Below are 44,869 nucleotides of genomic sequence, written 5' to 3'. Positions count from 1 at the left end.
ACAAGAAAGTAAAATCAAAACGATGTTTTTTCTTCTTGTTGGACTGTGACTCGTTGTTCTGAGTGCTTGTCCGTGTCAGCGAGGGCGTATATTAAGGATCTACAGATTTAGTGCAACCCTTTTTTTCATTTTATTTAAAATATTTTCTTTTAATCTCAAAACCAAGGGAACTACGATAATAATTGTTAACCAAATAGCAATTTCTGGACTACTTTTTACTTGCCACCATAGATGGGCAACAACAAAGATAGCCGCTATGTAAAAACAGCGGTGGAGTACTTTCCATTTTTTTCCCAGCTTTCGAATCATTGTTTTAGGGCTAGTCAGAGCAAGTGCAAACATAATAAGAAACGCCGCAATCCCTATATAGATATAAGGCCTTTTCAAAAGGTCTTCACTGATCCAAACCCAACTGAACCCAGCATGCAGCACTAGATACGCCATTAAATGTAAAAGGCTATACCAGAAGGCCGTTAACCCGATGAAACGTCTATAACGAGAAATCCTCTTTAACATAGGCCATTTTACTAAAATGGAAAGACTTAATGTCAAACTAATAAACACGGCGGACCAAATACCGCTTAAGGTCATGAAAGGTTCGGCAGGATCAGGAAAATAACGACCTGAAAGTAAAGAATACAGTAGCCATACTAAAGGTAAACAAAACACCCCGAAGACGATGGGCTTTTCTTTTTGATCCCACATAAATTTCATCAACCTACTATTTAATAATTTTTAACCAAACTCATGCCTGAATATAAATCAGCCACCTCATCTTGATAGCCATTAAACATTTGAGTATCAATCACGTTAGGGAATAAAATTCCTCCTGGTAAACGACGCTCTTGCTTCTGAGTCCAACGAGGATGATCAACACCTGGGTTTACATTGGCATAAAAACCGTATTCCTGAGGAGCCAACATATTCCATGTTGTGTCTGGCATTTCTTCAACAAAGCGAATTTTCACGATGGATTTAATACTTTTAAACCCATACTTCCATGGAACAACCAATCTAATTGGCGCACCATTTTGATTAGGCAATACACTTCCATACATACCCACCGCTAGGAACGCCAGTTCATTCATCGCTTCGTCTATTCTTAAACCTTCACGATAGGGCCACTCTATATTCCCTCCTCGCTGTCCCGGCATCTGCTCTGGATCATACAGCGTTTCAAAATAAACGTATTTAGCTTTGGAATTTGGTTTAAACTTCTTTAAAACAGTTGCTAAAGAAACCCCAACCCATGGAATCACCATGGACCATGCCTCCACACAACGTAATCGATAAATACGCTCTTCTAGTTGATTCTCTTTAATAATGTCCTCTAAAGCGAAGGTCCCTATGACATCCGCTTCACCTTCTACAACAATATTCCAAGGATCCGTTTTTAGTAAGGCAGCCTTTTTAGCGGGGTCACCTTTTCCATAACCAAATTCATAAAAATTGTTATACGTCGATGCAACATCAAATGGCGCGACTTTTTCAGATTGCCCGTACGGTGTCTCTAGAATATTATTAAATGACACAGACAAAGAGTTAGGGATTGATAAATCATTGCCAATTTCTTTGGCCGTGAGAACAGATGATGAACCAAGTGCAAGCGCAGCGATTGAAGATGTTTGAATAAACTGCCTTCGATTAAGGTATACAGACTGATCCGTTACTTCGTACTCATAACAATCTGATTTCTTTTTAACGTTTATAATCATGATTTACTCCTTATGTGTATAAGGGTAGACAAAATTATTAAAGAAGAGTTCCGAGAAAGAAAAAAGGTGTGGCACTTTTTAATGCTCACACCTTTTATATAAAGCTTATCACTTAAATTCGCATTATAAACAACACGATAAATCACTTATCTAAATGATTTGAAAAAGATACCCAAAATACCAGATAGACCATACATCACAAAAACCCCCATTAGAACAATAGCGGGCTCTAAAGCAACCAAGACCAAGACCAAAACAGAACTAAGCAACACGACAAATGGCACACGACCTTTTAGATCCAAATCCTTAAAACTACGATATTTAACATTACTGACCATTAACAAACCCGTAATAGGAACCAAAATTGCCATGATAGATCCGAGATCAGCACCAGAAACACCTGTTTCATTTGCAGCCCATATTACACCAGCAACAATTGCCGCTGCCGCAGGGCTAGGTAATCCAGTAAAATAACGCTTTTCTTCAACGCCTAACATCGTATTAAAGCGAGCCAATCGTAGTGCAGCACCAACAGTATAAATAAATGCAGCAATCCACCCAACTTTACCCAATGGCGCTAAACACCAACTAAACGCAACCAGTGCTGGCGCAATACCAAAAGACACCATATCCGACAAAGAATCGTATTCAGCACCAAATGCACTCTCAGTATGAGTTAAACGAGCTACACGCCCATCTAATGCATCTAAAATTCCTGCTATAAAAATAGCCGCTGACGCTTGAATAAAGTCTCCATTCATTGCCGCAATAATTGAGTAAAAGCCCGAAAACAACGCGGCTGTAGTAAAAAGATTCGGTAATAAATAAACTCCTTTTCTTGGCTGTCTACGAGTTGTCATATCCGCGTCTGATACGACTTCTACATCTGGAACAGGATCATTATCTTCAATTGACATTATTGGTCCTCTTTTTGCTATTTTTTACCTAAAGACTGTATTTTTTGAAACGCTCGTGCTGCTGCAGATAAAGTAAAATCAAGATCTTCTTTTGTATGAGCTTGGGAGATAAAACCAGCCTCATAAGCCGCTGGTGCAAAGTAAACACCTTCCTCTAACATTAAGTGGAAGAACAGTTTAAAGCGCTCAGTATCACACGCCATCACCTCTTCAAATGATGTTATAGCATTTGCTTCAGTAAAAAAGAAACCAAACATTCCCCCGACACACACCGAATGAAAAGGGACATTGGCTTTATTTGCTTCAGACATTAAACCATTTACAAGGTATTGAGCCTTTTCTTCAAGTTTTGTATGAAACCCTGGCCCACTGATAATACCCAATGCAGTAAGCCCTGCAATCATGGCAATAGGATTGCCCGATAAGGTACCAGCTTGATAGACTGGGCCAAGGGGCGCAATGTGTTCCATGATTTCGCGCTTTCCACCAAAAGCACCGACAGGCATACCTGCGCCAATTACTTTACCTAATGTGGTTAAGTCCGGGGTGATTTGATATTTCTCTTGGGCTCCACCTAATGCCACACGAAAGCCAGTCATCACCTCATCAAAAATCAATAGCGCACCAGAAGAGTCACACTCTTCTCTCAAACTTTCAAGAAAGCCTTCGATCGGTGGAATACAATTCATGTTTCCTGCAACGGGTTCAACAATAATGCAAGCAATTTCACTTCCAATTTCTGCAAAGCATTGTTTAACTTCTTCAATATCATTGTATTGCAGAGTAATAGTATGTTGTGCTAAATCTGCGGGAACGCCTGGAGAGTTTGGAATACCAAGTGTTAGTGCTCCAGAGCCAGCTTTAACCAGCAAGGAATCAGAGTGACCATGGTAGCAACCTTCAAATTTGACAACTTTATCTCTTCCAGTAAAACCACGAGCAAGCCTAATAGCACTCATCGTTGCTTCCGTACCAGAACTTACCATTCTCACCATTTCCATTGATGGAACCAGCTCACATACTTTTTCTGCCATCGTGATTTCAACTTCAGTTGGTGCACCAAAGCTCAACCCTAGATCCATTTGCCCACGTATTGCTTCTAATACTTTTGGATGAGAATGGCCAATAATCATAGGCCCCCATGATCCGACATAATCTATATAACGATTTTCATCTTCGTCATACACATAAGCACCCTGTGCTTTTTGAAAAAATATCGGTGTGCCACCCACCCCTTTAAACGCACGTACTGGAGAGTTAACGCCTCCAGGAATTCGATGTTGTGCTTTTGCAAATAACGCTTCGGATCGACTCATAAATAACAACCACTACTTCAAATTTTAAAACGGTCTAACAATTACCAATATGACAATTGCAATTAAGATTAAAACGGGGAATTCATTAAACCAACGAAAGAAAACAGGGCTTCGAGTATTCTGATCTAATGCAAACTTCTTTAATAAACGGCCACAAGCATGGTGATAACCAAACAATACAACAACCAATACGAGCTTGGCATGAAACCATCCCGAACTCATATAATAACTTGGATTAAAAGACATCAACCAAACACCTAACAAAATAGCCACCGCAGCAGCAGGCGTCATAATACCTTGGTACAGTTTGCGTTCCATTACTTTAAAACGCTCCTTACTAATTGTGTCTTCACTTGCAGCGTGATAGACAAAAAGACGTGGTAAATAAAATAAGCCTGCAAACCAGCTTATTACAGCCACTAGGTGAAATGCTTTAACCCATAACATAGAACTATCTCGATAAAAGTGAATGATATAACTTTGATTTTTCAACCAGCTCGTATTGATTTATGGCTGGTAGCTGTATAAGAGCTTGATCAACGTGATGCTCATTAAACCATTTTAACATTGCCTCTAAAGAGTCTGAAACATCTACAATAGGGATCACTTTAAACGCAGTCATGTTTATTAAATCCACTAAGATGTCGTCTCCTTGTTCAATTAACCAAGGTTGAGCACCTTTATCTAACAACTCAAATGCATTTAATAATTGATTTCGGCGAACAATACTCATCTGACCGTCCGCCTGCTCTAACGCGATATAGTCTACCACAGTTGAACGTAAATCCTGTATCCGTTCAAAGCCCACATATCGATCTAACTGTAAGACAGGGACCGAGATGCTATTAATTGAATTTTGCCTTAAGAACCGTGTAGAAGCACTTATTTGAGATTCCAAACCCATAAAATGCAAACGCTCAACAAAAATAGACTGTTGCTTAAAAAAAGTCCTGATAATCAAACATGACACGCCAATCACCAACATAGCAGGTAACATAATTTCTGACCTGTGAGTCATTTCAATGATCGCTACTAATGCCGTTAATGGGGCTTGAAAAGAAGCCGCCATCATTGCAGACATACCAATTAAAGCAAACAATGGAATCGCTACATCAGGTGAAATACCAGTATCCACCCATAAAGCAACTTGCACTCCAGCCAAGCCCCCAATTAAAAAAGTAGGGCCAATCATGCCCCCTGGAATGCCTAGACCAACAGACACACCAGTCAGAGCAATTTTTATAAATAAGACAAGCAGCAATGGAGTGACTAAACTTCCTCCATTTACCAAAAGAGAAAGGGAGTCATAACCAGCGCCTAATATTTCTGGGAAAAACACGCCAAGAACAGCAGTAACCACACCAATGAAGGCAAAACGTATTGAAAAATGCAACTTTCCAAATGACCAACTCAGTTGCTGAATTCTAAAAAACGACACAGCAAGAATAACAATAACAAGAGCAAATAAGCCGCAGGCAAAGTACACATCAAAAGAAAAGTTTGGTAGAACCACGTTAGTAAAACTAAATACATCCAAATCACCAAGCAACCACTTACTCATAAGCGTAGCGACAACCGATGACAAAATAACGGGTAATATGTAACTCAAGCGGTATTCTAACAGAATGACTTCAAGAGCAAATAACACACCCGCTAATGGCGTTTGAAAAGCAGCTGAAACTGCGCCTGCTATACCACATGCAACAAGCGTCTCAACACTTATAACTGGAAGTTTCGCAATACGTGCTAAAAAGCTACCACACGTCGCCCCAATATGAACAGCGGGCCCCTCTTTACCGATGGACAGCCCACCAATTAAACATACGGCTGCAGTAATGAATTGCACAATCGCATTGAGAGTAGGAAGGTTGCCCTGATGATTGTTCAAGCGCTCTATAACAAAGGTGACGCCAACTTTTTGAGAGTGTGGAGACAAAAAGTACGTAATTATAATTAAAACAAACGTCGCTAAAATGGGAAAAGAAAAACGTTCGACTGCCGTCAGTTGTTCAAAGCGTTCAACATCTCCATCCATAAGCAGTAAAGCAGGAACGTGAATTACCCAAAACAAACACACCATGGCAAACGCACTGATAACACCCAATCCCCCCCCCATTATAGACAGAGACAACAATGTATTTTCAGATCTTGAAGAAGACAGAAGATCTTTCACATTAACTCGCCTTAGAAGGCACTCCTTACTTTCAAGATGATAAGATTTCAGGCACTATTCAATCAGTAAATTAGGAATTTCGCAAACCCCTATTTACAGTAAATACGACTTTCGTTTAATCTACATTTGGAATTAACAAACAAAGGAAATCATTGTGTATAAAATAGGTATTGTAGGCGGCACAGGCTATACAGGTGCTGAGTTATTACGGTTATTAGCCAATCATTCTCACGTTGAAGTAACATTTATTACATCACGAAGTGAAGAAGGAAGAGCCGTTGCCGACATTTACCCTAACTTACGCGGACATTATGATCTCCGATTTACTAACCCAGACATTAATGAATTGAAGCAGTGCGATCTCGTTTTCTTTGCAACGCCACATGGTGTCGCCATGGATCAAGTACCTACTCTTATCGAGCTAGGTGTCAAAGTCGTTGATCTTGGTGCTGACTTTAGAATTAAAGACACCGTAGAATGGGCAAAATGGTACGGTATGGATCATAGAACGCCTGATTATGCTGAGAAAGCCGTTTACGGTTTACCTGAAATAAATAGGGAACAAATTAAAAATGCTCAGCTTGTCGCTAACCCTGGCTGTTACCCAACAGCGACTCAACTTGGTTTAATCCCTTTACTTGAAGCCGGTATCATTGACCCAGCCCACCTTATTGCAGATGCAAAATCAGGTGTGAGTGGCACGGGTCGTGGAGCCAACATTGGCTCACTATTATGCGAAGCAAGTGAAAGTTTTAAAGCTTACGGTGTGGCTGGCCATAGACACTTACCTGAAATAAAACAAGGTTTACAGCAGGTTTCTAATTCTTCTGTTGGGCTCACGTTTGTCCCCCATCTTGTACCAATGATCCGCGGTATTCACTCCACGATGTACGCGACATTGACCAGTACCAATGTTGATTTACAAACACTCTTTGAAGAAAGATATAAAGATGAGCTTTTTGTAGACGTTATGCCAGCAGGAAGTTTACCGGAAACACGCAGCACAAAAGGGGCTAATTTTTGTCGTATCGCCGTCTATCGACCTCAAGGTGGTGACAAAGTAGTGGTCTTATCTGTTATTGATAACCTTGTAAAAGGTGCATCAGGGCAAGCCATTCAAAACATGAACATCATGCTAGATTTACCTGAAAATACTGGTTTGACCGCATTAGGCATGATACCTTAATCATCTTACGGAAAGTAAATCTGCTTAGAAGCACCCAATAGCGCTCACTCAGTACTATTGGGTATTTTTTCAGTTAGAACCTGTTGCATTGAAGGAATGAACCATTATCTCGTTTTATTTACATCTGAATTTAGACACATTCAAAGCTCTAAATACGACGACATATTAGTGTCACTTTAGTTTCGAAAGTTAAAACACGCTGCGTCCTTAGTTTCATAAGAGAATGAGACTTAAAAACGTCGACCGTCTCTTCATCCTTTTTTCTGCTTTATTTACACTCTATTAAAAATATCAATCAACTTTCAGGGTTTATTTAATGTCAATTTCACATGTTATGCTTTGGCTTACAGCGATCATTTGGGGGTTTGCTTTTGTTGCACAAAGCACAGGAATGGAAAACCTCGGTCCATACAGCTTCAATGCCGCCCGCTTTATTCTGGCAACACTCTCATTAATACCCTTGTTGTTTATTTTCCCTAGTAAGCAAAGTTACGACGTTAAAAAACTCGTTATTGTTGGCTCCATTGCGGGAGCTATTCTATTTATTGGATCTAGTTTTCAACAAGTCGGTTTATTGTATACATCAGCAGGAAATGCAGGGTTTATTACCAGCCTCTATATTGTTCTCGTTCCTGTATTTGGTTTGGCTTTGTCACAAAAAACGACAAAAAATGCTTGGATCGGTATTATAGTAGCGCTCGTCGGTTTCTACATTCTTACGGTAGAACCCAATTTCACCATTAATTATGGCGATGTATTGGAATTCATTGGTGCCATTTTTTGGGCGTGTCATGTCCTCATTATTGGCTATTATGCTCGGCACTTACCCGCTATCCCTTTATCCATCATTCAATGTTTCATTGCGACCATTCTCTCTATTATTTTCGCAGTGACTACAGAAAACAACAGAATGGATGATTTTAAATCAGCATGGCTTCCTTTACTTTATGCTGGAGTAGCCTCTTCAAGCATTGCATACACATTGCAAATCATTGGTCAAAAGAAGGTCTCCGCAAGCATAAGCGCTCTAATACTTTCTACTGAAGCCGTTTTTGCGGTTATCGGAGGATGGTTATTTATGGGAGAAATATTAACTTCAAAAGCGTATTTAGGCTGCGCCTTTATATTATTAGGTATGATCATCAGTCAATGGCCTAAAAGAAAAAGCCAACCTATAGACATTCAACCATCCGCTTCAACATAATACAGTTAAACTGGCATAAAGAAGCTAGGGAAGGTGCGAATAAGTCTACTAAGACTCAGTCTTTCAGAGAAACCGTCAAATAAGGCACGATTCTGCAGGAATGTTAATCCCTTTCAAAGAGTCGTAACGAAATGTGACGTTTTCTCTGAAAGACCCGCAGGGCATGGTCTAAAAGCCAGTATTCTTTGTTGAGTATCTCGAAAATAGGCCAGCTATTCACATTCGATACTCGCCTCGAATAACCGGCTTTTATCCACATGCTGAGACAAGAGGACTTATTCGCGCCTTCCCTAGGATCAGGATTTTAATTAAACTCCTAGCTTTCTGTTATTTCAGTAAGCTTTTCTATATTCTTAGGCATCTCTTCATTAATGGGCATGGGCATGATCATTTTTGTATTGGTATTGCTCAAATCAATTAGTTGGGAGTTTTTCGAACACGACTAGTATACTGAGACTTCTTAATCGTAGTTTCCCTAAATTAATGGGAATTTATGACGAGCAATAAAATGCGTGCAGTTACTCTACTCTGAAAACGACCAAACCGAACTTAGTACAGAATAGAAAAACAAAAGTCGCACCATTTCCTACGGCAACCTACGACACATAAAAAATTAAATATATTGAACTGAGACCTAAAGCAATAAAAACACCGCCTACTGCCCAATTTATATAAATAGACAGTGATAAGTAGTAATTAGACAGTTTAGAAAATATTCCTGCATATAATAAATGAACTGAAAATGTTGATGCCACCAATATAACCGTTAGCACCAAAACTTGAAGAGACAAAGGTGCATCTTCAGATATAAAAGTTGGAAATAATGTTGTAAAAAAAACCAACGTTTTTGGGTTTAAGACAGAGATAATAACACCGCTAAAAAAACTATAATTTTCACTGTCTAAATTAACTTTATTTCTAGCAAAACTTATTGAGCACAGCCCCATGTAGCACAAATAAAAAGCACTGGTAAACGTTATTATATTATAAATAAATTTAGATGACGCTAATACCAAACCCAAACCAATAGTAGAAATGATAGACATAAAAATCAGCCCAAATAACAATCCCATCATTAAAGGGAGAGTTTTGGCAAGACCTTGATTTATACTACTACTTAATACTGCGACCATACCTGGACCGGGAGATAGAGCCGCAATAATACAAGTAGATAGGTATACTAATAAAATATTAGTCTCTATCAAAATGTTTACTCTATTTGAGTTTGCATAACAGTCATAGGCCAATTAAGGGCCCAACCTTCTACCGTTTTTTTCACACCTAATAAAGCTTCAGCACACTCCAAACTATCATTGGCAGAATAGCTACCTTTATTAGAATGTAACAAAGACAAAAATATGCCTATGTCTTCTTTTTCATCAAATTGCCATTGTAGAGCAATATCATGAAACCTTGGAGCAGCCCACCCAGAATTTTTACAAATGCTAATAGCAAACTCTTTGCTTAAAAAGCTAACCTCATGTCCTGTGGTACAAGACTGAGCTACATGTAAATCAAAATATTTCGCTAAAACAGACTCGGTAAAAATATCAACTATCGTGAGCCTTGTGCCTTGTTTACTAAATCTGGCTAAATTTTTCAATATCCCTTCTTTATTATTAGTGTGATGAAAAGCTCCCCTTGACCATATACCATTCAATATAGTGTCACTAGGTAAAGAAAGATCTTCTGCTGCTTTACTAATCATGGAGATATTAGGTAGATTTGCTTCATTTATTGGACTTAGTTGCTCTAATGAAGGATCTACAACAATCAAATGTCCTGAGATTCCAATTTTTTCTGCAATTTTAAATGAAAAAAAACCACTCCCTGCACCAATTTCTAATATATTTTCACCTTCTCTAGGAGAGAAATATTGTTCTAATAAAAGCGCATCCTCAACCCATACATTAGGAAAATCTTCCAGAGCTTTTTTATAAGACCTTGATCTATTTCCTGAAAATTCAATACCATTATATTTTTCTAAGCTATTCATATAGTTCTTCTTACATTAATTAGAAATTTCAATTTATTAGAAACAATTAAATACAAAAAAATAAATCAAAAATTGTATAAAATTGATTTTTCAATATATTTTTTAGGAGACATACCATACGTTCTTTTAAAAAATCGATATAAATGACTTTGATCATAAAAACCAGAAGACTGTGCGACTTCAGCAGGAAAAGCACCAGATCTCAGTAATTTTTTAGCGTATTCCACTCTTAACTGAATTTGATATGCATGAGGAGAAATACCATATGTTTTTTTAAATGACCTAATAATATGGGGCGGGGTTAACTGAACTAAATCTGAAAGGGTCTCCAAACCAATATCATCTATAAAATATTGTCGAATATATTCCTTAACTATCTTTACTTGTCCGATCCGTTTTTCTAAAAAAGAGTCGTTATATGAGTTTTCATCGTATCGAGATAATAAGTTCGTAAAAATGAAATAAAATAAACTGTCTGTTAACAACTTTGGAGAGTGGTTTTCGATTTCGTTTAGGGTATGTATTATTGCATAAGATAGCTGCTTATCCTTGATAATTTGTTTATCAAAATATGGTTGATAATGGTTTCCTAAATTTAAGCCTTCAGAGAATTTCCTGAACGTGGCTTCAGTTGGGTAAATCGCTTGATAAGACCACCCCTCAGGACTTGCTTGTTTTCCTGTATGTACTTCATCAGGATTTATTATAGCAATGTCCCCCTCAACCGCGATTTTATTCTCGCCTTTATGAAAGTAACTTTGAGCACCTTTTTCAATAACACAAATCGCGTATTCTTCATGTACATGTTTATTAAATACTGTGCCTTTATGGCTCGCACGCAAACATTCAACGCCGTTAAAATTACTACTATAAACGTGCGATTCTTCCATATTAATAATCCCTCTTTTTTAAACACTCTAAAGTGTTTAAAGCGTACTTTATTGTATGATATTGATTATTTACCTTTAATTACGCAATCGCTTCAAGCCTTTTTTCACTAACTTATCACTAACATTAAAATACTAAGCAAACGCAATCTGAGAAAGGTAGTGTTTCACACCTTAGCACCCGAATTTGAGTCGGTGTAAATTCATGAATACTCGTTCGTCAAATTTACGCATTGTTGTTTTGTCAATCATTTCAGACTTCTTAAGCCCTTTAGCCGTTCTACGAACGGATTTTAAAATATCACTCATTACTGAATAAACACGGCATATTGATAGAAAAAACCTGAGCTAGAAACAGTAAACACACTCCAATCCAACCTCGGCGGAGTTCAGTACTTTTCCTTTGAGAAAATGTTCACCGCACAGAGAAGCACGGAGAACGCATCGACTGATGTAATGATAATGAGGAGTGTCAGACAAACTGACCTGCTGATTTTTGCCCTTGGCAATAGTTTCATACTTATCCTTGAGTTTGGTTTTTAGTTTAGACAGTGATTAGAGAAATATCAATAACCACGCCTGCCCTATATTTTTTAAACTCTTAACTTATTGAAATATATAAATTAAATTAATGGGTGTCTTTGATTAGCACATTACTTTAGAGTAGAGAGCGAAAATACAGTGCGTTATCTCATAAAATATGGAGCTAAATATGTCAGCGTTTGAACAAGCCGCAAAAGAACTGTTAAACCGTCGTAAAGCGGGTTCAGCAGCTCCTCACCTTGAAGAATCTATTCGCCCAACCAGTATTGATGATTCGTTAGCGATTCAGTCAGAAATGGCAAAACTTGAAACAGTGAATGGTTGGAAATGCTTGTTGCCGTTAGTAGAAGGTAAGGTTGTTGTCGCGCCGATATTTAATGTTCAAAAAGGATCGGTGGTTGAACTATTCGAAGACAAACAAGTGGCTCGTGTTGAACCAGAAATTTGTTTCATATTAGGAAAAGACCTACCAGCAAGAGACAAGGGTTACAGTGAAGCAGAGGTTATCGACTCGATAAGCAGCGCTCATATGGCATTGGAGCTGATGCAAAGCCGTTTTGCCGACAATGCAGGGCAGACATACTACGAAGATTTAGCAGATTGTATGATGAACCAAGGCATGTTCGTTGGCCCTGAAATCGATAAAGCCGCCGCCGTTAGTGTTAAAAATATAAGCATCATTGTGACTCAAAATGGTGAAGTACGTGAATTGGATGGTGTACACCCGAATGGCCGCGCTATTGAGGGTGTGATTTGGCTGGTGAATTACATGAGTAAACGTGGTATTAACTTACAAGCTGGCGCAGCCATTATCACAGGGTCTTTTAAAGGCATCGTAAACATGGCGTTTGATTCTGAAGCAACGGTTGCTTATGAAGGTTTAGGTGAATACCAAGTGACTTTCAAACGCACCGCTTAATCGGGCTTTATAAAAATGGATTCTTGGTGGAGATTTATTTAAGGCGTGAATTTAGACAGTGATTAATAAAGCAACTGTGATCGCTGTCTACAATCGCCTAACCATTTGAAATAAATAGATTAAATTAATGGGTGTATAGTCAGACACTGCAGAGAAATGATCAAATAATATAAATAATTGACTGCAATCAATTAAAATAATAATAATAATAACGTTGACTCAGTATACGTTTCTACTCTATTTTGATCGCGCATTATTTATGTTACTAAAATAGACGTTAATTTTTATACCTAAGGAAGAGATGAAATGTACGATAGATTTTTTGAAGAAAAAATTACAAGTCTTAAAAATAGTGGTCAATATCGAGAGTACACTGTTATAAACCGAATTAATGGGCAATATCCTTTAGCTCATTTGGATGGAAAGCAAGATACCTCTGTCGTTGTTTGGTGTAGCAATGATTATCTAGGAATGTCTCAGCATCAAGTAACAACGTCTGCCATGCTCGACAGTATAAAAAAATATGGAGCGGGCTCTGGTGGATCTAGAAACATCGGCGGAACACATCATCAATGCCTATTATTAGAATCATCAATAGCTGATTGGCATAATAAAGAAGATGCTCTGATATTTCCAACCGGATATGGTTCAAATGACGCCACCCTCCAATGTCTTTTACGCTTAATGCCTGATTGTATTATATTTTCAGATGAACTGAATCACGCTTCAATCGTTAATGGAATACGAAGCACAAAAGCTGATCGAACTATCTTTAAACATAATGACACTGCTCAATTGGAAAAACTGCTTGCCAAGGAACCAATTGATCGACCAAAGATCATTGTTTTCGAATCCATTTATTCAATGGATGGTGATATTGCTCCTATTAGTGAAATTTCCAATCTCGCTAAAAAATACAATGCCATAACCTATATAGATGAAGTACATGCAATAGGAATGTATGGCCCCAGAGGTGCTGGCATTTCTGCTGAGCTTGGCATCCAACATGAGATTGATATTATTCAGGGGACGATGGCAAAAGCCATAGGCATGATTGGCGGTTATATTGCAGGTTCATCAGCCCTTATTGATTGCATTCGATCATTTGCTTCAGGGTTTATATTTACAACCTCGTTACCACCTTCTACAGTAAGCGCTTGTTATTCCTCTATCGAGTACCTAAAAGAAAATAATCAAGAACGTGAAGATTTACACAAAAAAACAAAGACATTAAGAAATGCATTGCAGAATGCACATATTTCTATAATGAAATCAAGCGAGACGCATATTTTACCGATATTGATTGGTGACGCGTTAAAATGTAAAGCGGCAGCCAAGCTCTTGTTGGTAAATCATGGCATATATTTACAGCCAATAAACTCTCCCACAGTGCCTGTTGGTACAGAAAGATTTCGTGTAAACGTTACGCCTAATCACACAGAAAAACACATTGAAGATTTAGTTAACGCTATGACTCACGTTTTTAATGAGCTAAATATTCCATTTAGTGATGAATTACACAAAAAATCTGCATGACCGTATTCATGTATATATTCTGCCTCCTAGCATGGGGGCTGAATTTTATAGTAGTAAAAATACAAGGCACACCCGTTAGCCTAGAAGTATCACTCACATATAGGCTGATGGGTTCTGCCATCATCTTTATTTGTATAGCATGCATTATGCGTCCAAAAATTAAATTTATGCCAAAAGACTTGGTATTCATGATGATTTTTGGTGTATGTAACTTTGCTTTGAGTTACTTGCTTTTTTATTATGCAACCATATGGAGTTCGGCGGCGATAGTAACCTTGATTTTTTCGATAAAAACCGTTTTAACCCCTATTGCTTTAAAGGTGTTCTTAAAAACAAAATTACAGACAAGAATTTTGTACGGAGGTGGATGTGGTGTACTTGGCGTGATTGTACTCGTTTACCCAATATTAGCAGATAGCACTAACAGTCTAGCGCTTAATGGTATTCTGCTGGCATGTTTAGGTACAGTTTTAACTTCAATTGGCGATGTAAGCTCGGCAAGAAATAACCATAAAAGTATAAACCCATTACATTCAAATACAGTTGGTTTCATTGTAGCTGCTGTTTTATTATTTCTAATATCTGTCTCACAAGGGCATCAATTCTCTTTCCCTACTTCCTATTCATATATAACGTCTTTATTGTATTTAACTGTGATTGCCTCTGTCTTTGCATGGATGTTCTATCTCAAACTGATAGAACAAATTGGCCCATCGAAAAGTAGTTATATGGTTGCCCTTTTTCCTGCTATTGGAGGAATAGCATCCGTTATTATGGGCGATTCAGAGCCAACATTAAACTTGTTGTTTGGATGTGCTCTATGTAGTTTTGGTGCTGCATTAGCGCTTTTACCAAAGCGAATTAAAAGTGGGTCCATACCAAACCTCTGGCGGTAAGCCTTTGCAGACCGTTCCGCCAACTCAACCGCATACTCAGGCATTGCGTCACCATGAGCATATTGCTGCGTAAATAACGTGCCTTTATGAAGAGAATGTCAACGTTTCAGAACTTCGTGTGTCGACCAGTTTTTTGCTTGTTTTTCATCAACATGCGGTACGATATGAAGGTGATTGCTCATCACAGCATAAGCACAAATATCAATAAAGAAAACCTGAGATAGATACAGTAAATGCGCTTCAATCCAACTCACTTTTTGGTTGTTGTTGACAACCACGACAGTGTTCAAAGCTTTTTCCTGTTACAGAATCTTCACAACATAAAAATGTATGGTCCGCCTCGTTATTGCAAATGATATTTTCGATAACGAGGTTGGTTTGCGCTAATGTATTCGGAGTCGTTATTAGGCTTCGCATCGCTCCACGATGAGATCCGCGCTAGATTGTCCTCAAAAAGCCCATAGCATTGTCTGCTGTTTTTTATGTCAGGTCTTCAATCTAATGGTCTGACCGTTCTGTCATCTTCTTTATCATCTGCAAACTCGGGTTATACTCTTATTTCAAACGCTTGTTTTGTTTTTAACACTGACCAAGCAATCCGTACTAACTTATTCGCAAGCGCCACGACAGCAACATTAAATGGCTTTTTCGCTCGTAATTCCATGACCCACGGCCCAAACATCGATTGAGCTTTTTCTAACCTCGATAGAATCGCTCTGGCCCCATGAATAAAGAGTGTCCGGAGAGATTTATTTCCTCGCTTACTGATTCCCAACAAGGTTGGCTTCCCTCCCGTAGAATATTGGCGTGGAACCCGCCTTAGCCAAGCCGCTAAGTGTCGTCCATTTTTAAACTCATTAATGTTTGGAATATCAGATAAACACTGGGCGGCGGTTAATGTACCCACTCCTGGTATCGACATAAGAAGTTGGGCGTTGCTATTGCTATCAACCAATTTTTTGAGCTTCTCGCCCTGCTTAACGATTCGTTCGTTGAGATACTGGTAATACTCATGATGCCCTATCAACTCCTGCATGAGCATAGGAGGTAATGGCACATTTTTCTCTGCCAGCCATTGGAACAATAACTTCATCTTACTATGACCTGTCGGAAGGCTTAATCCAAACTCCAATAAAATAGCGCCTATTCTCGACATACAGGCTGTTCATTCTTTGATATAGCTCGAACGTATTTTATGAATAACGGCGATCACTTGAGCTTCTTCCGATTTAATACTGACGAATTGCATGTTTGGACGCATTGACGCTTCCGCAATAGCATCTTCCGCAATAGCATCTGCATCAATGTAGTCATTTTTATTGGTTTTTACGTACGGTTTCACGTATTGAGGAGGAATGAGCTTGACATCATGACCAAACTTTTGGCATTGACGAGCAAGCCAATGAGAACCGCCACAGGATTCCATAGCTATGGTTGTCGAATGGGTATTCGAGAGATGTTCGAGTAACTTAGTTCGTGTAAGACGCTTTCGCGATATTGCTCTCGTCCAGCATGATCGTGAGCAACAATATGAAAAGAAGATTTGCCTAAATCGATTCCAATGACTTTAATATTAAACATGATGGTTCGCCTCTTTGTTTAGCCACCCCCCTAAGCATAGCTCAGGGGTGAGGCGGACCATCTAATTAAGCATGGTGAACGCATCGACTGATGCAATGGTTGTAACCAGCGTAAGCATTCCGACGTTTGTAACGCGTCCAGCAAACCACACATAACAATCAAATTTCGATTCACATAGAGTGATAATTTCTTTAGTCTAAGGAATCATCACTCTATGTTTAAGCACGCAATAAACGCCACCCATAAAGTTAATCTAATAATTTCAAACAGTTAACTTTTTTTGTCAGAGTAGCCCCATTAAAAGCATGAAGCCTTTCGTCTTTTCTGCGCTGACGACGACAGTGACGCAAGCAGAAAAGACGAAGGCTTTGCTGCGTATAATAATTAAGTTTTGTGGTAGTCAAGCGTGCTCTGAACCGAAAGGGGTTTCAAGAACAGAGTATCTACAGGTGATGGCCTGTCGTAACACAAGTAGAAAAAACGAAGGTTTTGCGATGATGAAACGCATTGTCGACCTAAAGGCGCTACCTACAAAAAGCCATGTTCAAATGAGATATTCAATTAAATGGAAAAACTCTGTTTTTCTGCGCTGACGACGACAGTGACGCAAGCAGAAAAGACAGAGCCTTTTTATTCTGTACATACTTAGAATTAGCAACTTTGTAAAAGAAATTAAAGTTCTTTTAGTGCACCTATCAAAGCAGCCATTTCAGCATCGGTGCCGATGGTGATACGAAGGTAGTTGCCAATACGTGGTTTGTTGCTACCGAAGAAACGCACTAGAATACCTTGTTCTTTTAACGCCAAATACACACTTTCCGCGTCTTTTTCTGGATGTGTTACAAACACAAAATTAGTAGCGGATCTCAGTACGTTAAAACCAAGGTCGGTTAATTGAGTACTGACCCATTCACGGGTGGCGATGGTTTTACCACAGATTTCATCGAGGTAATCTTGATCTTCCACAGCCGCAGTGGCACCAGCAAGGGCAATTCGGTCAATAGGATAGCTGTTAAATGAGTTCTTCAAGCGCTCTAACCCTTCAATCAAATCAGGGTGGCCAAATGCGTAACCAACTCGAATCCCGGCTAATGCACGAGATTTAGAAAAAGTCTGCACAACCAGCAAATTAGGGTATTGATTCACCAATACCGAGGCACTTTGCGCACCAAAATCAACGTACGCTTCGTCTACTAAGACCACCACATCAGGGTTGGCTTGCAGTACTTTTTCAATATCAGACAAAGGCAGTGCTTTACCCGTTGGTGCGTTCGGGTTGGTAACAACAACACCTGATACGTCTAGATTTTGATAATCGTTCGGATCAATATCAAAGCTGTCCGTTAAAGAGATAAGCGCAGGCTCAATGTCGTATAAATTCGCGTAAACTTTATAGAAGCTGTAGGTAATATCAGCAAACGCCAATGGCTTACCACCCGCAAAGTAACCCATAAAAGCCAACGCCAATACTTCGTCGGAACCATTACCGACAAACACTTGGTTCGCGTCAAATTGATACTGTTTCGCTAAGGCATTCTTTAATGTCATGCAATTTGGATCAGGGTAAAGGCGCAAACGTTCACTGACCGCATCAGACATGGCAGCCAATGCTTTTGGTGATGGTGAATACGGGCTTTCGTTGGTATTGAGTTTAATGTATTGCTTGTCTTGTGGTTGCTCACCCGGTACATATGGGTCCAGCTCGGTAATTTTTTTAGTCCAAAAACGACTCATTTACTCTCTCCATTCTTTTCATTAAGGGATTAAGGCCCTTTTCTATTTTTATACAGTATCTATTTTTATACAGTAATAATACGTTTATACGCGCATAAACAGGCGAACAAAAAAAGGCCTCTAATTAGAGGCCTTTTCAGTGTACATATTAATCCGCCTCTGAATTAATCCTGAGGGCGCATATGTGGGAACAACAATACATCACGAATAGAAGGCGCATCGGTAAATAACATCACCAAACGGTCGATACCGATCCCTTCACCCGCGGTTGGCGGTAAACCGTATTCCAGTGCGTTGATGTAATCCGCATCGAAATGCATCGCTTCATCATCACCCGCGTCTTTTTCAGCCACTTGATTACGGAAACGCTCTGCTTGGTCCTCAGGGTCATTTAACTCCGAGAAACCATTGGCAATTTCACGACCACCAACAAAGAATTCAAAACGATCAGTAATAAAATCATTGTGATCATTACGACGCGCTAATGGAGAGACTTCCGCAGGGTATTCAGTAATGAAAGTCGGTTGATCCAATTTCGCTTCTGCTGTTTCTTCAAAGATCTCCGTCCATAACTTACCAAGACCCCAAATTGGTTTCACATGAATACCCAATTTTTTCGCTACATTTGTCGCTTTTTCAAGCGTACTTAGATCATCAGCTGTCAGCTGTGGATTGTAATGTAAGATAGACTCTAACATTGTCATACGCACAAATGGCGCACCAAAATCGTATTCAGAACCTTGGTAAGTCACTTGCGTTGTGCCCAACACTTGTTCGGCAACCGTGCGTAGCATGTCTTCTGTCAGATCCATTAAATCTTTGTAATCCGCATACGCTTGGTAAAACTCGATCATGGTGAATTCAGGATTATGGCGTGTCGAAACTCCTTCGTTGCGAAAGTTACGGTTAATTTCGAATACACGTTCAAAACCACCCACAACCAAACGCTTCAAATACAATTCCGGCGCGATACGTAAGTACATGCTCATGTCCATCGCATTGTGGTGTGTCACAAATGGACGGGCTGTGGCGCCACCAGGAATCACGTGCAGCATTGGCGTTTCCACTTCCATAAAGCGACGATCTTCTAAGAAACGACGAATGGAAGAAATGACTTTAGAGCGAATTTGGAACGTATTACGAGACTCTTCGTTTACGATCAAATCAACATAACGCTGACGGTAACGCATTTCCGTATCAGACAAACCTTTGTGCTTGTCTGGTAATGGGCGCAAGGCTTTGGTTAATAACTGAGCCGACTGCATATCAACGTATAAATCGCCTTTACCTGATTTATGCACAGGGCCTTTGATACCAATAATATCACCCAAATCCCATGTTTTTTGTTCAATCAATAATTCAGGGTTCAAGGCTTTACGATTTACATACGCTTGAATTTGGCCCGTCATATCTTGCAGTAACATAAACGCGCCACGATTACGGACGATACGACCAGCAATGCTTACTTTGTGGTCTTTTTCTTCTAAGTCTGGTTTTTCAATCTCACCAAATTCTGCTTGTAAATCCGCTGCATACGCATCCGGGCGGAAATCATTTGGGTAGGCATTACGCTCTTCACGAATGACACTTAATTTACCACGACGCTCTGCAACCAAACGATTATCTTCAGCAGCGGCAGTGTGTTCTGTTGTATTTTCGTTAGCCATGATTTGCTAGGTACTCTTTAAAAATAGTGTTTTTAAAATAATGTGTTTAAAAAAGGCTTCGCCTGTTGGTTACAGACCTTGTTTTAAGCTGGCAACAATAAACTGATCTAAATTTCCGTCTAACACTGAACCCGTGTTCGAGCTTTCAACGCCAGTTCGTAAATCTTTAATACGCGATGCATCCAATACATAAGAACGAATTTGGCTGCCCCACCCGATATCGGATTTGTTGTCTTCTACCGCTTGTGCTGCTTCATTCCGTTTTTGCATTTCAAATTCGTACAACTTCGCACGTAATTGCTTCATCGCAAAATCACGGTTAGCGTGCTGTGAACGCTGATTCTGACACTGCACTACGATGTTAGTCGGTACGTGAGTAATACGCACCGCAGAATCCGTGGTGTTTACGTGCTGACCACCTGCGCCGGATGAACGGTATGTGTCTGTTCTAATGTCCGCAGGATTAATTTCAATATCAACGTTGTCGTCTACTTCTGGGGAGACAAACACCGATGCAAACGACGTGTGACGGCGATTACCAGAATCAAAAGGCGATTTACGAACCAGACGATGTACACCCGTTTCCGTTCTTAGCCAACCAAATGCGTATTCGCCTTCAAAGCGAATTGTGGCCGATTTGATACCCGCCACATCACCAGCAGACACTTCCATAAGCTCTACTTTAAAGCCTTTGTCTTCGCCCCAACGTAAATACATACGTAATAGGATATTTGCCCAGTCTTGCGCTTCCGTGCCACCAGAACCAGCTTGAATATCAAGGAAGGCAGAGTTTGCATCCATTTCTTTCGAAAACATACGACGAAACTCTAATTTGGCCATTTGAATTTCTAACTCTTCCAATTCGGCTTGCACCGCTTCTACTGAATCTTCATCGTCTTCTTCGACAGCCATATCCAATAAATCTTTGGCATCCACTACACCGGCCTGCATAGCGTCTAATACATCAACAACGGCTTCTAAAGCAGCACGTTCTTTGCCCAATTTCTGAGCGTAGTCTGGGTCATTCCAGACATCTGGGTCTTCCAGTTCGCGAGTAACTTCTTCAAGGCGCTCTTTCTTTGTTTCATAGTCAAAGATACCCCCAAAGAGTTTGGGTGCGCTCAGAAAGGTCTTTTATCTTAGAAAGGATCGGATTGATTTCCATAATGGCTTCAATTTGTTATAAAACGGAATGAATAAAGGTAATTGTTAATTGTAACGAATTTACCCGCAGCATAAAATGGTCTATACCATTCATTCATATAAAATAAATCATTTTTTATCTGACTAAGCGTTCAACTGGAGTCCACATGGAAAAACCGACGGTATCTGTCAACATTTTGGGGCAAGAATACAAGATCAATTGCCCAAAAGGTCACGAAACAGACCTTAATGAAGCGGTGGAATATTTAAACCAACAAATGCAAGAAATCAGAACCAGTGGCAACATCATTGGTACAGAGAAAGTGGCTATTATTGCGGCTTTAAACATTACTCACGATATGCTTTCTAGTCGTAAATACGCCCGTTCAAATGAACAGCAAGTGCGTGAGTTAACCTCTCAACTGGATTCGGCTTTGACGCACACAAATAAAGTTGGTTAAAAGACAAACGACGCTTAATCAAAACAGCTTAAAATATTACCACTCCAGAAATACAGAGGTTTTGAAAGACGTTTTTTTCTCTTTTTATCCAATAAATAAGTAGATTTTTTGCACCTTTGTCTTATACTACAGTCTGTTTCCTGGGTTGTTTGGAACGGCTTAACGCCCTTGAGCCTATGCGTATACACCCGGAAAGAATAGGTGAGTTTGGTGTGCATGTCCGTGCGTCGGAAAGCCTAAAAAGCTTCAGTTCATTCCAACTTGAACCACTGGGTTCAAGGCCAATAGTCGTAACGGCAATTTGGGAAACTTTTTATGTCCTCTAATTTTTCAGATACTCAATCTTCAAACTGTGATCTCACTCAGCTTTCAAGAAGTGATCTCAGAAAACACTTGCGCACTGCGCGCAATGCATTATCTTCACCTCAACAGTCAAACGCATCGCACAATATCTCTGCACAACTGCAAGGTTCTGCTTGGCTAAACCAGCGTCTTTCTCAAAAATCTGCAAATACAGTCAACATTGCTCTTTACCTTAGTCATGATGGAGAAGTCTCTCCGCAACTCTTTTGTGAATACTTATGGGATTTAGGCGTTAACGTTTATTTGCCAATTATTCATGGTGCAACACTGCTTTTTGGTGCCTATAAAAAAGACAGCCAATGGCAGGAGAATCGATTTGGCATTGCAGAACCGATTGATCCAACACCCTTAACTCAAGAACAACTCGATATGGTTTGCTTACCTTTGGTTGGCTTTGATAAAAAGGGGGGCCGATTGGGCATGGGAGGCGGATTTTATGATAAAACATTCGCTAATAAAACATCAAAGACGACCTTAATCGGCTTGGCCCACGATATTCAAGAAGTACCTCAATTGCCAATTGAAAGCTGGGATGTGCCTTTAGATGGCATTGTCACTGATAATCAATGCATTTTATGCAGGTAATAGAATGACGATTAATCCAGCGTCATTTTTAAATCCACTCTTCCTACTTTTTGGCTACTCCATTGCATAGAATCGATACGTGTTTCTTCTTTCGCCAATTCTGTAATCCAAGGAGACAATGTACTAAACGCTGCGTCTTTCACCCAAATCTGTAAACGACTGTCCCCATCAAGCGAAATCCTTTCTGCCACAATACCGTACTGTCGCGCTGTTCTATTCACTAACGCTCTCAGCTCATTCGCTGATCTATCTTGAAGAGAAGACACAGGCCCAGAGCTAAAGGTTTGTAAATGTTCGACGTTTTCCACTAGGGTGTAATAATCTGCTACTGCATTTTCAAAGGCATTATGGGCATTGTCATTTTCTATTTGAGCTGGCCTCCAAACCGTAAGATAGATGCTCACAATAAAAACCAATACCATCAAAATAAAGACCAATACCTGCTCTCGCACACTTAATCGCAGATAGGCTAACCAAGCGGAATATAAGCTTGGACTATTACGAAACTGGTTTGCTAACCAAGACTTCATATTGTTTTAATCCTTGTCACTGGGTGTTATTAAACACTCAGCCCTCTATTTGAATTTTAAAAGACGCTCTATAACCACTTTCTTGACGCACAACCTGTTCCAACAAAACCGTAAGCGATTTCTCAGACAATTTATCAGACAGTTTATTAGACAAGGCCTCACGAATTTCATCGAGAGTTTCTCGTTGTTCTGACACCCAATCCAAGCGATAGGTTTGGTCAAAGTAATCCAGTTTAGTTAATCGATGACTTCCCTTCACTTGCTCTCTGGCTTGATCAATTTTTGCTAATACATCGTAGACGGTGTCCGTTTGTTGCGTACTTTTCCCAGAAGGGCTTTGTTGCAATAACCCTCTCAGTTGACGTGACAGATTGACCACTCTCCCTTCACTGGGAACCAGTTGCAAAAATAACGCATTCGATTTCTCACGAACGTCTTGTTCTTGCATTTCCAATGCCTTTGTTGAAGCCTGCATAAGAAACAACTCCAAGAAAAAAGCAATCACAGCACATGCCGCCACCCATCGCCACGGAGTTAATTTCTCTAACCAAATGCCACCCTGCCTAAAATCACTGTGACAAAGATTCTTTTCTCGCCACGTTTTATTTTGCAAGATAAAATCAGACATACGCTCTAACGCGTGAATTTCAGCAGTGGCGCTGTACGTTTTTTGCGGCGGCATGACTCCATCCAAAGAGGATGCTAATGCCGTCACTTGAGACTCTGAAGCGTAAAGAGAAATCTCTTGTTTCGGTAAATACGCCAACATACTCTCGGGCAAGCAATGAACGGCATCTTCTGCAATCCATAACCAAGATGCGCTTTCTTCACGGTCGCTCGTATTAATTGATGCTAGTAATGGGTTTTCACTTTTCAACGCCATAAAAGCACTGGAGAGAGGCAATATAATCGGTGCTTTAATGTTCCAACCCGCTAGCTGTTGCGTCCATAGGGACATCAAACGTGTTTCAACAACGGCAACCCAAGCACTGTCTTTTTGCTCTTTACTTAATACCGTGAAATGCAATTCGTCCGTCGCTTGAGACAACCCTTCTTCCATTAAAAACGGTGCGACTTTTTCTAGATGCTTGCGCTGCCCAGCCGCTAATGTAAGCCGACGGATATGCAGTTTTTCCATTGGAGGACACACAATAACATCCGAATACTTAATACCATCTGTCGATAAGCTATCAATTAATACGTCAACATTGTAATTTTGATGGAACGCTAACAACGCCCCTTTTTCATCGACAATGGCCCAATCGCAAAGAGGCGATAAAGCACCAAAAGAAATTTCCTCATTCTCTTGCTTTCCTGTTAGATCGATTTCTGCATTACGATCGACTGGCGAAACCGACGATACATCATCCACTTCAAGCAATTCATAAAAACGTATTATCAGACGATTCATACAGCCTTGCCCTTTTGAAACCAATGCTTTCTAACACAGAATACTGATAACAAATATGTATTTATAAATAACATTATTCTTCCTGACCATTGGTTTCAATACTGGGTAAATTAAAAAACGAAACCAACCAACCTGTTGATCCATAAGAGCGACCATACACCCTAACATTACCCGAATTAGATTTTATTAAACGCGTGTGAAGCGACATTTGCCGATCACCTAATGTTACCTTTATAAAAGCATCAACATAAGCCATATTTGTGCGCCAATCCGCCTCTTCCAAACCTTGATCCGATAGGCTCTCTTCTTGAAGAAACTCTTTTACCGTTGCAAAACCAGCACTGTCTAGTCGCGCCGTAAATTTTTTTTTCTGCTCTTCTGTCATATTTACCAGATACGCATCTTGTAAAGGCTTTGGAAAACGATTCACATTGGCCCCCATTTCGACAGGCCATATACATAACCAAGGGAGTAAAGCAGCAAGGTCTTCTGGAGTCCATCGCCATAACAACATTTCGGTTTCACTGACTAAAGCACTGTCAGATGCCCGAAAACTTGGAGAGAAGCTTTGATAAAATTCATCTTCGTGTCCTCCAGCACCCGTAATATCTTGGTCCGAATCCACCCAATCTTTTATTTGATCCGCTAAGTTAGGGTTTTTCCCTAAACTCGTGATTAACCGTTGCAGCCTTTGATAGCTTAGTTCCGCCGTTGTCTCATTAGCCAACAGGTTAATGTTAAAACAGCTTTGTCGGTCTAATAAAACAATGGTCATTTCATCCTTCTCTTGCTCAAGAGGAAAGGTTTCTTGTTTCAACAACCACTTAGATGACTCAAAGGCAGGCAGCGATTTTTCATCCAATTGAGCGAAATACTGTATGGCCCACGCTTCGCCACCTAATAATTGCTGCTTTAATTGACTGGTTTGCTGCACCTGCTCAATGATATCCCTTTCCTTGGCAAGATAGGTCATCACACTCGCGGCCATGGCGCTGACTAAGGCAAACACCATCAAGGCCATTATCAGAGCCACCCCTCGCTGGGTTGTTGGTTTTGCTTTTTGCAATTGAAGGCGATGTATCATAACTCCCCCTCATCTTGACTATCATTACTGCTATTATCATTCGCAGGATCAATAGTAAGAGAATCAATAGCCGTAGGGACAATGAACAACCTCTCAATACGACCTATTCCAATCAGGTTTAGGCTCACTTTTACCGCTTGAATCGAATCGTCTCTTTGAGGCTCTGTGTCGTCAGATCTAAGCGAACTGGTTTCTTCTGGCCAACGGTTTTGCCAACCATTTTGACTTAACAAACTAATGTTCACATCCGTGATGCGCTCAAATAACTGCTCTATTGGTTTGCTGTCTTGGTCTCTGTCCATCACAGACCAGAAACGACGAATAAGTTTCTCGTCTGTCCACTCGTATTCCACACGTTGTAATTCTGAGCGGATATAAAGCAAAGGCTTCTGCCAGCCTGCTTTGCTTAATTGAAACCGCGTCTCTTCCAGATTCAAAGCCTCTTGTTTTTCACCTAACCCATCACGTGCTGTTTTTGGAACAATTTGCTCAATGTCCCTTTCTATCCATTGCCAAACACGTACTGCTTCTTCCAGTGCCGTGCTCTGCTTTTCTATGGCTTTTTGCAAACGAACACCCGTACCCGCCATATTAAAGCTAGCAATCCCCAGAAAGGACAAAATGCCTAATACAATCAAGAGCTCCAGTAAGGTAAAGCCTTTTTGAGAACCTTGCTTCGATCGATAACGATTATCCAATACCTTAATACGAGATCCCATTAAGGTAAGCTCCCTTCAGAAGACAGTTCACTTGCAGAATTACTCGCGCTAGAGGCAACAGAAGAGGGTAAATAGCCAATTAGGGTAAAAAGGGACGATGTGGATTCAGGCGGTTGAAAGACATTAATTTCAATGCGGGCAACCCCCGCCGTTTGCTGTTTTAGCTCTGGCAGAGTGCGAAATACCCAACTTCCTTGCTCTACAACACCTTCATCCAGTGTCATTTTTACACCTTGCTGAGACAATAAACGCAAGTCATTTATTCGATTTTCAGCCACCCATGAGGCTATCAATTTACGCTTTAAATAATCACTTTGATCCACCGACTGAAAACTCGTTTGCGCCAGCATCATACCAACCAAACCGATAATAACCAACGCGATTAAGACTTCAATTAAGGTAAAACCGTGTTGAGATGCTTGCTGAAACGACGTTTTAGCACGAAGCCTTGCTTTTTTGTTATTCATTATCGAAGACAAAAACATTTGCCCCATCGCCTTTTAGAATACGTAAGGGTGTATTCCTTTGGTTTTCAGACCCTGATTGCATGTACATAATATGCAATTCAAAAGGTGTGTATTCACCACTGGCAGAAAAGACCAAATCGACTTTTTCCACCAATGCTTTTGCCGTTTCTGACAAGTCGTTAAATTCCTTTCTTTCAATCAACTTCCATTCAAACAGTGCATCCGCGGGTTGGTAGGTTTTCGATAATTCAACCCACTCCCCCGCTTGCAGCTCCAGCAGCGCTATCTCATTCGATGTGATCGTAGCACCATACGTCACGCCATCCAGCCACGCTTTGTCCAATGTGTTTTGCAGAAATAAACGCACATTTTGAGATTCCTGCGTTAGTTTTTTCCCTTCGTTATCGGTTTGATAAGTAAAACTCACTATGCTCAACATGCCTCCGAGTACGGCCAACACAACCAATAACTCCAGTAAGGTAAATGCCATTTTCTGGGATTTAAAACGCGATGTGGGCATCTGCATAGAAACGACATTCCTGTAAATGAATCAAACGTTCATCATGAAGCATTGAGTCATACAATACTTTTTCTATAAAACTCTCTTGCTATAAATCTTCTTTGCTAACGTCTGCGGAGTCACCACTACCACCTTCACGACCGTCTGCCCCTAATGAAATCAAATCATAAACGCCATCAGATCCTGGGCTCACGTATAAGAAATCATTTCCCCATGGGTCTTGTGGAAGTTTTTGCATGTAGCCACCGGATTTCCAATTTTTTGCTTCAGGAAAGCCCGATGGCTTTGTGACTAATGATTCTAACCCTTGAGACGTCGAAGGGTATTGCCCGTTGTCCAATTTGTATAAATCCAAAGCCGCCATTAGATTACGAATTTGAGTCTTTGCAACAGACACTTTTGCATCGTCTGAACGACCTAAAATATTAGGCGCGACCAATCCGATCAGCGCACCGAGTATCACCAAAACTACCATTAACTCTAACAAGGTAAACGCCGCTTTATTCTGTTTAAATGACGGCAGTTGTTTACGATTCCTTAACTTAGACATAACACTCAAACTCTCTTTGTTTACAATGGAAGTTGCTAAATAAATGATTTAGTTTAATAACTGATTCATATTCATTATTGGTAATAAAATCGCCATAACAATCATCATAACGACCCCACCCATCACCAACAACATCAAGGGTTCAAATAAGCCCACTAATGTTGTCATCCATGCACTCGACTCTTCTTCTTGTTGATGCGCTGCTCGCGCTAACATCACATCCAATTCGCCACTTCGTTCACCACTTTGGATCAGTTGCAGCATCATTGGTGGCAGTAATTTCGTTTCGCCTAATGCTTTCCCAAGAGACCCCCCTTCTTGTACTTTCACCATGGCTGTCCTAAGGTGTTGCTGCATAGAAGCATTGTCTACAACTTGTGCCGCTATCTTCATCGCCTCCACCAACGCAACACCACTACTAGAGAGCATGGCTAACGTACTGATATAACGTGTTATTTGCATCACGATAATCAATTCTCTAATACCGACAACACGTACTATTAACCTGTCTTTTATTGCTTTAGCCGACGCTTTTGTCATTAACCATTTATAAACAACGATGAACACCAGTAAGGCGATTAAAATAAAGTGCCCATAATTGGTAACGCCATAACTTAATACCAGCATAAACTCGGTAATCGGTGGCAGCGCCGCACCCTGCTTATCAAATACAGAAACAATATCAGGCATCACACTTCCTAATAGAAAGCTCACAATGCCGATGGCCACCAGCGTTAAAATCATCGGGTACATCATCGCCATTTGAATTTTTTGTGCCGTGATTCGTTGACGCTCTGAATAATCTGCCAAGCGCATCAGTACTTGCTGTAGATGCCCTGATTGTTCTCCGGCTTCCACGCTTGCACGAAACAACATAGGAAACGCCTTAGGGTAGGCGCCCAATGCCTTCGCCAAACTGTGCCCTTCCAATACTTTCGAACGAATGGTCAGCAACATACTGCGCACCTTTTGACTACTCGCTTGTTGCGCAACCCCGGTAAGCGCTTCTTCGATAGGCAGCCCTGCATCTATCAACGTCGCCAATTGTCGAGTTAATAAGGCACGTTCTTTAACATTAATACCAGGGGAGAAAAGAGTGTTACGCGATTGTTCTTTGCCCTGCTTAATGTCTAACGGTGTCATGCCTTTGTCACGCAGTAACTGACGCAAATGGCGCTCATTGTCTGCTTCTAACACGCCTTTTTTTGTTCGGCCTTTAGCATCAAGTGCAGAGTACTCAAATGCAGACATTTAGATCACACCTTGTTGAAGGTTTGCTAAATGAAAACAAAATGATCGTTATGTTATGCATGTTCATTCGACACTCTTAACACTTCTTCTACCGTTGTCATTCCCTGTAAGACTTTTTGCATGCCATCGTGTGACAAACTGGGCGTAGTTTTGCGCACAAGCGCCTCTAACTCTTGCTCACTGGCTTTATTGTGGATAAGCGTTTTTACAGGCTCGGTAACCAATACCAATTCATACAAGCCCAATCGCCCTTTGTAACCTTGCTCAAAACAGTCAGGACAACCTATGGCTTGATAAACAGTAAATGCATCTGGATTTGTATTCTCAACACCTAATACACGCTTTGTTGCCTCATCCAAAACCGCAGGCGTTTTACAATGTGGGCAGAGTTTTCGAACCAAACGTTGCGATAGAACACCAATAACAGAAGAAGACAGAAGGAAAGGCTCAACCCCCATGTCCTCCAAACGAGAAATGGCGCCAACTGCGCTATTAGTATGCAAAGTAGACAGAACCAAGTGCCCTGTTAACGAGGCTTGTACGGCAATTTCAGCGGTTTCTTTATCACGTATTTCACCGATCATAACCACGTCAGGGTCTTGACGTAAAATGGCCCTTAACCCTCTTGCAAAGGTCATGTCTGCTTTCAGATTGACCTGAGTTTGACCAATGCCTTCAATATGATATTCCACCGGGTCTTCAACCGTCAGTATGTTACGGCGACCGTTGTTCAATGTGCTTAATGCCGCATATAAGGACGTGGTTTTACCAGAACCCGTTGGACCCGTAACCAAAAGAATGCCATGGGGTTGATTAATCAGCGCGGTTAATCGCTCTCTGTCCGTTTGGCTCATGCCTAAGTGCATTAAATCCAAACGCCCTGCTTGCTTGCTTAGCAGACGCATTACAATGCGTTCGCCGTGCGTCGAAGGCATTGTAGACACACGAACATCAATTTCCTGCCCTGAAATTCGCAATACGATGCGTCCATCTTGAGGCACACGTTTTTCAGCAATGTCCAGTTTCGCCATAACCTTAATACGAGACACTAGCATCGACGCAAGAGCGCGTTTAGGCTGAATCACTTCACGTAATACACCGTCCACACGAAATCGGACCAATAAACGTTTATCAAAGGTTTCAATATGAATATCGGACGCCTCTTCTTTTACCGCCTCACTCATAATGGCGTTGATCAAACGAATGATCGGTGCATCGCCTTCCCGCTCCAATAAGTCTTCACTGTCTGGCACAGCTTCAGCGGCACTCGCCAAATCCAGCTCATCTCCTAAACCTTCTGCCAATGCCAATGTTTGACCGCCTTCTTGTTGATAAAAGAGCACAACTGCGTCATCAAAATCGGCATCAGATAAGGTTTCTAAAAAGGGCCTTGTAGGAGAAACTCGCACCGCCTCACATAGAGAATCGATACTGGCCGAGGCTTTGTGAGACACAATCCATTTATCAACATCTTGTCGCAACAAAACACCCGATTGCTTCACAAAGGAATAAAGAAGAGAAGGCATAAATCAAATTCCAACTAATCGGTTCACATTTAAAAAACGATGATAGAAGTTGCTCGTCAATACCGTGGACATGGGGCTACTTCTTGGCCGCTTCGACAGGGACAAAACGTGTAGAATCGAATAAGTCATCTACATTTCTTGATCTCAATTCTTGCATAGGCATTGTCAGCTCAATGGATTTAAAGTTTTGGTATTTGCTTCTTGATAGCGAATCCACATCTTGTTGACTGCGTAAAATAGTGGGGCGAATAAAGACCAACAAATTCTTTTTCGTATTTTCGTAAGATGTACTTCTAAACAAAGCCCCCAAGAAAGGAATGTCTCCTAATCCTGGTACTTTTTGAGTCACTTCCGTTACATTGTCTTCGATCAAACCACCTAAAACGATGGTTTTACGATTACCTGCGATAACCGTCGTTTGAATTTCCCGTTTTGTTGTGATCGTCCCCAATGAGCTGGACTCCGTTGTGGCCGCTTCAACAATTTGAATTACTTCCATACGAACTTCATCACCGGCATTAATATGAGGCGTCACTTCTAGCGTAAGACCAACATCTTCACGTTTAATAGTCACAAACGGGTTGTCTCCATTATCAGAATAACCGCCCGTTTGGAAAGGACGCGTTTCACCCACAATGATTTTAGATTTTTGATTGTCTAAGGTGAGAATTTTAGGTGTTGATAATAAATTGGCGTTTGAGTTAGATTCAATTGCTTGCAAAATACCCGCTAAATTAAGTTCCCCTTTACTATCAAAGGAACCAATGCCAGCGGTAATACCATTTGCTAGCGTCGGTGTTCCTGTAGCTATCCCTGTTGCTATCCCAGTTAAACTGTTGCCAGCATTAGAAAAATTAGTCCCCGCTATAGGCGTTGTCGATTGTGATGTGTCGCCAAACAACCATTGAAAACCAAGGGCTTCAGAGCCTTCCATTTTTACTTCGACAATAATGGCTTCTACCAATACTTGTGCTCTAGGAATATCCAGCTCGTTCAGAACAGATTGAATGTCCACCATAACATTTGGCTCGGCATTAATAAGCAACGCATTTAAATCTTCATCTGCCTGAATATTAAATGTGGTCGGCTTTTCACTCACACCTTCGGTCGGTGAGCTACCTAACACGCCTTTAATCAGATCTGCGGTTTTTTTGGCGTCCGCATAACGCAGAGGAATCACCTGTAAACGGCTCGACTTTCGTGCGGGAACATCCAATTCTTCTATTAATTTTCGAATCTGCGCCAATTCTCCTTCTTTACCTTTAATCACAATTCGATTGGTTCTTTCATCGGCTAAAATACGCGTACTAAATGAAGGTCTTCCACCGCCAGCAGATGCGCCATTCGCACGTGAAGCCCCACTGATATTTTGCAACAGATCTAAAATGTCTCCTGCCCAAGCGTGCTTTAGCGTCACAACCGCAATTTCACCCTCAACAGTGCTGTCTAATCGAGTAATTAAGCGCTCTAATTGACGGATATTATCTGCATGATCACTAATAATTAAGGCATTTACTGTGTTGACTGATGCAAGATGACCGTATTGAGGAATAAGAGGTCGTAAAATGGGCACCAGCTCTGACGCGACTGCATTTTTAATGGCAATCACTCGTGTTACTAATAGCTCTCCTGGAGAAGAACCATTTACATCAAAATCCAAACCGCCTTGCTTTGCTACATTCTGTGGCAATATTTTATAGCCTTCAGGCGATTCTATGACCGCATACCCATGAACGTTTAAAACCGATAAGAACAAACGAAATATCGACTCTTCATCCAATTGAGCGTTCGATATCACAGTCACTTTGCCTTTTACTCTAGGGTCAACAATAAAGCTCTTACCCGTCATTTCAGCCACTTGACGAACAAAAATGCCGATATCAGCCTGCTGCAAGTTCACTTGCCAACTTTTTGCCAAAGCAAAAGATGTGATGAATAACAGAAATGTAGGAAGTACCAACCACTTTGAAATAGCACGCTGTAACATCAAGAATCCTTGTTAAATTTAAATCATTATTTCACGGCATAATTCACAAAAAACCGTTTATTATTGCGACGTATTTCGATACGCGCCACCCCCTTAGAACGAACAACATTGCCCAACGTTTTATCGCTTGAAAAGTTCCCCACTGCCTGCCCATTAACTGAGACGACTTCATCGCCAGCTTTTAACCCAACGCGAGTCAACGGACTGCCACTTTCCACTTTATAAGATGACCCCGTGGCCATTAAACCAGCAGAAGAAAGCAGGCTTTCAGGGTTATTTTGAAATTGCTTTTCATAACGATCGATCAACTCTCTGGGCGACAGTTTAACAATATCTTGAATTAACGGTGAGCCCAATGTTTTTCTTGCATTGCTTCTATTGCCTAAAAGTGAATTTTTCGTATTTTCCACTCCATTAGATGAGGTTATTGTATTCACAGAAAACCGATCAACTTTAGGTAAACCACCTTCCACCAAAAGCGACTGATTCGTTTTAGCAAAGTACAATACTTCTTTATTAATGCCCCGTTTTAAAATAATCCGATCTGTATACACAGCTTGCAAGGTGACGCCAGACGATACGCTGTCACCTACTCGATACATTTTATCCGGATGACCTTGGGCAGAAATAAAGGCAACTGACGATTCTTGTGAATCAGATGGTAATACCCCTTTCAGAAGAAGCTTTAATTTCGTTTTAACTACAGGCTTTGAGGTTTCTACCTGTTCAACAGAAAACCCAAATAAATTACCAGAGATAGGATCAAATTCGTTTTTCTGAGTTGTTGCCCCAATCGAGACCGGAGGTAACTGGAATGTATAAACGGGGGGATTTAACCAAGACCAAAGAGTGTTCCCTAGCGCAATAGCCAGCCAGCTTATTAATAAAAAAACGATGCTATAACGAAAAAGCACGTTCAGTTTATTTACGTTAGATATCATGAATTCCACTCAAAATATACCCTCAATAGCGTCTATAGAAAAACGCCCTTCCAATAAGTCTACCTTATTTTTGTCTACTATATGAGCGATAAAAGCAAATACTATACGCACAAAAAAAATGATAACGAGAATCATTAGCTTAATAGACATTTTAAATGCTCAATTAAAATCTCAAAACAAAGGTTCAATTAAAACAGCCACAGGATATTCTGTATCACCACTCCATGGAATACCAACTTCATTAAGCAATGCAGGCATAATGGATATCTCCAACTCTTCCTTTGAGGTAGGTTCAACTGTTAGTAAATGCTTACCTTTATGAGAATATACCAACATGAGCTGTGCCTTGTCACGCGTAACCCACTCTACTGAGACCTGATTCAATCGCACGTTTTGACGCGTATTCCCAAACGCGTAATTGGCATTAATGGACTCAAACCTTCCTACTCCTCGCCATTTCTCAGGTACAACAGAGTGATAGTTAAGACGAGCAAACAAACGATCAACAATAAAAGCCGATCCATCTAAGTTTACGTCATTTGATTTCGCTACGGGCTTCAATAAATCCACACCTAAGCGAGCTTCGTCTACCCATAAATCTATGCCAGAAAAACCAAAAGACATCGCTCCCCAACCAGTAAAATCGTCACTGGTAACCTGAACATTGACTAATGGAAGAGACAACCGCCACTGAATGTTTACCGGGTTAAGCAAGGTAGGAAATGCCGCATCTATGCTTCCTCGCCATAAATGCCCTTCTATTTTTTGCAGTACGATACCATTAGACAGCCTTGGCTGAATAACGTCTTTCCAATAATGCAACGGTGAACTGATGGCAGCAGACAGAGCCAAAACAAATACAAACCAGCATACAAATAATACGTGTATTTTTTTCATATCTCTCTGTCTACATCCTCTAGACAATGATTCGAAGTTAACGGTTATAAAAGGCGATTTAATTTTTCCAAATCTTCAGGTGTGTCCACACCATGGGGTGGCATACCGGAAGCCATCGCCACTTGTATTTTCACACCTTGATGTAATAAACGCAGTTGTTCTAATTTTTCCCATTTTTCTAAAGGAGAAATAGGCATAGTGGTATATTGTGCAAGTAACCGAGCACGATAAACGTACAAACCAATGTGCCTGAACACAGGCATGCCCTCTTGCACTGTTTTAGATTCAGAAAACCCATCTCGATCCCAAGGTATAGGGGCTCGGCTAAAATATAAGGCTCTGTGCATTTGATCACACACAACCTTAACAACATTAGGATTAAAAAAGTCTTCACTTTTCTCAATCGCACACGCAACAGTAGACATATCGGCCGCCGTATCATTATGCAATGACAACACCGCTTTATGAATCAGCTCTACGGGTAAAAAAGGCTCGTCACCTTGTACATTTACTACAATTTCATTCGCCATCCAGCCTTTTAAAGATGCGACTTCCGCCAGCCTTTCTGTGCCATTTTCATGATCATCACGGGTCATCACAACGTCTGCATCAAACGTTTGAGCCAGCTGAAAAATAGCCTCATTATCCGTTGCAATCACAACCGATTCCGCACCTGCTTTTAGCGCCAATTCATACACCCATTGAATGACAGGCTTATCGCCTAACATGGCTAACAGCTTTTTTGGAAACCGCTGAGAAGCAAAACGAGCAGGGATAACAATGTGAAAATTTGGTAAACTTTCCTGACTGGATTCCGCATTAATTGACATTATTTTACCTTCTCGAATTCAGGTTCAATGGCGACGTTGTATGCGCGCTCTAAAGACATACGACTTGCTAATATAATATCACTAACCTCACGTGCAATACCTTGTCCACCTTTGTTTAACAGTGAAATAGCACAACACCGTGTCACTAAAACATGAGCATCCGCAGGGCAAAATGAGACACCAACAGAAGGCATGACTTGCAAATCAATAACATCATCCCCTACATAAGCAGTGTGCTGTTTATCAAAACCCAAGCGGCCAGTTAAATCATTAAACGCCTCGACTTTATTGTGACAACCGAGGTAAAAGTGCTGAATACCAAGGTCTTTCATCCGCATTCTTAGCGGTGGTGAGTCTTTAGCGGTAATAATGGCCACCTCAACCCCCCACTTTGGCAGTAACTTTAGCGCCACGCCATCCTTAACATTAAAGCGCTTCAATTGCTCGCCGCTTTCACTGTAAAGCAGACCGCCATCAGTCAATACACCGTCCACATCAAAAACCACCAGCTTTAATGCCTGTAGTTTATCAATGAGATGGCTTTGTTCGTTTTGTGGTTGAGCAAAGAAATAGGAACTTAAGAATGCCTGATCCATACACCAGTCTCCAATCAGCAAAAAAATTATGCGCTTGTGTCTAACGCTTCAAACGATTTCGCAAGGTCATCCAACTGCTTAATTTGCTTCAAAAATGGCGCTAACTTATCCAATGGCAGTGCACATGGGCCATCGCATTTTGCCGAGTTAGGATCTGGATGGGTTTCCAAAAACAGACTAGAAAGCCCTAATGACATGCCTGCACGCGCCAATTCAGCAACTTGAGCTCGACGACCATCAGCGGAACTTTCTCGACCACCGGGGCGTTGCAATGCATGGGTTACATCAAACATAACAGGGTAATCGTATTGTTTCATTAAACCAAAACCCAACATGTCCACCACCAAATTATTGTAACCAAACATGGTGCCACGCTCGCAAAGCATAAGACGATCATTGCCCGCTTCTTCGCATTTCGTCAGAATATGTTTCATTTCATGGGGTGCTAAAAACTGCGCTTTCTTGATGTTAATAACCGCTCCTGTTTTGGCCATTTCGACAACTAGGTCTGTTTGACGAGACAAGAATGCAGGCAGTTGGATCACGTCAGCGACTTCCGCCGTTGGCGCACATTGTTCTATTTCATGCACATCCGTAATGACGGGAACACCAAAGATCTCTTTTACTTCTTGTAAAATTTTCAGCCCTTCTTCCATACCAGGACCACGGAAAGAAGTAATAGACGATCGATTGGCTTTATCAAACGACCCTTTGAATACATAAGGGATGCTCAACGCGTCTGTTACTTTAACGTGCTCTTCCGCGACTCTCATCACTAGGTCACGTGATTCCAATACATTAACACCACTAAACAAAACAAAAGGCAAATGGTTTGCAACGCTAACCTTGTCATTAATTTTAATAACTTTACTGGTTTGAGACATGTTTATTTCCTACTTCAATTCAATTTTAGAATGATGGCGAGTAAATTTAAGCACTTGAATCCAAGATAAGTAACAAGCGACTTCTGATTCTCTTAGTCAATCAAGGCACTCGACACTAACGATCGTAGATTTCTAAGATACCAACAACATCACTGTTATCATTTGTCACCACTAGCAAGGTGATTTTATCTCTTAGCATCTGCTCTTCTGCATTGACTATCAAGGTATTTTCATTGATCGTTTTAGGGTTTTCAGTCATTAGCTCTTGCATGGTTTGTTGCATCATTTTGGCACCAGAGCTGAGCATTGCACGCCGTAAATCACCATCGGTAAAAATACCGACGACCTGCGAACTTTGTTTAATTAGCACAACCCCCATGCGCCCTTGAGTCATCACGGTAATGGCCTCTGTTAATGAGGTTGATGGTTCGCAAAATGGCAAGTTTTCTTTGTGCATTAGATCTTTAACGCGGGTAAGTAGCTTGCGGCCAAGGCTGCCACCGGGGTGGAATCGAGCAAAATCTTGTGGCTGAAAATCACGACTTTCCATAAGAGCAACCGCAAGTGCATCCCCCATTGCTGTGGTCATTGTAGTGGATGTGGTCGGCGCGAGATTATTTGGGCACACTTCTCTATCCACTGAAATATCAAGAACACATTGGCAATGCTTTGCTAATGTAGAGCCTACGTTACCCACCATTGCGATGCAGACGTTTCCGAAGCTTTGTAAAGAAGGCAGTAAGCGAATTAGCTCTTCCGTTTCACCAGAATAACTAATAAGAATAAGGGTGTCGTTCGCTTGCACCATACCAAGATCACCATGAAAGGCTTCCCCCGGATGAAGGAAAAAACTAGGCGTTCCTGTTGAAGCAAAGGTGGCCGCCATCTTTTTACCAATCAGGCCAGATTTCCCCATACCGCAAATAATAGTCCGCCCTTGCCCTTCAAGAATTAAATTAACCGCTTTCGCAAACTGTGTACTAACACGGTTAGCTAAACTTTGTAATGCTTGAGCTTGGGTTGAAAGGGTATTAATTGCGCTTTGAATAAGCTGCTCATCAGATTTTTTTTTGAATGATGTCGTACTGGTAGAATTATTCGCAGGGGTAACCATGAGCTGTCTCGACAAATAAAAAGATTCGCTGATTATACAGATCCGTCCCTTAAGCGCCTACCTTAAAAAATCAAACAAGCGGCAAAAGAGACAGATCATTTAAATCAAACGAATCAACTATAAGCAAGATTGAATTTGTTTATTTAAACTCATCAAAAAGTCAGGGTAAGCAGAAGGACCAAGATCAATGTCAACACCAAGTGGATCGAGCTGAGCACTCTTCACTTGTGTACCTTCTATTAATGAAGATACAATTCTTGGGTTAAATTGAGGCTCAGTAAAAATACATTGTACTGATTTTTCTTTAATCAAGGATTGAATTTCCGTTACCTTTTTCGCTCCAGGCTTACGCTCAGGGTTTACAGAAATAGAATCCACGGGATGAATATCAAAATGACTTTCAAAATAACCGTAAGCATCATGGAAAACGATGTAATTTAACTTTCTACTCTCTTCCATTGAGGCAGAAATGCTCGCCTCAGCCGCATTTACAGAATCAATAAACACAGACAAGTTGTGTTCATAATGCGTTTGGTTCTCTGGATCTAACCCCGTTAGTTTCTGCATCACAGCTTTCGCCAAAGCCACTGCATTATCAGGGTCTAACCAGACGTGAGGGTCTACACCATCATGGTTATGGCCTTGATGTCCTGCATGATCATCGTGGTGTTCGTCATGATCGTCGTGATGCTTGTCATGATCGTCGTGGTGTTCGTCGTGATCATCGTGATGCTTGTCATGATCATCGTGATGCTTGTCATGATCATCGTGATGCTTGTCATGATCGTCGTGATGTTTGTCATGATCGTCGTGGTGTTCGTCATGATGCTTGTCATGATCGTCGTGGTGCTTGTCATGATCATCGTGGTGTTCGTCGTGATCGTCGGAGTAATGTCGCAGCGTCATGTTAGACACAGTTAACCACTCAATTGACGAATCGAATTTATCCGCATTAATTAGAGCCTTTTCCATAAAGGTCTCTAATGATTCGCCAACCCAAACAACGGTATCCGCTTGATGTATTTTACGTACGTCAGAAGGTCGAAGCGCAAAATCGTGAGGCGAAGCAGAATTAGACACAATCTGCTGAACTTTCGCATGCTCACCCGCAATCGCCTCAACGATCATAGTGACAGGTTTAATACTAGTGGCAATAATAGGCTGAGCGTAAGACATACCACTCCATCCCAAACACAAACCAACACCCACAGATCCTAATAGAGAATATTTATTCATAGCTACCATTCACTCAACAAGAAAGTAGAAATGTTATAACATAACATTTGTAATAACAAGAAAAGAACGCGTCTTTTCTGCTGCTAACTATTCTTTAATAAACAACAAAGTTTCTGGCTGAGTCAGACGCACAATCAACCCCGTTCTTTGACCAACAGGGACCTGAGCATTTGGAAAGATAATCGCATCCCCATCCAAGGCAACTCTGTATTCAGATAAAGAAGACTGTGCCAAACAAAAACCTTTATCAAAGCCCGTAAAATTTTTCACATCTGAACCAATGTTTAATGTGTAATCTTCCGCATCTTTTATTAGCGCGTCTTTCACGGCAAAGACTGTTAATGACGATAGATTTCCTTGTGGAATTTCGGATGTCGCCATTAACGATCTTAAACTCGAATCAATCCCTGAAAAACGGCTTAAGTCGTTTTGTCCAAACGGGTAAACTTTACCGAGTTCGACTGTAAAAGCATGAGCACCGTAAGTAAGATGAGTATAATAGGAAAACGTAGTGGTAGGCTGGTGAGACAATAAAACCGCATCTAAACCAGACGCTGCTAAAAAATTCAACTGTGACTTACTGTAACCCGATCCATGATCAAAAGGATATACCGCGAATTGCTCGTACTCTGAACCACGAATCGCAGTATGCAAATCATAATGTAGGCGTACATCACTCTCGCTGCCCTTTTCATAAAAACGCTGTACGACATTTTCCAAATTCTCCGCTCTTTTTGCTTCAGGGCAATCAAACGTTTTCCAAGCCCCCGAAAACAAACGATTCATATTCACATCGATAAAGCGTTTGCCCGCATTAGACGAAACAGGGTTACCAATAAGAACCAACAATCGAACATTTAGAATTAACTCACCAGAAAAAATATCTTTTAATAGATTGTTGATCAATTCAATGGGGCCTGTTTCATTGCCATGAATACCAACTGAAATCACCAAGCTAATCGATGTTGGTTGAGAAGGTTCTATTCTTAAAATGCCTGTATCTTCGAGATACAAATCCGCGCCCTGTATTTGAAATGACTGAGGCTCACACTCAACAGGGTTCGCTAATGTATAAGCTAGAAAATCACCATTTTGAAAAGAAAAAAGAGAAGGCATAATTAGATGAATCCATTTTCGAACAAGAATAAGTCACAAATTTTATCTATATTTTCCTAAGCTGTATGATTTTTTTCGCAAAATACCGCCTAAACACTAAATAAATGTCGAAAATTCGTAAATTAAACATTCTTTTAAGATCCTAGTGCTTTTAGAAACTGGCACTCAAGAAGAATAAAGTTGAGGCTGTTAGCATTTTCAAAGAAACGCCAATAACTACACCCAGTTTATATTTTCAAAAAAGCAACTTATTGAAATATATAAATTAGTAGCTGGATGTCTTTGATTGATCTAATAAACAGGCGCTTTATATCTTTAGCAATCATTTTCCTTGATATGACGAACTCAGATAATCACAACGCGATTTATTTTTTCTAAACGATATCAGATGATGTACTCACCCGCCCCGAAGGTCAGCATTAAAACTCGATAGTCCATAAAATCTTTCACTGGGAAACCAGATTCGGGATTTGTTCGAACGATATTCACACCCTCAATGATGCGTTTAGCAGCACGCTGCGCTGCACGGGAATTTTCAGATTTGATAAAGTTATGTAGATGGTCAACATCTCTGGTCGCACTCGGTAACCACACTATTTCACAGGGCATTGTTTCTCCTGATCCGTACACCAAGAGCCGAGCCAGTCCATCATGGCATCATTACTCACGGTTTCACCCGTTTCCTGATACTCTTCCCAACACACCATTGTCAGCTCATTTTCACGCTGTTTGCACTCTTCTTCCTCAGTATAGCGAATTATGCTTCCTTCGCCAAGAAGCTCTTAGAACGCTGCGTTTTGCCCGCTAAGGCATCCAAGCGGCTTTCAAGCTGTTCATCTAATCAAACGCCTAATATAAGATCACCTATTTACATTTGTTAAACACTGTTTAAAAAATGTAGCACTATGCCTATCCATCCTCTATCTTTTCCTCATTCAAGGTACTAAGCAGTGCATTTTTTGTGTTATCTGGTTCCTCTATAACTCTCACTCTCTCCAGCTTAGCTGGATGAGTAGTAATGTGAATGTCTTTTAATTTTTGCTCATAAATTTGGTTTTCAATTTAAGTAGTGGTTGTCTTTGATTACTGATAAACTAATATACTGCAAATACAAGGCCTTGACGCCCTTTTGCACTCTTTGTGGAAGTTGTATAAATAAAATTGGCGATATGGAGGCATTGGTAAACTCAGTGCATTCAAAATGCACCGCTTAACGTCTTCCTGGCTCAAGTCCAAGTATCGCTAACATATTAAAAAAACCGTCCTTTTTGACGGTTTTTTTGCATCTATTTGCTTATCTATTTGAGGGTTGGATAAAACTTAATACCCTCAAGTTAGTGATCTTCGTGTATAATAAATTATCTAAGTAAAAGCCTGTATGTAACTACAGTGTTTTGTTAAGCTGTGTTAACTAATTATAGGGGCTATTTATGTTAATTACAGATGATTTCTTACAAGAAATATTGAACAATAAAAATTTTAAAAAAGATTTTTATAATCAAGAAGATAAAATTGCTTCGTTTACTCACTTTTTACATAACAAAAGTACTATATATTCGGAACATTTTAAAGATGAAGCTCTTAATTTCTTAGAATCAGTATTGTCTTGGAAGTTCCCAAATAGGCAAATCTCTGAAAACTTTCTTCATAATACATTGAATACAATTACCAATAGTTCATATATGAATTGTCCATTCCCAACTCCAGAAAACTCAAACTTTACTTTTATAGATTTATTTGCAGGTATTGGCGGGTTTAGGTTAGCACTGCAAAATATTGGTGGTAATTGCATTTTCTCTAGTGAGTGGGATATTTATTCAAAAAAAACGTATAAAGCTAATTTTGGCAAATTACCATTTGGTGATATTACGTTGCCAGAGACAAAGTCTGCAATACCCAAGTCATTTGATGTTTTATGCGCTGGTTTCCCGTGTCAGGCATTTTCTATTGCGGGTAAAAGAGGTGGTTTTGAAGACACAAGAGGGACGCTTTTCTTTGATGTAGCTGAAATCATAAAAAAACACAAACCCAAAGCATTTTTATTAGAAAATGTTAAAGGTTTAATCAATCACGATAAAGGAAAAACATTATCTACAATATTAAATGTTTTAAGAGAAGATCTTGATTATTTTGTTCCTGAACCAAAAATTATAAATGCGAAAGACTTTGGTGTTCCACAAAATAGAGAAAGAATATTTATTGTCGGTTTTAGAAAAGATCTAAATATTAACTCATTTAAGTACCCTGAACCATTGGAGTTAAGTTCTTGTGTTGGTGATATCCTTGAAAAAAAAGAAGTGTCTGTAAAGTATTATCTATCAACACAATATTTGTCCACATTAGTAAACCATAAAAAACGTCATGAAGATAAAGGTAATGGTTTTGGTTATCAGATTTTAGATCATAATAGCATTGCTAATGCAGTAGTATGCGGTGGCATGGGGCGAGAGCGTAATTTAGTTTTGGATCATAAATTAACAAATTTCATTCCCGTAACGAAAATTAAAGGTGAAGTGAACCGAGAGGGGATTCGGAAAATGACACCAAGAGAATGGGCAAGACTACAGGGCTTCCCTGATGCTTATGAGATTGTTGTTTCAGATGCTCAAGCATATAAACAATTTGGTAATTCTATTGCTGTTCCAGCTATTCAAGCCACTGCCCAAGAAATATTAAACTTATTGGATTTAAAATGAGCATTAAAGGAAATATCGGAGAGTGGAGTGAAATATACACTCTTCTAAAAGTTTTAAGCGATGAAAATCTTTATGCAGGAGGTGAGTCGCTTGAAAAACTTAAAGATGTTGTTTATCCAGTTCTTAAAGTCTTAAGAACAGAGTCTACGGGAGAGTTTGAGTATTCTTTAAATCAAAACGTTGTTTTTATTACGAGCAATGGTAATAAGCTATTGGATTTACCAGTAACAGAATTTGCTAAAAAAGCACAAAAAACTCTTAAAAAAATCCTTGAAAATAAAAAACAAAAAAACACTACGTTCTCAATCCCTGAAATTGAAAGCTTTATGAGACAGATCCACTGTAAATCATTAAAAGCTTCATCAAGCCAAAAAACAGATATTACAATAGTTATACATGATGAAAAAACAAACCAACAACCAGTGCTTGGTTTTAGTATTAAATCTCAACTTGGTAACCCATCAACTTTATTAAATGCGGGAAAGGCAACAAACTTTAAGTATAAGGTTCAAGGGTTAAGCAATACACAAATATTGGAAGTAAATGCCATTGAGAACCCTAAAAAACTATTAAAGAGAGTTTCAAAAATTAAAGAATTAGGAGGAACATTTGAGTTTGAAAGAATAATTAATAATGTATTTTCTAATAACTTAATTTTAATCGATAGTTTACTTCCTAAGATCGTAAGTGAAATTGTTTTAAATTTTTACTCAACAAATTCTTCAACATTAACTGATCTCGTTGATGAATTGGAGGAATTAAACCCTATCGGTTTTGATAAACAAAATAAGCATCTATTTTATACTTATAAAGTTAAAAAAATGCTTACTGATATTGCATTAGGCTTAACCCCTGCAAAAGTGTGGACAGGTAAATATGATGCGACTGGTGGTTATTTAATAGTAAAAGATGATGGGGAATTACTTTGTTATCATCTTTATAATAAAAATGCATTTGAAGATTACTTATTTTCAAATACTAAGCTAGATACTGCAAGTACGTCAAGATATGACTTTGGCGAACTTTATCAAGAATCTGGAAATGTTTATTTTAACTTGAATTTTCAAATTAGATTTTTAAGGTAAATAATTGACTCATTTAACTGTAAGGAGTATATCTTGGTTTTTTTCTTGAATTATTATAAGAGGCTTCAATATAATCTTCTTGATACATATTGACAACCTTTTCCAAGATCTCATTAAGGAACATGCGAATAAGTCGAGCTGCACCTTTTAGTTTTTAAAAAGCTCAATTACAGCCAACAATGTGACTGTTTATCACTTTATCATCACTAAACTAGACAATTTAGCCTCGTTTAGTGATTTTTGAATGGATTAACCCCTTGCCGCTCGAATCATTTGATCAATCCAGAATATGTTTGAAAGGGTGTTTAAGTCAGCAATGACAAAATGATGTGTTTGAGCACTCTTTGACTAACCTAAAAACACCAATGCGCAAAAATCAGCTCAATTTTAAAACGCTTCCCAAGTATTATCGTAAGACTAGAAAACGGGTGAAACGTTGTTTTCTCAATGATGTGGTCAGTTTATGATTCGACGCAACTACACTGTAAGCGTCCAGCAAACCACACATAACAATCAAATTTCGATTCACATAAAGTGATGATTTCTTTTCCTCAAGGAGTCATCTCTCATGTTTACATCCTCCCCCCAAGTTTCTATTACCTTGATT

The 44,869-nt window shown here is 40.0% G+C and carries 41 protein-coding genes, 1 other RNA gene and 1 pseudogene; 10 read left to right on the top strand and 33 right to left on the bottom strand.

Annotated elements, in window-relative coordinates; genetic code table 11:
• Positions 1-99: 99 nt before the first annotated feature.
• The 6 genes from msrQ to ACMUMJ_RS14905 form a co-directional block, all read right to left on the bottom strand.
• A complete protein-coding gene (gene msrQ / locus ACMUMJ_RS14930) occupies positions 100-705 on the bottom strand; it encodes a protein-methionine-sulfoxide reductase heme-binding subunit MsrQ (RefSeq protein WP_414679654.1) in 606 nt (201 codons plus the stop codon).
• A gap of 20 nt (positions 706-725) precedes the next feature.
• Positions 726-1,715, bottom strand: a complete 990-nt coding sequence (gene msrP, locus ACMUMJ_RS14925) for a protein-methionine-sulfoxide reductase catalytic subunit MsrP (protein ID WP_414679653.1) — start codon at positions 1,713-1,715, stop codon at positions 726-728.
• Between the two features lie 146 nt (positions 1,716-1,861).
• Complete coding sequence (gene pssA / locus ACMUMJ_RS14920) at positions 1,862-2,632, bottom strand: CDP-diacylglycerol--serine O-phosphatidyltransferase (RefSeq protein WP_414679652.1); 771 nt, start codon at positions 2,630-2,632, stop codon at positions 1,862-1,864.
• Positions 2,633-2,649: 17 nt separating this feature from the next.
• Entirely contained in the window at positions 2,650-3,948 is a 1,299-nt protein-coding gene (gene hemL, locus ACMUMJ_RS14915; protein ID WP_414679651.1) for a glutamate-1-semialdehyde 2,1-aminomutase, read from the bottom strand.
• A 24-nt stretch (positions 3,949-3,972) separates the two neighbouring features.
• Positions 3,973-4,395, bottom strand: coding sequence for a protoporphyrinogen oxidase HemJ (gene hemJ / locus ACMUMJ_RS14910; RefSeq protein ID WP_414679650.1), 423 nt, complete (start codon positions 4,393-4,395; stop codon positions 3,973-3,975).
• 4 nt (positions 4,396-4,399) lie between these two features.
• Positions 4,400-6,121 carry a chloride channel protein gene (locus ACMUMJ_RS14905; RefSeq protein ID WP_414679649.1) on the bottom strand — a complete coding sequence of 574 codons (1,722 nt, stop codon included), beginning with the start codon at positions 6,119-6,121 and terminating at the stop codon, positions 4,400-4,402.
• A 154-nt stretch (positions 6,122-6,275) separates the two neighbouring features.
• Between ACMUMJ_RS14905 and argC the strand changes: the two genes are divergently transcribed.
• Complete coding sequence (gene argC / locus ACMUMJ_RS14900) at positions 6,276-7,307, top strand: N-acetyl-gamma-glutamyl-phosphate reductase (protein ID WP_414679648.1); 1,032 nt, start codon at positions 6,276-6,278, stop codon at positions 7,305-7,307.
• Positions 7,308-7,623: 316 nt separating this feature from the next.
• Positions 7,624-8,511: a DMT family transporter gene (locus ACMUMJ_RS14895; protein ID WP_414679647.1), complete on the top strand. Its 888-nt coding sequence runs from the start codon at positions 7,624-7,626 to the stop codon at positions 8,509-8,511.
• 596 nt (positions 8,512-9,107) lie between these two features.
• Here ACMUMJ_RS14895 and ACMUMJ_RS14890 read toward each other — a convergent pair.
• The 3 genes from ACMUMJ_RS14890 to ACMUMJ_RS14880 all read right to left on the bottom strand — a co-directional run bounded on the left by ACMUMJ_RS14890 (position 9,108) and on the right by ACMUMJ_RS14880 (position 11,397).
• Positions 9,108-9,716 carry a LysE family translocator gene (locus ACMUMJ_RS14890; protein ID WP_414679646.1) on the bottom strand — a complete coding sequence of 203 codons (609 nt, stop codon included), beginning with the start codon at positions 9,714-9,716 and terminating at the stop codon, positions 9,108-9,110.
• Between the two features lie 5 nt (positions 9,717-9,721).
• Positions 9,722-10,507, bottom strand: coding sequence for a class I SAM-dependent methyltransferase (locus ACMUMJ_RS14885; RefSeq protein ID WP_414679645.1), 786 nt, complete (start codon positions 10,505-10,507; stop codon positions 9,722-9,724).
• 65 nt (positions 10,508-10,572) lie between these two features.
• On the bottom strand, positions 10,573-11,397 hold the full coding sequence (locus ACMUMJ_RS14880) for an AraC family transcriptional regulator (protein ID WP_414679644.1): 825 nt from the start codon (positions 11,395-11,397) through the stop codon (positions 10,573-10,575).
• A gap of 709 nt (positions 11,398-12,106) precedes the next feature.
• On the opposite strand from ACMUMJ_RS14880, the gene ACMUMJ_RS14875 reads away from it, so the two are divergent.
• From ACMUMJ_RS14875 to ACMUMJ_RS14865, 3 genes are all read left to right on the top strand, one after another.
• Positions 12,107-12,856: a hypothetical protein gene (locus ACMUMJ_RS14875; protein ID WP_414679643.1), complete on the top strand. Its 750-nt coding sequence runs from the start codon at positions 12,107-12,109 to the stop codon at positions 12,854-12,856.
• A 306-nt stretch (positions 12,857-13,162) separates the two neighbouring features.
• The gene (gene hemA / locus ACMUMJ_RS14870) at positions 13,163-14,392 is read left to right on the top strand and encodes a 5-aminolevulinate synthase (protein WP_414679642.1); all 1,230 of its coding nucleotides are present in this window, start codon (positions 13,163-13,165) and stop codon (positions 14,390-14,392) included.
• The gene (locus tag ACMUMJ_RS14865; RefSeq protein ID WP_414679641.1) at positions 14,389-15,288 is read left to right on the top strand and encodes a DMT family transporter; all 900 of its coding nucleotides are present in this window, start codon (positions 14,389-14,391) and stop codon (positions 15,286-15,288) included. Before hemA ends, ACMUMJ_RS14865 begins: the two co-directional genes overlap by 4 nt.
• A gap of 98 nt (positions 15,289-15,386) precedes the next feature.
• Here ACMUMJ_RS14865 and ACMUMJ_RS14860 read toward each other — a convergent pair whose 3' ends face one another.
• The 5 genes and pseudogenes from ACMUMJ_RS14860 to prfB form a co-directional block, all read right to left on the bottom strand.
• Positions 15,387-15,578, bottom strand: coding sequence for a hypothetical protein (locus ACMUMJ_RS14860; protein WP_414679640.1), 192 nt, complete (start codon positions 15,576-15,578; stop codon positions 15,387-15,389).
• Between the two features lie 257 nt (positions 15,579-15,835).
• A pseudogene (locus ACMUMJ_RS14855) lies at positions 15,836-16,869 on the bottom strand (IS110 family RNA-guided transposase).
• A 672-nt stretch (positions 16,870-17,541) separates the two neighbouring features.
• Positions 17,542-18,603 carry a histidinol-phosphate transaminase gene (hisC, locus tag ACMUMJ_RS14850; protein WP_414679639.1) on the bottom strand — a complete coding sequence of 354 codons (1,062 nt, stop codon included), beginning with the start codon at positions 18,601-18,603 and terminating at the stop codon, positions 17,542-17,544.
• 164 nt (positions 18,604-18,767) lie between these two features.
• Complete coding sequence (gene lysS / locus ACMUMJ_RS14845; protein ID WP_414679638.1) at positions 18,768-20,270, bottom strand: lysine--tRNA ligase; 1,503 nt, start codon at positions 20,268-20,270, stop codon at positions 18,768-18,770.
• Between the two features lie 69 nt (positions 20,271-20,339).
• Positions 20,340-21,435, bottom strand: a protein-coding gene (prfB, locus tag ACMUMJ_RS14840) for a peptide chain release factor 2 (protein ID WP_414679637.1) whose coding sequence is annotated in 2 segments (ribosomal slippage) — positions 20,340-21,362 and positions 21,364-21,435 — 1,095 coding nt in all. Because the reading frame shifts where the segments join, the coding sequence is not laid out codon by codon here.
• 145 nt (positions 21,436-21,580) lie between these two features.
• Between prfB and ACMUMJ_RS14835 the strand changes: the two genes are divergently transcribed.
• From ACMUMJ_RS14835 to ACMUMJ_RS14825, 3 genes are all read left to right on the top strand, one after another.
• Positions 21,581-21,874 carry a cell division protein ZapA gene (locus ACMUMJ_RS14835; protein ID WP_414679636.1) on the top strand — a complete coding sequence of 98 codons (294 nt, stop codon included), beginning with the start codon at positions 21,581-21,583 and terminating at the stop codon, positions 21,872-21,874.
• A 134-nt stretch (positions 21,875-22,008) separates the two neighbouring features.
• A non-coding RNA gene (gene ssrS / locus ACMUMJ_RS14830) (6S RNA) lies at positions 22,009-22,186 on the top strand.
• Between the two features lie 3 nt (positions 22,187-22,189).
• Positions 22,190-22,822 carry a 5-formyltetrahydrofolate cyclo-ligase gene (locus ACMUMJ_RS14825; RefSeq protein ID WP_414679635.1) on the top strand — a complete coding sequence of 211 codons (633 nt, stop codon included), beginning with the start codon at positions 22,190-22,192 and terminating at the stop codon, positions 22,820-22,822.
• 11 nt (positions 22,823-22,833) lie between these two features.
• Here the strand turns inward: ACMUMJ_RS14825 and ACMUMJ_RS14820 are convergent, their stop codons facing one another.
• The 19 genes from ACMUMJ_RS14820 to ACMUMJ_RS14730 all read right to left on the bottom strand — a co-directional run bounded on the left by ACMUMJ_RS14820 (position 22,834) and on the right by ACMUMJ_RS14730 (position 41,090).
• Complete coding sequence (locus ACMUMJ_RS14820) at positions 22,834-23,352, bottom strand: type II secretion system protein M (protein WP_414679634.1); 519 nt, start codon at positions 23,350-23,352, stop codon at positions 22,834-22,836.
• 37 nt (positions 23,353-23,389) lie between these two features.
• A complete protein-coding gene (gene gspL / locus ACMUMJ_RS14815) occupies positions 23,390-24,763 on the bottom strand; it encodes a type II secretion system protein GspL (protein WP_414679633.1) in 1,374 nt (457 codons plus the stop codon).
• A gap of 73 nt (positions 24,764-24,836) precedes the next feature.
• On the bottom strand, positions 24,837-25,847 hold the full coding sequence (gspK, locus tag ACMUMJ_RS14810) for a type II secretion system minor pseudopilin GspK (RefSeq protein ID WP_414679632.1): 1,011 nt from the start codon (positions 25,845-25,847) through the stop codon (positions 24,837-24,839).
• Positions 25,844-26,566, bottom strand: a complete 723-nt coding sequence (gene gspJ / locus ACMUMJ_RS14805; protein WP_414679631.1) for a type II secretion system minor pseudopilin GspJ — start codon at positions 26,564-26,566, stop codon at positions 25,844-25,846. The genes gspK and gspJ overlap by 4 nt, the downstream gene beginning before the upstream one ends.
• Entirely contained in the window at positions 26,566-27,051 is a 486-nt protein-coding gene (gene gspI / locus ACMUMJ_RS14800) for a type II secretion system minor pseudopilin GspI (protein ID WP_414679630.1), read from the bottom strand. Before gspI ends, gspJ begins: the two co-directional genes overlap by 1 nt.
• Positions 27,026-27,559, bottom strand: a complete 534-nt coding sequence (locus tag ACMUMJ_RS14795; RefSeq protein WP_414679629.1) for a prepilin-type N-terminal cleavage/methylation domain-containing protein — start codon at positions 27,557-27,559, stop codon at positions 27,026-27,028. The genes gspI and ACMUMJ_RS14795 overlap by 26 nt, the downstream gene beginning before the upstream one ends.
• Positions 27,560-27,641: 82 nt before the next feature.
• Complete coding sequence (gene gspG / locus ACMUMJ_RS14790; RefSeq protein WP_414679628.1) at positions 27,642-28,103, bottom strand: type II secretion system major pseudopilin GspG; 462 nt, start codon at positions 28,101-28,103, stop codon at positions 27,642-27,644.
• A 48-nt stretch (positions 28,104-28,151) separates the two neighbouring features.
• Positions 28,152-29,354, bottom strand: coding sequence for a type II secretion system inner membrane protein GspF (gspF, locus tag ACMUMJ_RS14785; protein ID WP_414679627.1), 1,203 nt, complete (start codon positions 29,352-29,354; stop codon positions 28,152-28,154).
• A 53-nt stretch (positions 29,355-29,407) separates the two neighbouring features.
• Positions 29,408-30,880, bottom strand: a complete 1,473-nt coding sequence (gspE, locus tag ACMUMJ_RS14780; protein WP_414679626.1) for a type II secretion system ATPase GspE — start codon at positions 30,878-30,880, stop codon at positions 29,408-29,410.
• 76 nt (positions 30,881-30,956) lie between these two features.
• Positions 30,957-32,867 carry a type II secretion system secretin GspD gene (gene gspD, locus ACMUMJ_RS14775; protein ID WP_414679625.1) on the bottom strand — a complete coding sequence of 637 codons (1,911 nt, stop codon included), beginning with the start codon at positions 32,865-32,867 and terminating at the stop codon, positions 30,957-30,959.
• Between the two features lie 26 nt (positions 32,868-32,893).
• Positions 32,894-33,808, bottom strand: a complete 915-nt coding sequence (locus tag ACMUMJ_RS14770) for a type II secretion system protein N (RefSeq protein WP_414679624.1) — start codon at positions 33,806-33,808, stop codon at positions 32,894-32,896.
• A gap of 171 nt (positions 33,809-33,979) precedes the next feature.
• Positions 33,980-34,705, bottom strand: a complete 726-nt coding sequence (locus ACMUMJ_RS14765; RefSeq protein WP_414679623.1) for a type II secretion system protein N — start codon at positions 34,703-34,705, stop codon at positions 33,980-33,982.
• 44 nt (positions 34,706-34,749) lie between these two features.
• The gene (kdsB, locus tag ACMUMJ_RS14760; RefSeq protein WP_414679622.1) at positions 34,750-35,535 is read right to left on the bottom strand and encodes a 3-deoxy-manno-octulosonate cytidylyltransferase; all 786 of its coding nucleotides are present in this window, start codon (positions 35,533-35,535) and stop codon (positions 34,750-34,752) included.
• Positions 35,535-36,131 (bottom strand): KdsC family phosphatase, encoded by a 597-nt coding sequence (locus tag ACMUMJ_RS14755; RefSeq protein WP_414679621.1) that lies wholly within the window; start codon positions 36,129-36,131, stop codon positions 35,535-35,537. The genes kdsB and ACMUMJ_RS14755 overlap by 1 nt, the downstream gene beginning before the upstream one ends.
• Before the next feature lie 26 nt (positions 36,132-36,157).
• Complete coding sequence (gene kdsA / locus ACMUMJ_RS14750) at positions 36,158-37,015, bottom strand: 3-deoxy-8-phosphooctulonate synthase (protein WP_414679620.1); 858 nt, start codon at positions 37,013-37,015, stop codon at positions 36,158-36,160.
• 115 nt (positions 37,016-37,130) lie between these two features.
• The gene (locus ACMUMJ_RS14745) at positions 37,131-38,129 is read right to left on the bottom strand and encodes a KpsF/GutQ family sugar-phosphate isomerase (RefSeq protein WP_414679619.1); all 999 of its coding nucleotides are present in this window, start codon (positions 38,127-38,129) and stop codon (positions 37,131-37,133) included.
• A gap of 117 nt (positions 38,130-38,246) precedes the next feature.
• Complete coding sequence (locus tag ACMUMJ_RS14740; protein WP_414679618.1) at positions 38,247-39,365, bottom strand: zinc ABC transporter substrate-binding protein; 1,119 nt, start codon at positions 39,363-39,365, stop codon at positions 38,247-38,249.
• Between the two features lie 87 nt (positions 39,366-39,452).
• Positions 39,453-40,481 (bottom strand): succinylglutamate desuccinylase, encoded by a 1,029-nt coding sequence (gene astE / locus ACMUMJ_RS14735; RefSeq protein ID WP_414679617.1) that lies wholly within the window; start codon positions 40,479-40,481, stop codon positions 39,453-39,455.
• A 384-nt stretch (positions 40,482-40,865) separates the two neighbouring features.
• Complete coding sequence (locus ACMUMJ_RS14730; RefSeq protein ID WP_414679616.1) at positions 40,866-41,090, bottom strand: type II toxin-antitoxin system RelE/ParE family toxin; 225 nt, start codon at positions 41,088-41,090, stop codon at positions 40,866-40,868.
• 821 nt (positions 41,091-41,911) lie between these two features.
• Here ACMUMJ_RS14730 and dcm point away from each other — a divergent pair.
• Both dcm and ACMUMJ_RS14720 read left to right on the top strand, forming a co-directional pair.
• Complete coding sequence (gene dcm / locus ACMUMJ_RS14725; RefSeq protein WP_414679615.1) at positions 41,912-43,177, top strand: DNA cytosine methyltransferase; 1,266 nt, start codon at positions 41,912-41,914, stop codon at positions 43,175-43,177.
• Positions 43,174-44,262 (top strand): HpaII family restriction endonuclease, encoded by a 1,089-nt coding sequence (locus ACMUMJ_RS14720; protein WP_414679614.1) that lies wholly within the window; start codon positions 43,174-43,176, stop codon positions 44,260-44,262. Before dcm ends, ACMUMJ_RS14720 begins: the two co-directional genes overlap by 4 nt.
• The last annotated feature ends 607 nt before the right edge of the window (positions 44,263-44,869 follow it).

This window comes from Marinomonas phycocola (assembly GCF_047525455.1).
In the GTDB taxonomy this organism is placed as follows: Bacteria; Pseudomonadota; Gammaproteobacteria; order Pseudomonadales; family Marinomonadaceae; genus Marinomonas.
Note: the sequence above shows the minus strand (reverse complement) of the source record. Positions and strands in the feature narration are given on the sequence as shown.

Coding starts and splice junctions, on each gene's coding strand:
- msrQ (WP_414679654.1), bottom strand. CDS start 705: ATGTGGGATCAAAAAGAAAAGCCCATCGTCTTCGGGGTGTTTTGTTTA.
- msrP (WP_414679653.1), bottom strand. CDS start 1,715: ATGATTATAAACGTTAAAAAGAAATCAGATTGTTATGAGTACGAAGTA.
- pssA (WP_414679652.1), bottom strand. CDS start 2,632: ATGTCAATTGAAGATAATGATCCTGTTCCAGATGTAGAAGTCGTATCA.
- hemL (WP_414679651.1), bottom strand. CDS start 3,948: ATGAGTCGATCCGAAGCGTTATTTGCAAAAGCACAACATCGAATTCCT.
- hemJ (WP_414679650.1), bottom strand. CDS start 4,395: ATGTTATGGGTTAAAGCATTTCACCTAGTGGCTGTAATAAGCTGGTTT.
- ACMUMJ_RS14895 (WP_414679647.1), top strand. CDS start 7,624: ATGTCAATTTCACATGTTATGCTTTGGCTTACAGCGATCATTTGGGGG.
- ACMUMJ_RS14885 (WP_414679645.1), bottom strand. CDS start 10,507: ATGAATAGCTTAGAAAAATATAATGGTATTGAATTTTCAGGAAATAGA.
- ACMUMJ_RS14880 (WP_414679644.1), bottom strand. CDS start 11,397: ATGGAAGAATCGCACGTTTATAGTAGTAATTTTAACGGCGTTGAATGT.
- ACMUMJ_RS14875 (WP_414679643.1), top strand. CDS start 12,107: ATGTCAGCGTTTGAACAAGCCGCAAAAGAACTGTTAAACCGTCGTAAA.
- hemA (WP_414679642.1), top strand. CDS start 13,163: ATGTACGATAGATTTTTTGAAGAAAAAATTACAAGTCTTAAAAATAGT.
- ACMUMJ_RS14865 (WP_414679641.1), top strand. CDS start 14,389: ATGACCGTATTCATGTATATATTCTGCCTCCTAGCATGGGGGCTGAAT.
- hisC (WP_414679639.1), bottom strand. CDS start 18,603: ATGAGTCGTTTTTGGACTAAAAAAATTACCGAGCTGGACCCATATGTA.
- lysS (WP_414679638.1), bottom strand. CDS start 20,270: ATGGCTAACGAAAATACAACAGAACACACTGCCGCTGCTGAAGATAAT.
- ACMUMJ_RS14835 (WP_414679636.1), top strand. CDS start 21,581: ATGGAAAAACCGACGGTATCTGTCAACATTTTGGGGCAAGAATACAAG.
- ACMUMJ_RS14825 (WP_414679635.1), top strand. CDS start 22,190: ATGTCCTCTAATTTTTCAGATACTCAATCTTCAAACTGTGATCTCACT.
- ACMUMJ_RS14820 (WP_414679634.1), bottom strand. CDS start 23,352: ATGAAGTCTTGGTTAGCAAACCAGTTTCGTAATAGTCCAAGCTTATAT.
- gspL (WP_414679633.1), bottom strand. CDS start 24,763: ATGAATCGTCTGATAATACGTTTTTATGAATTGCTTGAAGTGGATGAT.
- gspK (WP_414679632.1), bottom strand. CDS start 25,847: ATGATACATCGCCTTCAATTGCAAAAAGCAAAACCAACAACCCAGCGA.
- gspJ (WP_414679631.1), bottom strand. CDS start 26,566: ATGGGATCTCGTATTAAGGTATTGGATAATCGTTATCGATCGAAGCAA.
- gspI (WP_414679630.1), bottom strand. CDS start 27,051: ATGTTTTTGTCTTCGATAATGAATAACAAAAAAGCAAGGCTTCGTGCT.
- ACMUMJ_RS14795 (WP_414679629.1), bottom strand. CDS start 27,559: ATGCAGATGCCCACATCGCGTTTTAAATCCCAGAAAATGGCATTTACC.
- gspG (WP_414679628.1), bottom strand. CDS start 28,103: ATGTCTAAGTTAAGGAATCGTAAACAACTGCCGTCATTTAAACAGAAT.
- gspF (WP_414679627.1), bottom strand. CDS start 29,354: ATGTCTGCATTTGAGTACTCTGCACTTGATGCTAAAGGCCGAACAAAA.
- gspE (WP_414679626.1), bottom strand. CDS start 30,880: ATGCCTTCTCTTCTTTATTCCTTTGTGAAGCAATCGGGTGTTTTGTTG.
- gspD (WP_414679625.1), bottom strand. CDS start 32,867: ATGTTACAGCGTGCTATTTCAAAGTGGTTGGTACTTCCTACATTTCTG.
- ACMUMJ_RS14770 (WP_414679624.1), bottom strand. CDS start 33,808: ATGATATCTAACGTAAATAAACTGAACGTGCTTTTTCGTTATAGCATC.
- ACMUMJ_RS14765 (WP_414679623.1), bottom strand. CDS start 34,705: ATGAAAAAAATACACGTATTATTTGTATGCTGGTTTGTATTTGTTTTG.
- kdsB (WP_414679622.1), bottom strand. CDS start 35,535: ATGTCAATTAATGCGGAATCCAGTCAGGAAAGTTTACCAAATTTTCAC.
- ACMUMJ_RS14755 (WP_414679621.1), bottom strand. CDS start 36,131: ATGGATCAGGCATTCTTAAGTTCCTATTTCTTTGCTCAACCACAAAAC.
- kdsA (WP_414679620.1), bottom strand. CDS start 37,015: ATGTCTCAAACCAGTAAAGTTATTAAAATTAATGACAAGGTTAGCGTT.
- ACMUMJ_RS14745 (WP_414679619.1), bottom strand. CDS start 38,129: ATGGTTACCCCTGCGAATAATTCTACCAGTACGACATCATTCAAAAAA.
- ACMUMJ_RS14740 (WP_414679618.1), bottom strand. CDS start 39,365: ATGAATAAATATTCTCTATTAGGATCTGTGGGTGTTGGTTTGTGTTTG.
- astE (WP_414679617.1), bottom strand. CDS start 40,481: ATGCCTTCTCTTTTTTCTTTTCAAAATGGTGATTTTCTAGCTTATACA.
- ACMUMJ_RS14730 (WP_414679616.1), bottom strand. CDS start 41,090: ATGCCCTGTGAAATAGTGTGGTTACCGAGTGCGACCAGAGATGTTGAC.
- dcm (WP_414679615.1), top strand. CDS start 41,912: ATGTTAATTACAGATGATTTCTTACAAGAAATATTGAACAATAAAAAT.
- ACMUMJ_RS14720 (WP_414679614.1), top strand. CDS start 43,174: ATGAGCATTAAAGGAAATATCGGAGAGTGGAGTGAAATATACACTCTT.